53 protein-coding genes (2 of these 53 cut by a window edge) are annotated in these 56,297 nt (G+C 69.6%); 31 read left to right on the top strand and 22 right to left on the bottom strand.

Features of this window, described 5'->3' with window-relative positions; translation table 11 throughout:
* From tesB to ACLJPX_RS24810, 5 genes are all read left to right on the top strand, one after another.
* On the top strand, positions 1-589 hold the 3' portion of the coding sequence (gene tesB / locus ACLJPX_RS24830; RefSeq protein ID WP_410602183.1) for an acyl-CoA thioesterase II. 311 nt of this gene lie to the left of the window's left edge; the window shows 589 of its 900 coding nt (coding positions 312-900); the start codon falls outside the window, past its left edge; its stop codon occupies positions 587-589.
* Positions 590-1,048: 459 nt separating this feature from the next.
* Positions 1,049-1,930, top strand: coding sequence for a helix-turn-helix domain-containing protein (locus tag ACLJPX_RS24825; protein ID WP_410602182.1), 882 nt, complete (start codon positions 1,049-1,051; stop codon positions 1,928-1,930).
* Positions 1,931-1,945: 15 nt separating this feature from the next.
* Positions 1,946-2,155, top strand: a complete 210-nt coding sequence (locus ACLJPX_RS24820; RefSeq protein ID WP_101606475.1) for a DUF397 domain-containing protein — start codon at positions 1,946-1,948, stop codon at positions 2,153-2,155.
* Between the two features lie 163 nt (positions 2,156-2,318).
* The gene (locus ACLJPX_RS24815) at positions 2,319-2,531 is read left to right on the top strand and encodes a hypothetical protein (protein WP_410602181.1); all 213 of its coding nucleotides are present in this window, start codon (positions 2,319-2,321) and stop codon (positions 2,529-2,531) included.
* A 63-nt stretch (positions 2,532-2,594) separates the two neighbouring features.
* Positions 2,595-5,621 carry a helix-turn-helix transcriptional regulator gene (locus ACLJPX_RS24810; RefSeq protein ID WP_410602180.1) on the top strand — a complete coding sequence of 1,009 codons (3,027 nt, stop codon included), beginning with the start codon at positions 2,595-2,597 and terminating at the stop codon, positions 5,619-5,621.
* Between the two features lie 72 nt (positions 5,622-5,693).
* Here the strand turns inward: ACLJPX_RS24810 and ACLJPX_RS24805 are convergent, their stop codons facing one another.
* The 4 genes from ACLJPX_RS24805 to ACLJPX_RS24790 all read right to left on the bottom strand — a co-directional run bounded on the left by ACLJPX_RS24805 (position 5,694) and on the right by ACLJPX_RS24790 (position 9,902).
* A complete protein-coding gene (locus tag ACLJPX_RS24805; RefSeq protein ID WP_410602179.1) occupies positions 5,694-7,307 on the bottom strand; it encodes a succinic semialdehyde dehydrogenase in 1,614 nt (537 codons plus the stop codon).
* Positions 7,308-7,420: 113 nt separating this feature from the next.
* Entirely contained in the window at positions 7,421-8,248 is an 828-nt protein-coding gene (locus ACLJPX_RS24800; protein WP_410602178.1) for a hypothetical protein, read from the bottom strand.
* Between the two features lie 103 nt (positions 8,249-8,351).
* A complete protein-coding gene (locus tag ACLJPX_RS24795) occupies positions 8,352-9,278 on the bottom strand; it encodes a hypothetical protein (protein ID WP_410602177.1) in 927 nt (308 codons plus the stop codon).
* Positions 9,279-9,287: 9 nt separating this feature from the next.
* Entirely contained in the window at positions 9,288-9,902 is a 615-nt protein-coding gene (locus ACLJPX_RS24790; RefSeq protein WP_410602176.1) for a TetR/AcrR family transcriptional regulator, read from the bottom strand.
* Between the two features lie 106 nt (positions 9,903-10,008).
* Between ACLJPX_RS24790 and ACLJPX_RS24785 the strand changes: the two genes are divergently transcribed.
* On the top strand, positions 10,009-11,160 hold the full coding sequence (locus ACLJPX_RS24785) for an acyl-CoA dehydrogenase family protein (RefSeq protein ID WP_101606482.1): 1,152 nt from the start codon (positions 10,009-10,011) through the stop codon (positions 11,158-11,160).
* Positions 11,161-11,191: 31 nt separating this feature from the next.
* Positions 11,192-12,334, top strand: a complete 1,143-nt coding sequence (locus ACLJPX_RS24780) for a CaiB/BaiF CoA transferase family protein (protein WP_410602581.1) — start codon at positions 11,192-11,194, stop codon at positions 12,332-12,334.
* Here the strand turns inward: ACLJPX_RS24780 and ACLJPX_RS24775 are convergent.
* A complete protein-coding gene (locus ACLJPX_RS24775) occupies positions 12,331-12,867 on the bottom strand; it encodes a GNAT family N-acetyltransferase (protein ID WP_410602175.1) in 537 nt (178 codons plus the stop codon). The genes ACLJPX_RS24780 and ACLJPX_RS24775 overlap by 4 nt on opposite strands.
* A gap of 20 nt (positions 12,868-12,887) precedes the next feature.
* Positions 12,888-13,673: a crotonase/enoyl-CoA hydratase family protein gene (locus ACLJPX_RS24770; RefSeq protein ID WP_410602174.1), complete on the bottom strand. Its 786-nt coding sequence runs from the start codon at positions 13,671-13,673 to the stop codon at positions 12,888-12,890.
* A gap of 132 nt (positions 13,674-13,805) precedes the next feature.
* On the opposite strand from ACLJPX_RS24770, the gene ACLJPX_RS24765 reads away from it, so the two are divergent.
* The 5 genes from ACLJPX_RS24765 (at position 13,806) to ACLJPX_RS24745 (ending at position 16,727) form a co-directional block, all read left to right on the top strand.
* The gene (locus tag ACLJPX_RS24765; RefSeq protein WP_162182762.1) at positions 13,806-13,961 is read left to right on the top strand and encodes a hypothetical protein; all 156 of its coding nucleotides are present in this window, start codon (positions 13,806-13,808) and stop codon (positions 13,959-13,961) included.
* Positions 13,962-14,311: 350 nt separating this feature from the next.
* Positions 14,312-14,794, top strand: a complete 483-nt coding sequence (locus tag ACLJPX_RS24760) for a transcriptional regulator (RefSeq protein ID WP_101606484.1) — start codon at positions 14,312-14,314, stop codon at positions 14,792-14,794.
* A gap of 131 nt (positions 14,795-14,925) precedes the next feature.
* The gene (locus tag ACLJPX_RS24755; protein ID WP_101606485.1) at positions 14,926-15,810 is read left to right on the top strand and encodes a lytic transglycosylase domain-containing protein; all 885 of its coding nucleotides are present in this window, start codon (positions 14,926-14,928) and stop codon (positions 15,808-15,810) included.
* Positions 15,811-15,981: 171 nt separating this feature from the next.
* Entirely contained in the window at positions 15,982-16,350 is a 369-nt protein-coding gene (locus tag ACLJPX_RS24750; RefSeq protein WP_410602173.1) for a hypothetical protein, read from the top strand.
* 23 nt (positions 16,351-16,373) lie between these two features.
* Positions 16,374-16,727, top strand: coding sequence for a DUF3817 domain-containing protein (locus ACLJPX_RS24745; RefSeq protein WP_410602172.1), 354 nt, complete (start codon positions 16,374-16,376; stop codon positions 16,725-16,727).
* On the opposite strand, the gene ACLJPX_RS24740 is transcribed toward ACLJPX_RS24745, so the two are convergent.
* Both ACLJPX_RS24740 and ACLJPX_RS24735 read right to left on the bottom strand, forming a co-directional pair.
* Positions 16,724-17,092: a hypothetical protein gene (locus ACLJPX_RS24740; protein ID WP_410602171.1), complete on the bottom strand. Its 369-nt coding sequence runs from the start codon at positions 17,090-17,092 to the stop codon at positions 16,724-16,726. The two genes, ACLJPX_RS24745 and ACLJPX_RS24740, sit on opposite strands and share 4 nt — an antisense overlap.
* A gap of 14 nt (positions 17,093-17,106) precedes the next feature.
* Positions 17,107-18,144 carry an MFS transporter gene (locus ACLJPX_RS24735; protein WP_410602170.1) on the bottom strand — a complete coding sequence of 346 codons (1,038 nt, stop codon included), beginning with the start codon at positions 18,142-18,144 and terminating at the stop codon, positions 17,107-17,109.
* 137 nt (positions 18,145-18,281) lie between these two features.
* Between ACLJPX_RS24735 and ACLJPX_RS24730 the strand changes: the two genes are divergently transcribed.
* A complete protein-coding gene (locus ACLJPX_RS24730) occupies positions 18,282-18,863 on the top strand; it encodes a TetR/AcrR family transcriptional regulator (RefSeq protein ID WP_101613048.1) in 582 nt (193 codons plus the stop codon).
* A gap of 64 nt (positions 18,864-18,927) precedes the next feature.
* Here ACLJPX_RS24730 and ACLJPX_RS24725 read toward each other — a convergent pair whose 3' ends face one another.
* Positions 18,928-20,502, bottom strand: a complete 1,575-nt coding sequence (locus tag ACLJPX_RS24725) for a cation acetate symporter (protein WP_410602169.1) — start codon at positions 20,500-20,502, stop codon at positions 18,928-18,930.
* Positions 20,499-20,924 carry a DUF485 domain-containing protein gene (locus tag ACLJPX_RS24720; RefSeq protein WP_410602168.1) on the bottom strand — a complete coding sequence of 142 codons (426 nt, stop codon included), beginning with the start codon at positions 20,922-20,924 and terminating at the stop codon, positions 20,499-20,501. The genes ACLJPX_RS24725 and ACLJPX_RS24720 overlap by 4 nt, the downstream gene beginning before the upstream one ends.
* A 972-nt stretch (positions 20,925-21,896) precedes the next feature.
* Here ACLJPX_RS24720 and ACLJPX_RS24715 point away from each other — a divergent pair.
* The 4 genes from ACLJPX_RS24715 to ACLJPX_RS24700 are packed head-to-tail and all read left to right on the top strand — an operon-like array spanning position 21,897 to position 27,123.
* Positions 21,897-25,319, top strand: coding sequence for a nitrate- and nitrite sensing domain-containing protein (locus ACLJPX_RS24715; protein ID WP_410602167.1), 3,423 nt, complete (start codon positions 21,897-21,899; stop codon positions 25,317-25,319).
* Positions 25,316-25,768: a roadblock/LC7 domain-containing protein gene (locus tag ACLJPX_RS24710; RefSeq protein ID WP_005166055.1), complete on the top strand. Its 453-nt coding sequence runs from the start codon at positions 25,316-25,318 to the stop codon at positions 25,766-25,768. The genes ACLJPX_RS24715 and ACLJPX_RS24710 overlap by 4 nt, the downstream gene beginning before the upstream one ends.
* Positions 25,769-25,775: 7 nt before the next feature.
* Complete coding sequence (locus ACLJPX_RS24705; protein WP_410602166.1) at positions 25,776-26,531, top strand: DUF742 domain-containing protein; 756 nt, start codon at positions 25,776-25,778, stop codon at positions 26,529-26,531.
* 28 nt (positions 26,532-26,559) lie between these two features.
* On the top strand, positions 26,560-27,123 hold the full coding sequence (locus ACLJPX_RS24700) for a GTP-binding protein (protein WP_101606490.1): 564 nt from the start codon (positions 26,560-26,562) through the stop codon (positions 27,121-27,123).
* Positions 27,124-27,160: 37 nt separating this feature from the next.
* Here the strand turns inward: ACLJPX_RS24700 and ACLJPX_RS24695 are convergent, their stop codons facing one another.
* The 3 genes from ACLJPX_RS24695 to ACLJPX_RS24685 all read right to left on the bottom strand — a co-directional run bounded on the left by ACLJPX_RS24695 (position 27,161) and on the right by ACLJPX_RS24685 (position 28,809).
* Positions 27,161-27,718: a dihydrofolate reductase family protein gene (locus tag ACLJPX_RS24695; protein WP_101606491.1), complete on the bottom strand. Its 558-nt coding sequence runs from the start codon at positions 27,716-27,718 to the stop codon at positions 27,161-27,163.
* A 100-nt stretch (positions 27,719-27,818) separates the two neighbouring features.
* Entirely contained in the window at positions 27,819-28,478 is a 660-nt protein-coding gene (locus ACLJPX_RS24690) for a DUF899 domain-containing protein (protein WP_410602163.1), read from the bottom strand.
* Positions 28,471-28,809: an ArsR/SmtB family transcription factor gene (locus tag ACLJPX_RS24685; RefSeq protein WP_410602161.1), complete on the bottom strand. Its 339-nt coding sequence runs from the start codon at positions 28,807-28,809 to the stop codon at positions 28,471-28,473. Before ACLJPX_RS24685 ends, ACLJPX_RS24690 begins: the two co-directional genes overlap by 8 nt.
* 135 nt (positions 28,810-28,944) lie before the next feature.
* On the opposite strand from ACLJPX_RS24685, the gene icmF reads away from it, so the two are divergent.
* The 3 genes from icmF to ACLJPX_RS24670 are packed head-to-tail and all read left to right on the top strand — an operon-like array spanning position 28,945 to position 34,056.
* Positions 28,945-32,181, top strand: a complete 3,237-nt coding sequence (icmF, locus tag ACLJPX_RS24680) for a fused isobutyryl-CoA mutase/GTPase IcmF (protein ID WP_410602160.1) — start codon at positions 28,945-28,947, stop codon at positions 32,179-32,181.
* A gap of 43 nt (positions 32,182-32,224) precedes the next feature.
* Entirely contained in the window at positions 32,225-33,070 is an 846-nt protein-coding gene (locus ACLJPX_RS24675) for an LLM class F420-dependent oxidoreductase (protein WP_410602158.1), read from the top strand.
* Positions 33,067-34,056 carry a TIGR03557 family F420-dependent LLM class oxidoreductase gene (locus ACLJPX_RS24670; protein WP_410602157.1) on the top strand — a complete coding sequence of 330 codons (990 nt, stop codon included), beginning with the start codon at positions 33,067-33,069 and terminating at the stop codon, positions 34,054-34,056. The genes ACLJPX_RS24675 and ACLJPX_RS24670 overlap by 4 nt, the downstream gene beginning before the upstream one ends.
* A gap of 81 nt (positions 34,057-34,137) precedes the next feature.
* Here the strand turns inward: ACLJPX_RS24670 and kstR are convergent, their stop codons facing one another.
* Positions 34,138-34,785, bottom strand: coding sequence for a cholesterol catabolism transcriptional regulator KstR (gene kstR, locus ACLJPX_RS24665; RefSeq protein WP_101613050.1), 648 nt, complete (start codon positions 34,783-34,785; stop codon positions 34,138-34,140).
* Between the two features lie 157 nt (positions 34,786-34,942).
* Between kstR and ACLJPX_RS24660 the strand changes: the two genes are divergently transcribed.
* The 3 genes from ACLJPX_RS24660 (at position 34,943) to ACLJPX_RS24650 (ending at position 41,092) form a co-directional block, all read left to right on the top strand.
* The gene (locus ACLJPX_RS24660; protein ID WP_410602156.1) at positions 34,943-37,018 is read left to right on the top strand and encodes an acyl-CoA dehydrogenase family protein; all 2,076 of its coding nucleotides are present in this window, start codon (positions 34,943-34,945) and stop codon (positions 37,016-37,018) included.
* 115 nt (positions 37,019-37,133) lie between these two features.
* The gene (locus ACLJPX_RS24655; RefSeq protein WP_410602155.1) at positions 37,134-39,908 is read left to right on the top strand and encodes a DEAD/DEAH box helicase; all 2,775 of its coding nucleotides are present in this window, start codon (positions 37,134-37,136) and stop codon (positions 39,906-39,908) included.
* Positions 39,908-41,092 (top strand): SWIM zinc finger family protein, encoded by a 1,185-nt coding sequence (locus ACLJPX_RS24650; RefSeq protein ID WP_410602154.1) that lies wholly within the window; start codon positions 39,908-39,910, stop codon positions 41,090-41,092. Before ACLJPX_RS24655 ends, ACLJPX_RS24650 begins: the two co-directional genes overlap by 1 nt.
* Here ACLJPX_RS24650 and ACLJPX_RS24645 read toward each other — a convergent pair.
* A complete protein-coding gene (locus tag ACLJPX_RS24645) occupies positions 41,080-42,327 on the bottom strand; it encodes an alpha/beta hydrolase fold domain-containing protein (RefSeq protein WP_410602153.1) in 1,248 nt (415 codons plus the stop codon). The genes ACLJPX_RS24650 and ACLJPX_RS24645 overlap by 13 nt on opposite strands.
* A gap of 66 nt (positions 42,328-42,393) precedes the next feature.
* On the opposite strand from ACLJPX_RS24645, the gene ACLJPX_RS24640 reads away from it, so the two are divergent.
* The 7 genes from ACLJPX_RS24640 (at position 42,394) to ACLJPX_RS24610 (ending at position 49,226) form a co-directional block, all read left to right on the top strand.
* On the top strand, positions 42,394-43,785 hold the full coding sequence (locus ACLJPX_RS24640; RefSeq protein ID WP_410602152.1) for a WS/DGAT/MGAT family O-acyltransferase: 1,392 nt from the start codon (positions 42,394-42,396) through the stop codon (positions 43,783-43,785).
* 84 nt (positions 43,786-43,869) lie between these two features.
* Positions 43,870-44,934: an acyl-CoA dehydrogenase family protein gene (locus ACLJPX_RS24635; RefSeq protein WP_410602151.1), complete on the top strand. Its 1,065-nt coding sequence runs from the start codon at positions 43,870-43,872 to the stop codon at positions 44,932-44,934.
* 4 nt (positions 44,935-44,938) lie between these two features.
* On the top strand, positions 44,939-46,111 hold the full coding sequence (locus tag ACLJPX_RS24630; protein ID WP_410602150.1) for an acyl-CoA dehydrogenase family protein: 1,173 nt from the start codon (positions 44,939-44,941) through the stop codon (positions 46,109-46,111).
* On the top strand, positions 46,108-47,022 hold the full coding sequence (locus ACLJPX_RS24625; protein WP_410602149.1) for a bifunctional MaoC family dehydratase N-terminal/OB-fold nucleic acid binding domain-containing protein: 915 nt from the start codon (positions 46,108-46,110) through the stop codon (positions 47,020-47,022). Before ACLJPX_RS24630 ends, ACLJPX_RS24625 begins: the two co-directional genes overlap by 4 nt.
* Positions 47,019-47,414 carry a MaoC family dehydratase gene (locus ACLJPX_RS24620; RefSeq protein ID WP_410602148.1) on the top strand — a complete coding sequence of 132 codons (396 nt, stop codon included), beginning with the start codon at positions 47,019-47,021 and terminating at the stop codon, positions 47,412-47,414. The genes ACLJPX_RS24625 and ACLJPX_RS24620 overlap by 4 nt, the downstream gene beginning before the upstream one ends.
* Entirely contained in the window at positions 47,414-48,583 is a 1,170-nt protein-coding gene (locus ACLJPX_RS24615) for a lipid-transfer protein (RefSeq protein ID WP_101606505.1), read from the top strand. Before ACLJPX_RS24620 ends, ACLJPX_RS24615 begins: the two co-directional genes overlap by 1 nt.
* Positions 48,584-48,656: 73 nt before the next feature.
* Positions 48,657-49,226, top strand: coding sequence for a DUF5134 domain-containing protein (locus ACLJPX_RS24610; RefSeq protein WP_410602147.1), 570 nt, complete (start codon positions 48,657-48,659; stop codon positions 49,224-49,226).
* A gap of 2 nt (positions 49,227-49,228) precedes the next feature.
* On the opposite strand, the gene ACLJPX_RS24605 is transcribed toward ACLJPX_RS24610, so the two are convergent.
* From ACLJPX_RS24605 to kstD, 7 genes are all read right to left on the bottom strand, one after another.
* Complete coding sequence (locus tag ACLJPX_RS24605) at positions 49,229-49,687, bottom strand: riboflavin kinase (RefSeq protein WP_410602146.1); 459 nt, start codon at positions 49,685-49,687, stop codon at positions 49,229-49,231.
* Between the two features lie 99 nt (positions 49,688-49,786).
* On the bottom strand, positions 49,787-50,536 hold the full coding sequence (locus ACLJPX_RS24600) for a class I SAM-dependent methyltransferase (protein WP_410602578.1): 750 nt from the start codon (positions 50,534-50,536) through the stop codon (positions 49,787-49,789).
* 52 nt (positions 50,537-50,588) lie between these two features.
* Positions 50,589-51,452: a MaoC/PaaZ C-terminal domain-containing protein gene (locus tag ACLJPX_RS24595; protein ID WP_410602145.1), complete on the bottom strand. Its 864-nt coding sequence runs from the start codon at positions 51,450-51,452 to the stop codon at positions 50,589-50,591.
* 9 nt (positions 51,453-51,461) lie between these two features.
* A complete protein-coding gene (locus ACLJPX_RS24590; RefSeq protein WP_410602144.1) occupies positions 51,462-52,487 on the bottom strand; it encodes a 2Fe-2S iron-sulfur cluster-binding protein in 1,026 nt (341 codons plus the stop codon).
* Positions 52,484-52,744, bottom strand: a complete 261-nt coding sequence (locus ACLJPX_RS24585) for a hypothetical protein (protein WP_101606511.1) — start codon at positions 52,742-52,744, stop codon at positions 52,484-52,486. The genes ACLJPX_RS24590 and ACLJPX_RS24585 overlap by 4 nt, the downstream gene beginning before the upstream one ends.
* Positions 52,741-53,880 carry a Rieske 2Fe-2S domain-containing protein gene (locus tag ACLJPX_RS24580; RefSeq protein ID WP_101606512.1) on the bottom strand — a complete coding sequence of 380 codons (1,140 nt, stop codon included), beginning with the start codon at positions 53,878-53,880 and terminating at the stop codon, positions 52,741-52,743. Before ACLJPX_RS24580 ends, ACLJPX_RS24585 begins: the two co-directional genes overlap by 4 nt.
* The gene (gene kstD, locus ACLJPX_RS24575; RefSeq protein ID WP_410602143.1) at positions 53,877-55,547 is read right to left on the bottom strand and encodes a 3-oxosteroid 1-dehydrogenase; all 1,671 of its coding nucleotides are present in this window, start codon (positions 55,545-55,547) and stop codon (positions 53,877-53,879) included. The genes ACLJPX_RS24580 and kstD overlap by 4 nt, the downstream gene beginning before the upstream one ends.
* A gap of 99 nt (positions 55,548-55,646) precedes the next feature.
* On the opposite strand from kstD, the gene ACLJPX_RS24570 reads away from it, so the two are divergent.
* A protein-coding gene (locus tag ACLJPX_RS24570; RefSeq protein ID WP_410602142.1) for an FAD-binding protein crosses the window boundary here: on the top strand, positions 55,647-56,297 show its start. Its footprint extends 948 nt past the window's final position; the window shows 651 of its 1,599 coding nt (coding positions 1-651); its start codon is at positions 55,647-55,649; the stop codon falls past the right edge of the window.

The following is a 56,297-nucleotide window of genomic DNA, read 5'->3' as shown; positions in this document are numbered from 1 at the left end:
CTCGTTCACCACCCGCCGCGTCGTCGGCATCCAGCACGGCAAGGCGATCTTCTCCCTGTCCGCTTCGTTCCAGAAGGACGAGGGCGGCATCGAGCACTCCGAGGGCATGCCGGACGTCCCGGACCCCGAGTCGCTGCCGACGCTGCAGGAGCGGGCCGAGGGCTACTTCGACGGCTTCCGCGACCGGCCGCGCCCGATCGACCTGCGGTACGTCAACGATCCGCCGTGGGTGACCCGCAAGTCGGGGGAGCGCCCCGCCAGGAACCAGGTCTGGATGCGGGCCGACGGCAAGCTCCCGGACCAGCAGTTGCTGCACGTCTGCGTCCTCACCTACGCCTCCGACATGACGCTCCTGGACTCGGTCCTCGCGCGCCACGGCGTCTACTGGGACCTCGACAAGGTGATCGGCGCGAGCCTCGACCACGCGCTCTGGTTCCACCGCCCGTTCCGGGCCGACGAGTGGTTCCTCTACGACAGCGCGTCCCCGACCGCGTCGGGTGCCCGCGGTCTGGCCACGGGACGGTTCTTCGCCGCGGACGGAACGCACATCGCCACCGTTGTGCAGGAAGGCCTTCTCCGGGTGGTGTGAACGGTGACGTTCCGCATCGAAGAGGTGCCTTGTCCACCCTTTAGAGGGAATGGCGAAATGCCTTAACATCTGGAGCCAGAGCATTACCTAATGGCTGCGGGCATAAAGGGAGGGCCGGAACCGATCGGGGGACGGCTCCGGCCCTGCACCGGGGGTGAATCCGGCTTCGACGGGTATCCTTCCGGAAACCCATCGGTGCAGCTCGCGGCCCCGCGCCCGTGCCGCGAGCGGATCCGCCGTCACCGATGAAGGTGGGCGTACCGCGTTGCACAACGCACAACCTACAACGGCAATCTGCAAATTGCAGGATGAAAATCCGGACGTGTCGGAAAATGGTCGTGTGACCATCTCACCGAATGTGTCTCGGGCTGGTTAGATGTGCTTCGAGCGAGGTTACTGAACACTGTTCTCCTCGCGCGTCGTGATCGGTGTTGCTCGGACTCTTGTGGAGGTGCCGTGATGACGAGGGGTCAGGGACCCACCGTGCGCCGCCGGAGACTGGCGAGCGAACTGAGGCGGTTGCGCGAGGCGGCCGACCTCACCATCGACGAAGTGAGCGAGAAGCTCGAATGCTCGGCGTCGAAGGTCAGCCGGATCGAGACGGGCCACGTCGGCGTCACCCCGCGCGACGCGCGCGACATGCTCGAGCTCTACGGCATCGCCGGCGACGAGCAGGAAGCGCTCGTCCAGCTGGCCAGGGAAGCCCGCAAACGCGGCTGGTGGCACGCGTATAACGAGGTGTTCACCGGCACCTTCGTCGGCCTGGAGGCGGACGCGAGTTCGCTGCGGGCGTTCCAAGCGCTGCTGGTGCCGGGCCTCCTGCAGACGGAGCGGTACGCCAGGGCCGTGATCAGGGCGATGCGGCCCGACGCAGAGGAAGCCGAGATCAGGCGCAGGGTGGCCGCGAGGATGGCGCGCCAAGAGCTGCTGACCGATCCCTCACCCCCGGAGTACTGGGCCGTGATGGACGAGGCGGTCCTGCATCGCACGGTCGACGGGCCCGAGGTGATGGCGGAACAGCTGTACCGGATGGTCACGATGGCCGCGAGGGCGAACGTGACCGTCCAGATCGTGCCGTTCGGCGCGGGTGCCCACCCCGGGATGGAGGGTCCGTTCCTCGTCATGGGCTTCCCCGAACTGGCCGACACCGACGTGGTCTACGTCGACAGCACCTCCACGGGCCTCTACCTGGAGGAACCACCGGACGTCCGGCGATACGCGTTGATGTTCGACCATCTGCGTGCCGCCGCGTTGAAGCCGGACGACTCGGTCGAGGTGATCGCCGAGGCCGCCGGAAGGTTCGCCGAACAGGCGGCCCTGCCGGAGAAAACCGGAAACTAGTAAGGAGTGGGGAGCATGACGCCCAACGATGATCTTTCCCAGGCCCAGTGGCGCAAGAGCAGCCACAGCGGGGGCGGCAACGACTGCGTCGAGGTCGCCTTCACCGGTTCCGGTGCCGCGCTGAGGGACTCCAAGGACCCCGAGGGAGGTGCCTTCCGCCTCTCGCCGCACGCTTGGCGGGGGCTGCTCGGCGCCGTGCGCCCGAGTGGCCCGGCACACGACTAGAGACCGGAAATTCGACCCCTTACGCCTCCCGAGCAGGGGATGGGCAGGAGTAAGGGGTCGAATCACGTCCGGGTGTAGGCGATCACCCGATGCCGCGAGGTACCCCTCAGGACGAATCTCATCACTACCGAACAAGTGGATGAGTTCCTAAGGGGAAACAGTGATGAACACGAACGACGCCCTGCTCACCGGAGTACTGGCCGAGGTCGAGTACCGCAGGGAAGAGCTGCAGCGGGCAGGCCGCAGCGTCTGGGTCGACAAGGCCCGCCGGGCGGGCAGGAGGATCCGCGCGCACCGCGCCGAGGTCCGGGTGCCCGCCCAGCAGCGCCGCGAGACCGGGCAGGTGCCCGCTCGCAGCGGTGAGATCACCCGGTAGAGGTCGAGTGCGATGAAGCTCTCGACCGAAACCCAGGCGAAGTTGTCGGCCCGGTAGGCAAGAATGCACCTCGTGCCCCGTCTTGGCTCCGGAATCCCGATCGTCGCCCGCACTCAGGAGATGCGGCAGCTCCGCGCCGCCTTCGCCCGTGCAGAACGGGCAGAGGCGGGCGCGGTGCTGCTCTCCGGAGACGCCGGCGTCGGCAAAACCCGTCTCCTGACCGCGCTCGGCGAGTACGCCGCCGGCGCGGGCGCTCTGGTGCTCACCGGGCGCTGTATCGACGTCCATGAGGGCGGTCTTCCTTATCTTCCGTTCGCCGAGGCCCTGGCGCCGCTGGCGACGACGTCCGACCCCGCGGTCACCGCCGCGGTCCGTGCCCGGCCGGCGCTGGGCAGGCTGCTCCCGCAGATGCAGCAGGCGGAGGACTTCCCCGCCATCGAAGACGGTCAGCTCACCGCGAGCGAACGGGTGTCGACGCAACGGCTCCGGCCCGAACAGGACCTCGGCCAGCTCCAGCTGTTCGACGCGGTACTGGGGGTGCTGACCGTCATCGCGCAGCGCCGGCCGGTGGTGATCCTGCTGGAGGACCTGCACTGGGCCGACGGCTCCACCCGGAACCTGCTGTCCTTCCTGATGACGAGGCTGCGCACCCAGCGGTTGCTGGTGGTGGCGAGCTATCGCGAGGAGGACGTCCACCGGCGGCATCCGCTGCGGGGGCTGCTGTCCGAGGTGGTGCGGCTGGGCGCGGTCGAGCGCGTCGAGGTCAAGCCGTTCGGCGCCGAGGACGCGCGCGCGTTCGTCGAGGCACTGGCCGACGAGCCGATCGGCCAGGACATGATCGCCGACATCGTCTCCCGGTCCGAGGGCAATCCGTTCTTCGTCGAAGAACTGCTCGCCTCCGCGAAGGACTGCCGTGACCTCCCCGCCGGGCTGGCCGAAGTGCTCCTCGCCCGGGTGGAACAGCTTTCCCAGATCACCCGCCGGGTGCTGCGCGTGGTCTCGGTCGCCAAGGACTCCGTGGCGCACGCCGCGCTCGCCGAGATCTCCGGGCTGGACGAGCTCGAACTCGACGAGGCACTGCGCGAGGCGGTGCAGCATCACGTACTCGTGATCGAGAACGGCTTCTACACCTTCCGCCACGCGTTGCTGCAGGAAGCGGTGTACGGCGACCTCCTGCCGGGGGAGCGGGTGCGCATGCACGCGGCCTACGCGTCGCGGATCCGCACCAGGACGCAGGGCCGGGGCCAGGACGCGCGGCTCGCGCACCACAGCCTGGAGAGCAAGGACTTCGTCGGCGCGCTGGCCGCGTTGCTGCGCGCGATAGTCGAGGCCGAGAAGCTGGGCGCACCCGGTTCCGCGCTCCGTCACGTCGAGCAGGCACTCTCCATCTGGGACGCCGTCCCGGAGCAGGACCGCCCGGCGGACATCGACGAGCTCAACCTGCTCCACGAGGCCTCGTACTTCGCGAGCACGTCCGGTGAACCGGAACGCGCCGTCGCGTATTCGCGCTCCGCGACAGAGGCGCTTACGCCGGAGACGGATCCCGAGCGGTCCGCCAAGGTCTGGCGGCGGCACGCGGAGGCGCTGCTTTCGGTCGACGGCACGCTCGACGAGGTCGTCGCGGCGATCGACAAGGCCTGGAGCCTGGTCGAACACACCGATGCCAGCGCCGCGCGGGCCTGGGTGCTCGCCACCAGGGCGGGGATCCTGCGGCTGATGGACAGGTTCGACGAGGCGCTGCAGTGCGCGCTGGCCGCGGTCGCCGACGCCAGGGCCATCGGTGCCGGCGGGGCGGAAGCGGCCGCGCTGGTCTCGCTCGGCACGCTGGCCGATTCGGCGGGAGACGTCGAGGAGGCGCGAGAGCGGCTGCGCCAGGCCGAGCGGAAGGCGAGGGATTCCGGCGCGCTCAACGGCGAACTGCGGGCGCTGCACTTCCTCGGGCTGAGCTACGACGACAGGGCGGAGATCCCCTCCGCGCTGAAGTACTACGCCAAGGGCATTCAGCGGGCCAAGGAAACCGGGCTGACCTGGAGTTCGTTCGGGATCGAGCTGCGGACCAAGCACCTCACGCTGCGCTATATCAGCGGGGACTGGCCGGAAGACGACGACGCCGGCCGCGCGGGCCGCGGCGTTTCGAGCGTCGTCGCCGGACGGTTCCTGGGGATCTGGGCGCAGTTCGTCGTCGGCCGCGGCCGGTTCGAGGACGCGGACAAGATCCTGCCCGGTCTGCACCGGCACTGGAGCGCGGACTACTCGATAGCGCTCGCGTCGGCGGACGCCGCCATCCAGCTCGCGACCTGGCGTGGGGACAACGCGGGTGCGGTGCGGCAGGCGCACGAGCTGATCGACTGGCTCGAAGAGGTCGAACCCGCGGTGCTCGGCGGGATCCGGATCGCCGTGCTCGGCCTCGCGGCCGCCGTCGCGCAGGCCGCCGAAGCCCGGGTCCGCGGGGATCAGGCGACCGTGGACACCGCGGTGGAGTCGGGCGAGAAGATGCTCGCCCACGGACGCCGGTGCGCCGAACACGGCATCCCGCGTTCGGTGTCGCTCGGCCCGGAGGCGCTGGCATGGCTCGCCCGGCTCGAGGCGCTGGGCAGTTGTCTGCGCGGCGCGGGAGACCCGGCGTTGTGGGCGAAGGCGGTCGAGGCGTTCGGCTACGGCGCGGTGTACGAGCAGGCCATGTGCCGTCTGCAGCACGCGAAGTCCCTGCTGGCGTCCGACGGTGACACCGCGCTCGCCGCGTCGGAGCTGCTGGCCGCGCACGCGGTGGCCGACAAGCTGGGCGCCTGCCCGCTGCGCGAAGCCGTCCAGGACCTGAGTCACCGGGCGCGCGTCGAGCTTCCCGGGGCGCCCGCGGCCCCGCGCCGTGACGTCGTCGATCCCCTTACCGACCGGGAGCGGGACGTACTGGAGCGGGTCGCGCTCGGCCGGACCAACCGCCAGGTCGGCGAGGAGCTGTACATCAGCGAGAAGACGGTGAGCGTCCACCTCTCGCGCGTGATGGCGAAACTCGGCGCGAGCCGCCGGGCCGAGGCCGTCGCGATCGCCTACGACCGGGGCCTGCTGGCCGCCCCGACGACGTCCTCCTGACCCGCGTTTCGTCCTCTAGTTGCGGTCCTTGCGCGTGCAAGTACCGCAACCAGAGGACGAATTGCGTAGGGATCAGCGGCGCGGGAGGCGGCGAAGCGCCTTGAGGCTCGTGCTCAGGACCCGCGCCCACAGCTTCGGCGGGATTCCGCGACCGGGGCGCAGCGGCATCCCGCGCTGCACCGCGATCGCCTGGGCCTCGGTGTACTTGAGCAGGCCTTCGGCGCCGTTGCGCCGTCCGACGCCGGACTCCTTCATCCCGCCCATCGGCAGTCCCACGGTCCCGAAGGTCGCCGCGAAGCCTTCGTTGACGTTGACGGTCCCGGCCTTCAGCCGCGCCGCGACCTCCCAGCCCGCCCGGCCGTTGCGCGACCACACGCTCGCGTTCAGCCCGAACCGCGTGTCGTTGGCGCGCTCGATCGCCTCGGTGACGTCGGTGTAGCCGTAGATCGACACGACCGGCCCGAAGGTCTCTTCGGCGAACAGCTTGACGTCCTCGGTGACGTCGGTCAGGACGGTCGGCTCGTAGAACAGCGGGCCGAGGTCCGGCCGGGCCTTGCCGCCGGTGAGCACCGTCGCGCCCTTGGAGCGGGCGTCCTCGACGTGCGCCGACACCGTCGCCAGCTGGTCTTCCGAGGTCAGCGACCCCATCTGCGCCTGGTAGTCGAGCGCGCCACCGAGCCGCACCGCGGCGGTCTTCGCGACGAAGGCCCGCGTGAACTCCTCGCGGATGGACTCGTGGACGTAGATCCGCTCGACCGAAACGCACAGCTGGCCCGCGGAGGAGAAGCACGCGGTCACCGCGCCCGTGGCGGTCTTGGCGATGTCCGCGTCGGGCAGCACGATCATCGGGTTCTTGCCGCCGAGCTCCAGCGAATAGCTCGTCAGCCGTTCCGCCACCTTCGCGGCGAGGCCCTTGCCCGTCGGCGTGGAGCCGGTGAAGCACAGGTAGTCCGACTCTTCGACCAGCGCGTCGCCGATCCGCGAGCCGCGGCCGAGCACGATCTGCCAGACGCCGGCGGGCAGCCCGGCCTCCTCGGCGATTTCCTGCAGCCACAGCGCCGAGAGCGCGGTCTGGTTGTCCGGCTTCTGCACGACGGCGTTGCCGGCCGCGAGCGCGGGCAGGACGTCCATCGCGGTGAGGGCGAGGGGGTAGTTCCACGGCGAGATGATCCCGACGACGCCCTTGGGGTGCCGGATCTCGCCGACCTTCGTCAACACCGGGATCAGCCCGGCGGCGCGGCGCGGCGAAAGGAACTTCGCGCTGTGCTTGCCGTAGTAGGCGGCCACGAGCGCGGTGGCGCTGACCTCGTCGAAGGCGTCCATCCTGGCCTTGCCCGCCTCGATCTGCACGAGGTCGAGCGCCTCTTCCTGGCGCTTCAGGACCAGGTCGTGCAGGCGGATCAGGATGCGCTGGCGGTCTTCGACCGGCCGCTCGGCCCACGAGCGCTGCGCTTCCCGCGCCTGGTCGAACACGGCGCGGACGTCGGCGTCGGTGGCCTGGGGGAGGGTCGCGATCGGCTGCCCGGTGAACGGGGCGCGCATCTGGACCGGTGCGGAGTCCTTACCGCCCACGACCCGCTGCACGAGCCGTTCCGCCCTGGCCGCGGCCGGGGCCCCGGAAACGCCGCCGATGGTGGCCGGACCTTCGGTGTGGTGGCCCGCGCTCGCCGGTGTCGTGCTCGTCATGCCGTCTCCGTTCCATGCCGCGTGGAGCCGGGAGCGCCACGCAGAGCCCAGGTGTTACCGACGAGTACAGCATACTGCCGGTATGGAGACTGTCCAGCTGACGTGAATAAGTTTCACATATTGCCGGGCTGGGGCGGGTTGTCGGGAGACGGGCGCAGGATGTCCTGCTGCTGCAACGCGGAGCCCGAAGGCGGTGTCGGGGGCGACGGAGGCTCGTAAGCCTGCTGCGGCGGCGGTTGCTGCGGATACTGCTGCGGCGGGACTCCGGGCGCGTAAGGCGCGTAGCCGACCGGATAAGGGGATTGACGGGGTGACGCGGGTTCACGGCGGTTGGCCACGACCGCCAGCCCGATGGTGAGCAACGCCACGAGCCCGCCCGCGAGCAGGATCCAGAATCCGCTCCCGGTGCCATAGCGCGAGACGAAGCGGCCGGTGTCCTGCCCGAAACTCAAGCTCGCCGAGATGTCCATGCCGAACATCCAGACGCCGATCGCGGTCCCGGCCCCGCCGGCGATCAGCAGTGTTCTCGCCGTCGTCGCGCCGGGCGAACCCGAATTCCGGCGGTACGACGCGAAGCCCACCGCGGCCCCGGCGAACAGCGTCAGCGCGGCGGCCGACAGCGGGATGCCGTACCGGGCGACATGGGTCTTGTCGTAGAACTCCTTCTCCTCGGCCGACGGCTCGATGTCGAAGGTCCGCGTCCAGCCGGTCTCGGCGAATTTCGACACCGTCTTGCCGTCGGAGAGCTGTTCGTACGTCGACTGCGGCAGAAAGGTCCCGATCAGCACCAGAAGACCGGCGAAAACCCCCATCATCGCGGCGAACAACCGGGGGAGCCGCACGTCGGACGGTGGTCGTGGCGCGGCGGCGGGAGCTTGGACGGGCTGCGTTGCGCTGAACGGGCCAGTCGGTTGGTACGGCTGCTGCTGCGGCGCGCTCATGGTCGGCTCCTCCGCCGGTTCTGTTGTCCAGCAAGGAATTCCACCACGGATCGGGCTGCGAGATAAGTGTCACCTGTGCTCTGGTCAAGCCTGTTCGCGCGTGCTACGCGGGAAGCTTGGACCAGGCGACGTTCGCCATTTCCCTGGCGATGTCGCACGCTTTTGGCGCCTGTACGGCGAGAAGAGCGTGCTCGACCTGGTTCCGGTTCGCGTCCGGGCCGCCGATGTGGCCGGTCAGCACCGTGCAGCCGCCACTGACCTCCTGGACGAAGGAGCGGTGCCCGCCCAGCGTCTCCTCGGGAGCGCTCGCCGTGGCCTTCGGACTCGGGCCGAGGCCGAATTCCAGCCGGGCGAACCGTTCCGCGTTCTGTTCGCCCCAAAGACACTGGTGCCGTGACAGATCGCCCTTCCCGGAGACCGCGCCGCCCAGTCGCGCGGAGACCTCGCTGTCGGACAACAAGGCGGAGCAGGCGTCCAGCCGGGCCAGCGACCGGGCCCGGTAGTCGAGATGTGCCGGCTGCTTGCCCGCCGCGAGCGATCGGGCGACGCTTTCCTCGATTTTCGTCACCAGGGTGAGCAAGTCCGGCCCGGCGGCCGCTTCGAAGAACGTGCCGATACGCAGGGACGAATCGTCGGCGAAGATCAGATGGAGCAGAGGCTGGCCCTGGAGGTCCGAGCGGACCATCCGCAGTCCGCGGGGGAGTGACGGTTCGCCGACCGGGGTGGCGCCGGAGAGGCGCTCCCGAGCCCGGTCGTTCGGGAACCCGAAGCTGATCAGGGCGGCTGACCCGGCGATCTCGGTCCGGAACGAGCACGTGCCCATGCTGAGCGTCGGTTCGGCGAGCAGCGGAGACGTCTTCTCGATCTCGGGGAAGTCGAGGATGTCGCAGAAGTTCACGGTCGTGGGGTCGCCGAGTGCTTCGAGCAGCGTCAAAGGCCCCGCGGGCGGAGCGGGTGGTGGCTCGGCCGCGCACCCGGCGAGTACGAGCGCCGCGGCGGCCAGCGCCGCCATCGTTTTGAGAGCCCCCATGGCCGGAGCCTACTGGGCCGCGTCCTCGTACAACATCACCGCGACGCGCTTCCATTCGTCGAGCAGTTGCCGCCGTCGCTTCGGATCGCCACCGAGTTCGGCGTCCAGCGCCAGGCCGCGGGTGAGGTTCACGGTCAGCCAGAACAGGATCTCCGCGCGTTCCTTCGGCAGGTCCCCGGCGACCGCGGTGATGTGCTCCAGCGTCGAGCGGCCCAAGGCCCGGTCGACCGGGCGGATCGCCTCGCGGAGTTCGGGATCGGTCCGCGCCGCGACCCACAGTTCCGTGGCGGCCGTGGACAGCGTGCCCGAATAGCCCTCCCACAGCAGGTCGATCGCCGCCGCGACGCCCGAGGCGCCACCGGGGAGCGTCGAGAGCGACGCCGCTAGCCGTCCGCGCAGCTTCTCCGTCAGATGCTCGACGGCGGCCGCCATCAGCTCGGCCTTCGCGGAGAAGTGGTGCTGCACGGCGCCCTTCGAGACCCCGGCGCGGGCGCAGATCTCCTGGACCGAGGTGCGCGCGTACCCGAGGTCGACCAGGCAGTCGATGGTCGCGTCGAGCAGGGCGGTGCGGGTCTGCTCCCGCCGTTCGGCCTGCGTCCGGTGGGTCCTGCCCAGTGCGGTCATCGAACCGGTACCCCCTTTACGTGCAGCTCGGTACGGATGTACATTCCGCTTGGAACTTACATCCTAAGCGTCATGTTTTCCAGGTCCTGATCAGGAGGCGTTGGCCGTGCCCTTGCAGATCCAGAAGAGTTCGTGGAGCACGACGGAGCTCGAAGACCTCCGGGACCTCGCCCGGACGTTCTGCCAGAAGGAACTCGTGCCGAACCAGGAACGCTGGGCGGCCGAGAAGAAGGTCGACCGCGAGCTGTGGACGAAGGCGGGCGAGGTCGGCCTGCTGGCACTGTCCATCCCGGAGGAGTACGGCGGTGGCGGCGGTACGTTCGCCCACGAGGCCGTGCTCTACGAAGAGCAGGCCCGGTCCGGCGACAGCGCCTGGGGCGTCACCGTCCACAATGGAATCGTCGCGCACTACATCCTCGAGTACGCGGGCGAAGAGCAGAAGAAGGCGTGGCTGCCGAAGTTCGCCTCCGGCGAGATGGTCGGCGCGGTCGCGATGACCGAACCCGGCACGGGTTCGGATCTGCAGAGCATCAAGACCCGCGCGGTGCGCGACGGCGACCACTACGTGATCAACGGCGCGAAGACCTTCATCACCAACGGTTTCCACGCCGACCTCGTGGTCGTCGCGGTGAAGACCGACCCGGACGCGGGCGCGCAGGGTGTCTCGCTGATCGCCGTCGAGACCGACACGCCGGGCTTCAGCCGCGGCCGCGTCCTCGACAAGATCGGGCTCAAGGGGCAGGACACCGCGGAACTGTCCTTCGACGACGTCCGGGTGCCCGCCGCCAACCTCCTCGGTGGACAGGAAGGCCTCGGCTTCATCCAGCTGATGCAGCAGCTTCCGCAGGAACGGCTGATCATCGCCGTCACCGCGGTGGCCGGGATGGAGGCCGCGATCGACCAGACCATCGCCTACACCAAGGACCGCCAGGCGTTCGGCCGCCCGATCTACAACTTCCAGAACACGAAGTTCAAGCTCGCCGAGGCCGCCACCGAGGCCGCCGTGTCCCGCGCGTACCTCGACCAGTGCATCGAGCGGCACCTGCGCAAGGAACTCGACGTGCAGGGCGCGGCGATGGCGAAACTGTGGACCACCGAACGGGTCAACAAGGTCGTCGACGACTGCCTGCAGCTCTTCGGCGGCTACGGCTACATGTCCGAGTACCCGATCGCGCGCGCGTGGGCCGACATCCGGATCTCCCGGATCTTCGGTGGCACCAGCGAGATCATGAAGGAAATCATCTCCCGTACTCTCTGAAAACGTTGCCGTACAAGGAAAGGACGTGGCGATGAAGGCTGGGCCGCTGAGCGGGCTCAAGGTCGTCGAACTGGCCGGGCTCGCCCCGGCGCCGTTCGCCTGCACCATCCTCGCCGATCTCGGCGCGGAGGTGGTCCGGATCGACCGGGCGACCCCGGGCAACGACGTCATCGGCTTCCCGAACGATCCGCTCGCCCGGGGCAGGCGGTCGATCGGGATCAACACCAAGACCCCCGAGGGGGTCGAGCTGGTGCTGAAACTCGCCGACGACGCCGACGTGCTCATCGAGGGTTTCCGTCCCGGTGTCGCCGAGCGGATGGGCATCGGGCCGGAGCAGGTCCACGCCCGCAACCCGCGGCTGGTCTACGGCCGGATGACCGGCTACGGCCAGGACGGCCCGCTGGCGACCGTCGCCGGGCACGACATCAACTACATCGGCATCTCCGGCGCGCTCGAACCGATCGGGCACGCCGGGCAGCGGCCGGTGGTGCCGCTCAACCTCGTCGGTGACTTCGGCGGCGGTGGGCTCCTGCTCGCGATGGGCGTGCTGGCGGCGTTGTTCGAACGCCAGACCTCCGGCAAGGGCCAGGTGGTCGACGCGTCCATGGTGGACGGCGCCGCGTTGCTGACGACCAGCCTGCACGGGCTGCTGGACTCCGGGCTCTGGCCCGGCGGGCGCGGCGAGAACATGCTCGACGGCGGCGCGCCGTTCTACGACACCTACGAGACCGCCGACGGCAAGTACGTCGCCATCGGCGCGATCGAGATGCGGTTCTGGGGCGACCTGGTGAAGGTGCTCGGCCTCGATCCCGAGGAGACGCCGGTCCACGTCGACAAGAACGAGTGGCCCAAGCTGCGCAAGATCGTCGCCGAGGCGGTCGCGAAGCACACTCGCGACGAACTGGTCGCGAAAGCCGAAGGCACCGACGCGTGCTTGACGGCGGTGCTTTCGCCCCGTGAAGCACCGTCGCATCCGCACAACGTCGCCCGCGGGACGTTCGTCGACGTCGGCGGCATGATGCAGCCCGCGCCCGCGCCGAGGTTCGACCGCACGCCGTCCGCGACGCCGGAACCGCCGCGGCCCAAGGGCGGCGACACCGCCGACGTCCTCGCGGAACTCGGTGTGGACGCCGACGGGATCGAGCGGCTCAAGGCCGCGGGCACGATCGTCTAGCCGCGTTCCGGGTCGGGGCCCAGGTCCGATCGCACCATCGAATAGAGGATGTGGTCGCGCCAGGCCCCGTCCCGGAACCCGTAGCCGCGCAGCACGCCTTCCTTGGTGAAGCCCGCCTTCGTCAGGGAACGCTGCTCCGCGACGTTACCCGCCTCCGTCGACGCCTCGACGCGGTTCATCTGCGTGTGCGCGAAGAGGTAGCGGACCAGCAACCGCTGGGCCTCGGTCCCGTGCCCGTGGCCGCGCGCCTCGGGGATGAGCACCAGCCCGGCGTTCCAGCAGAACGACGTCGACCCGCTCCTGGTCTTGTGCCAGGAGACGAAGCCGAGCCGCTGCCCGGCGAGCTCGATCATCAGCATCCCGTTGTCCGCCGCGAGCATGCCGGTCTCGGTCCAGCGGCGGCGCAGGAAGTGCGGGTCGTGCCAGCCATGCCATTCGAACGAGCCCGCGGCCTGGGGATCGTTCGTCAGGCTCTCGAGCATCGGCAGGTCGGCTTCGGATACCGGTCTGAGTGCGACTCCGGTTTCGGTCATCTGACAGAGACTAGGAGAGACTAGGACCGTGGGGTGCCGAAATCGCCGTGACGCCCCGCGCCGTCACTGAACCGGCTCGCGCCCTTCACCGCCTCTTCGGCGAGCCCGCCGCCGATCAGCGCGTTCGAGAACTCGGCGCGCATCGCCTCTTCTTCGGTGAGCCCGTACTGGCCGTACGCGGATTTGCGATCCGCGCGCAGACAGGCTTGCGGGAACGCGGCCAGCTCACGCGCGAGTGCTTGCGCGGCCGAAAGCGCCTCGCCGTCGGGGACGACCCGGTTCGCCAGCCCGATCGCGAGCGCCTCGTCCGCCTCGACCGGGCGGCCGGTGAGGATCAGGTCCATCGCCCGCGAGTGCCCGATCAGCCGGGGGAGCCGCACCGTGCCCCCGTCGATCAGCGGAACACCCCAGCGGCGGCAGAAGACCCCGAAGACGGCCGTGCTGTCGGCGACCCTCAGATCGCACCACAGCGCCAGCTCCAGGCCACCCGCGACGGCGTGCCCGCGGACCGCGGCGATCACCGGCTTCGACAGCGTCATCCGCGACGGCCCCATCGGCCCGTCACCCACCGGGCCGAGCGAGTTGGTGCGATCGGTGCCGACGGCCTTCAGGTCGGCTCCGGCGCAGAACGCGTCACCCGAACCGGTGAGGACGGCGACCGCGGCCTCCTCGTCGGCGTCGAACGCCCGGAACGCTTCCGCCAGCGCGGCCGCGGTCGGCCCGTCCACCGCGTTGCGGGCCTCGGGCCGGTTCAGCGTGACCGTCGTCACCGGTCCTTCCCGGTGGACGAGAACGTTTTCGCTCATCATTCGCTCCTCGGGGGAAACCGGGTGGGCATCAAGGCCCGAATCTCCTTAAAGTGGTGACAAAGTCCGCAGTGCGCGCGGAGTCATCGTCTGGACACTACGGTGTGATGGGATGGAGCCATGTCGCCCGGCTTGAAGAAATTCGTTGTGATCGCCGTTGTCGCGCTCGTGCTCTTCTTTCTGATCAGCAGGCCGACCCAATCCGCCGACGCCGTCCACACCGCGCTCGGCTGGCTCCGGTCCGGTGCCGAAGCCATCGTGACGTTCGTCCGGAGCCTCTTCTCCTGACCCCGTCGTGACCTCACCGGTGTCCCTGGCGACGCCGGTGATCACCGTGCGCGTCCACCAGCCGTTATCACTCAGAGTCACCCGTCCCGCATTTCGGTCGGGCGACTCGACCATCCGGGTGGATTGCCCCCGAAAACCCGCTGGTCGACGAATTCGTGCCCCGGAAGCTCTGGCGGAAAAGACCTCCGCGCCCCTACGGTGCTCACATTGCGTGATCGGTTGGTCCTCCAGGCGCCGGAGCCGGCCTCCTGGGCGAAGGGTTTCCGCAGGTGCAAGCCCCAGGGCAGCGGAACTTTCAGCCGGGCAAGTAAGTCAGGACTTGTCAGTCGGGGAATCATGAGGAGGCAGGGATGACCGGAGATCCCGGAGTCGATGCGTTGATCCGGCAGTGGGCCGCCGAGCGTGAGCAGACCCCCGAGGAGCAGGAGACCGACCGGATCGCGTCCGCGTGGCTCGCCGACGCTCCCCGTCAAGCTCCCGGTATCCCCGGCCAGCGTCAGCAGTCCGGCCAGGCGCGCTGGGCGCCGGTCGAGGCCGCGGACCCCGGCTACGTCGACGCGATGCGCAGCCGTCTTCCCGAGGTCCCGAGGGACCTGCTCGTCGCGGCCGCCGGCTGGTGGCAGATGGTCGGCGGCGTCGCCGAGGCCGAAGCCTGGTGGGACGCCGGCATCAGCCCGCTCGACCAGCGTGCGCTGGACTACCGCGCGGCCGGGCTCGCCCCGTCCGACCTGAGCCGCCGTCTCGGCCCGATGACCGTCTTGCAGCACCTTCGCCGCGGCAGCGCCCCGGCCTGGTGCGTGGCACGGCTGGCGAGGCAGCAGAAGTCCGCCTGATGAGAACTTCTCGCACGCGCGGGTGAACCGGCGTGGCAGGGGCGATCTCGGCAACCGCGTAACGCTAACCTGCGCGGGCTCGTTGTTCGAGCATCGGTCGTGATCGCCGCCCACGCTGGAGGACTCGCTTCGTGCGCACCACCCCGGAAAACGACGAGCTCGTCGCCGACCCGGCCAAGCCCGCTCCGCCACGCCGCGGGGTGGGCGCCGCCGTCTTCGGCAGGCTGGTCATCGTGCTGGCCGTACTGGGTCTCGCCGGGGGTGGGATCTGGCTGGTGACCAAGGCGTCCGCCCCGGTCGCGAGCCCGACGACGATGGAGATCCCCGCCCTTCAGGTCAAGGCGGCGGACGTCAAACCGGGCACGGTCGTGCCGGTCAACGCCACCCCCGCCGGCGGCGCGGCCCAGCAGACCTCGCCGCAGCAGGTACAGCCGAAACCGGGCAAGGATCCCCTGGCGGCCTGGACCGAGCGGGCCGCGCAGGCCACCGGCATCCCGGCCAGGGCGCTGCTCGCCTACGGCAACGCCGAACTGGCGATGCGCCAGATGCAGCCGAACTGCAAGATCTCGTGGGCCACCCTCGCGGGCATCGGCCGGATCGAGTCGAACCACGGCCAGTACGGCGGCGCCGTCCTCGGCCAGGACGGACGGCCCTCGAAGCCGATCATCGGCGTCCCGCTCGACGGCTCGCCCGGCGTCAAGGCGATCGGCGACACCGACGGCGGCCAGTTCGACGGCGACGCGGCCGTCGACCGCGCGGTCGGCCCGATGCAGTTCATCCCCAGCACCTGGCGCCGGTACGCCGCCGACGGCAACCGCGACGGTGTCGGCGACCCGCAGCAGATCGACGACGCGACGCTGGCGGCGGCGCGCTACCTGTGCGTGAACAACCGGGACATGTCGGCCGCCTCGGGGTGGTGGCAGGGGATCCTGTCGTACAACAACTCGACCGAGTACGCGCAGAAGGTCTTCGGGCTGGCGGACGACTACGCGAAGGCCGTCCAGACCGCTAAGTGACGCTCGGCTGTTTCGCCCTCTCTCGTGCTATGAAAGGCCCGTTACTTGCAAAATTTGCAAGTAACGGGCCTTTCATAGCGTCGGCGGAGGGGGTCGTGGGTGACCGGGACCAAGGTCCCGACCGGCCCGGTCGCCGAACTTTCGCCGCGCGCCCAGTGCTAGCGTCGATGCGTGCCCGCCTCGTCCGTCGCCCTGCGCCGTCTCGGCATCGCCGGTGTCTGCCTGGTGAGCCTGGCGCTGTGCTGCGGGCTCGCCTGGTGGCAGTGGGAGCGGTTCTCCTCGGCCAGCGGGACGTTCCAGAACCTCGGCTACGTCCTGCAGTGGCCGCTGTTCGGGCTGTTCCCCGCGTTCATGTTCTGGCGGATCCGCAAACTCCGCCGCCAAGCCGCGGAGGCCGACACTCCGGAGCAGACGGCCGAGGCCGTCGTCCCCGAGGTGCCCGCGCCCCGGCGGAGGCCCGCCCCGGCGCCCGCTCCCGAAGACGACGAGCTCGCCGCGTACAACAAGTATTTGCGCGAACTCAACGCCCGCGACAAGTAGTTCCCAGAGAGGTTCGAGACGCTATGACCACCCGAACTGACGACGCCGCCCCGGCCCGCTCGGTCTCGCTGGGCGGGCCGCTGATCCGGTTCCGCTTCGCGGCGTACGCCACCGGTGTGGCCCTGCTCGGGCTGGTCGTCGAGATGCTGCTGCAGTACGTCTTCAGCGTGGAACTGCCCCAGTTCGTGAAGATGATCCCCATGGTCCACGGCGGGCTTTACCTGATCTACCTGCTGCTCGCGGTCGATCTCGCGATCAAGGCCCGCTGGTCGATGAAGGGCACTCTCCTCGTGCTGATCGCCGGCTGCATCCCGTTCTTCTCCTTCGTGATGGAACGCAAGGTCACGCACAAGGTCCAGGCAGGTGTGAAGCTCTAAGCCCGGCGCCGGAAGGTCAGCGCCACCACGAAGGACAAAGCCGTCACCACGGCGGCGGTGGCGAACGCCGCGGTCATTCCGTCGACCGTGGTTTCCGCCGGGCTCCCGGACGGGGTCCGCGTCACCGCGCCGAACACGGTGATCAGGATTGCGAGCCCCAAGGTCGCCCCGACCTGCTGCAACGTCTGCAGGACGCCGCCCGCCGCACCCGCGTCTTCGGTGGGCACGGTCGCCATGATGATCACGCTGAGCGGGGAGAACGCCAGCCCCGCGCCGACACCCATCAGCAGCATCGGGCCGAGCAGGTGGGAGAAGTACCCGCTGTCGGTGGTGAGGGTGGTCAGCCAGACGACGCCGCCGGTCATCAGCGCCGTCCCGGTCAGCGCCAGCGGTTTCGGCCGAACCGGGGGAGCAGCCTCGGGATCAGCCTGCTGAGCCCGAACATGCACACCGCCATCGGCAGGAAGGCGAAGCCGGTCTCCAGCGCGGCGAAACCCGCGACGTCCTGCAGGAACTGGGTCAGGAAGAAGAACATCGACATCATGGCCATCGGCCCGAGGAAGAAGTTGACGTAGGCCGCGGCCCGGTTGCGTTCCGCGAACAACCGCAGCGGGATGAGCGGCTGGCTCACCCTGGTTTCGATCGTGAGGAACGCGGCCAGCAGGGCCAGTCCGGCCGCGAGGCTGCCGAGGGTGACGGTGTCGCCCCAGCCGTCCGACGCGGCGTGGGTGAACGCGAACACGAGCGAGCCGACGCCGAACGTGCCGGTGAACGCGCCGGGAAGGTCCAGGCGTGCCCGTCGCCTAGGGGGATCGGCGACGTATCGCGAGGTCAGCAGGACGATCGCGAGCCCGAACGGGACGTTGATGTACAGCGCCGCCCGCCACGAGATCCATTCGGTCAGCAGCCCGCCGAGCAGCAGGCCGATCGCGAAACCGCCGCTGGACATCGCCGAGAACAGCGCCAGCGCGCGCACCCTGGCCTTGGCCTCGGTGAACGTGCTGGTGATCAGCGCCAAGGTGCTCGGCCCGGCCATCGCGGCGCCGACACCCTGGGCGATCCGGGCCGCGATCAGCATCTCCGCCGAGCCGGCGAGGCCGCCGAGCAGGGAGGCGGCGGTGAACACGGCCGCGCCGGCGACGAACATCCGGCGTCGGCCGAACAGGTCGCCCGCGCGCCCGCCGAGCAGCAGCAAGCCGCCGAAGACGAGGCTGTACGCCGTCATCACCCAGGACAGGCCGGTGTCGGTGAAACCGAGGTCGGTCTGGATCCGGGGGAGCGCGACGTTCATCACCGTCGCGTCGAGGATGAGCATGAGCTGGCAGGTCAGCACGATCGGCAGGACCAGCCGGTGTGGGGGCGGTGGGGCCCCGGCCGTCTCAGGCCTAGGCTCGATACGCAGGGTTCGCTCGGTCAAGGAATACTCCAAAGACGTAACGAGATGAAGCGGAGAGACTCTCCACTTGAGGTCGTGAGCGATGATATGGAGAGACTCTCCGCTTACGCAAGTGGATTCAGAGAATGTCTCCGTTTTCGTCGCCCGAGGAGGTGCAGATGGTCACGGCCGATCCGGACCGGCCCATGCGCGCGGACGCCCGGCGCAACTACGAGCGCATCGTGGCCGTGGCGAAGGAGGCGTTCACCGCCGACGGCGTGGACGTGCCCGCCGACGACATCGCCAAACGCGCCGGTGTCGGCGCGGGCACGTTGTACCGGCACTTCCCGACGCGCGACAAACTGGTCGAGGCCGTCTACCGCGACGAGATCGACGGGCTGGCGCAGCAGGCCTACGACCTGCTCGAAGAGCTGCCGCCGGGGAAGGCGCTCGAGACGTGGCTGGCCACGCACGTCGTCTACGTGGTCGAGAAGCACGGGCTGGCGATGACGTTGAAGGCGTCCGTCGACGCGGGCTCCGAGGTCTTCGCCTGGTGTCAGTCACGGCTGCGGGGGGCGTCCGACACGATCGTGAAGGCCGCTCAGGACGAGGGCGTGATCCGGCCCGACGTCCGAGGCGTCGACATCCTGCGGCTCGGCCACGGGGTCGGTTCGGCCGCGAGCAAGGCGTCACCGGAGGACACTCAGCGGTTGCTCGCGATCGTGCTGGACGGCCTGCGGACCTCTCCCGGCGTGCTATGAAAGGCCCGTTACTTGCAAAATTTGCAAGTAACGGGCCTTTCATAGCGTTGGTGAGGCAAGGAGATCAGGAGCCGATCCCGGTGAGGGACCGCACCTCCATCTCGGCGTGCTTGACCGGATCGGCCTTCGACCGGCCGACGAACGTGCCCACGATCCCGCACAGGAACGAGAACGGGATCGACACCAGACCCGGGTTCTTCAGCGGGAACCAGTGGAAGTCGACGCTCTTGATGATCGAGTCCGCCGCCCCGGACATCACCGGCGAGAAGAACACGAGCACCAGGCTCGCGATCAGCCCGCCGTAGATGCCCCACAGCGTTCCGGTGGTGTTGAACCGCTTCCAGAACAGCGAGAACAGCAGCGTCGAGAGGTTCGCCGACGCCGCGACCGCGAACGCCAGCGCCACCAGGAACGCGATGTTCTGCCCGTTCGCCAGGATGCCGCCCACGATCGCGAGCGCCCCGACGGCGACCGCGGTCAGCCGGGCGACCCGGACCTCCGCGGCCGGTTCCGCGTCGCCGCGTTTGAAGATGTTGGCGTAGACGTCGTGGGCGAAGGAGGCCGACGCGGTGATCGTCAGCCCGGCGACGACCGCGAGGATGGTCGCGAAGGCCACCGCCGAGACGATGCCGAGCAGGACGGTGCCGCCGATGTTCAGCGCGAGCAGCGGCGCCGCCGAGTTCTCCCCACCGGGCGCGTTCTTGATCGCCTCCGGGCCGACCAGCGCCGCGGCGCCGAAGCCGATGACCAGCGTGCAGAGGTAGAACACGGACATGCACGCGGTCGCCCACACCACCGAGCGCCGCGCCTCGCGCGAGTTCGGCACCGTGTAGAAGCGCATCAGCACGTGCGGGAGCGCGGCGGCGCCGAGGACCAGCGCGAGCGCCAGCGAGACGAAGTCGAGTTTCGTGACCTCGCTCTTGCCGTACGAGCCGCCCGGCTCCAGCAGTTCGTCGCCGAGCGGGCTCCGGTCGGCGGCGGCCGAGAGCAGGTTCGAGAAGCTGAAACCGAACTTGCCGAACAGGAACACGGTGATCAGCGCACCGGTCAGCAGCAGGATGGTCGCCTTGATGATCTGCACCCACGTGGTGCCCTTCATCCCGCCGACCAGCACGTACAGCACCATGACGACGCCGACGACGCCGATCACCAGTGCCTGGCCGATGCCGCCGTGGATGTCCAGCAGCAACGCCACCAGCCCGCCGGCGCCCGCCATCTGCGCGAGCATGTAGAAGAAGGAGATCACCAGCGTCGACGTCGCGGCCGCGGCGCGGACCGGGCGCTGCTTCATCCGGAAGCTCAGCACGTCGCCCATGGTGAAGCGGCCGGTGTTGCGCAGCAGTTCCGCGATCAGCAGCAGGTCGACCATCCAGGCGACGAGGAACCCGATCGAGTACAGGAAGCCGTCGTAGCCGTGGATCGCGATCGCCCCGGCGATACCCAGGAACGACGCCGCCGAGAGGAAGTCACCCGAAAGCGCGATGCCGTTCTGCCGCCCGGTGAAGGCGCTGCCCGCCGCGTAGTAGTCCGAAGTGGACGAGTTGCGCGTGCTGACGCGGTACACCACGTACAGGGTGATCGCGACGAACAGCGCGAACACCGCGATGTTCAGGACCGGGTCGTTGTCGGGGATGCTCATCGTTCCTCCGCCCCGACCGAGGCCCGCAGCTGTTCGACCTTGGGGTCGAGCCGCTTGTCGGCGAACTTCAGGTAGCCGATCGTGATCAGGATCGTGCTGGCGAACTGGCCGAGCCCGAGCAGCATGCCGACGTTGACCTCGCCCCACACCTTCCGGCTCATGAAGTCGTGCGCGTAGGCCGCCAGCAGCACGAACGTCATGTACCAGGTGAAGAACAGCAGGCTCATCGGGAACACGAACCGCCGGAAGGTCTTGCGGAGCGCGACGAACTCCTTGCCGTGCTGGATCCGGTCGAAGTCGGGGCCGGTGCTGCGCGGCGGCGGGGGAGCGGGCTGCTGGCGCTCGCGGACGAACAGCGCGGGCATCTGCCCGGTGTCCTCGAGGGCGTTGCTCGCCGCGAACGGGCGCGCGACGTCGGGCATGGGGTTCCTCCGGGGGCTTGCTGGCATCCGGGCGCGGTGCGGAGCGCACATACTAACTTCGGCTTCCGGCGCTCTGAATAGGCGACCCCGCTTCCGGATGCGTGCGCCCCGGTATTCGTTTTCCCCTCGGAATAGTTGTCCCGGGAATTCGTTTCGGCCGGAATGAACCGGCTTTATCACTCGTAATAGTGAGGCGGATTGTCACGCGCGGTCGTCGCCCGAACGGCCCACTGCGGCAAACGGGGAAGACGGCCACGCTGTGTCCCTCGTTTTGGTGACAGATCGTAGTTTCGCTTCCGGCGCGAAGCGGGCTTCGATACTGTGCCCGCCATCGCGGATCGGGGAAGATCCCCTGGTTCGACGATCATCCTGAAAGAAATCACCATGTCGGGCGACAAGGAATCGGCCGGATCGGCAAGGCCACAACATCGGGCAAACATTTGGGCTTGACCCACCCGATGGGGGCACGGAAAGTAGTTCGACCGGGCGACGTGGCTACCCAGCGTAGGCTGATCGGGTGACCCGGGCCCCTGATGCACCGGCGCAACCTGTAACCGGAATTCCCTCGTTTGTGACACGGAGACGGATTTCGGGCCTTGTACATCGTTCGAATACGCACTTTTCCCAGGTCAGCACCCGTGTGCTGAACAGAATTGACGGCACCCGGATTGGTGTACGATTCTTTGGCCCGGCTGACCCGCAGTGATCGATTGGCAAAGAAAAGTTGATCTCGACGACCGTGCACTTCGCAGGTTGCGACCTGCACGTGCAGGTGCAAGACCTCCCGAAGCGGACCGGTGTTCCTGGGGACACCCGGATCGCCGGACGGGGTCCCTCCTGTCGCGATCGATCACGTGGGCAGGCCGGGGCCGAGTTCTCCGCAGGCGGACACCTCGCGGGAACGGACGCCTCAGACCGTGCCAGGACGCCGGACAGGGAGTCACCTACGTGACCGTTGCAGGAGAAGGCCAAGTGCCTGTCGGGGAGCTGCTGGGACGCACTCCCCGGCCATCGCGGTGGGCCACCGGCTGGCGCGCACTCGTGCGCTGGCGGGACTGGAGCCTGCCGGTGAAGCTGTCGGCCGTGACGCTGGTGCCGATCCTCATCGCGCTCGCGCTGGGCATCGCCACCATCGCGGGCCAGGTCGGCCGTTCCGACGGCTACCAGCGTCTCGACCGTCTCGTCGCGTTGAGCGGGCAGATCCGCGCCCTCACCGACGGACTTGGCCGCGAGCGCACCCAGTCCGCCGCGGGGCTGACCGCGGGCACCGTCGGCGGGACCCTCGAGCTCGGCTCCGCCCGAGCCGACGTCGACACCGCCATTCCTCTTTACGTGGCCGCCGCGTCCAGGGCCGTCGAGAACGAGCCGTCCCTCCGCCAGGCGCGGGACGCCGCCGCGGCCCAGCTGGAGAGGCTGGCCGACATCCGTCAGCGGGCCTCCGCCGGACAGCTCGACCCCGTGCAGGCCATCGGCGAGTACACCGACGTCACCACCGCGCTGCTCGCCCTCGACACCGCGTTGACCGCGGGCGCCAGCGAAGACGTCCTCGGCGGCACCCCCGCCGCGGTGCACGACCTCGCCGTGATGAAGGAACAGCTGTCGCTGAGCCAAGCGCTGGTCTCCTTCGGCATCGCCCGGTCGGGTCTCGCGCCGAGCGAACTCGACCAGCTGCGCACCGCCGAACTACGGCTCGCCGACCGCTTCACCGACTTCCGCGCCGCCGCTTCGGAACAGCAGCGCCAGGAGTTCGGCGCCGCCGTCACCGACGACGCGATGGAGACCCGCGACAGGCTCGCGAAGACCGCCCTCGGCGACCAGGGCGCCCCCACCTCCCAGGCCTTCCGCACGCTGTCCGCACAGGGCTGGAACGACGCTTCGAACGCGGTGATCACCAAGACCGGTGAGGTCGCGAACAAGTTCGGCGCCGAGGCGAGTGCGGTGTCGGCCGAACTGGTCGACGACGCCAGCAGCGGCGCGGGCCTGCTCGCCGTCCTGTTGTTCGGCGCGATGGTGCTCGCCGTCGCCGTCGTCTTCCTCATCACCCGTCAGCTGTTGCGCTCGCTGAAGATGCTGCGCGCCAGCGCCCTCGACGTGGCCGAGAAACAGCTGCCCGACGCGGTCCGCAACATCCAGGAAGGCCGCTCGCAGGGCACCGACGTGCAGCCGGTGCCGGTCGGCGGCGACGACGAGATCGGCGAGGTCGCCAGGGCCTTCGACAAGGTGCACCACCAGGCGTTGCGCCTGGCCACCGAGCAGGCCTCGATGCGCACCGGGTACAGCAACGTGTTCGTCAACCTCTCCCGCCGCAGCCAGAGCCTCGTGCAGCGGCAGCTGCAGCTGATCGAGCGGCTGGAGCGCGACGAAGAGGACGCGGACCAGCTGGCCACGCTGTTCCAGCTGGACCACCTCGCCACCCGCATGCGCCGCAACAACGAGAACCTGATGGTGCTCTCCGGCGCCGAGCCGGGCAGGCGGTCCGGTCAGCCGGTCTCCGCCACCGACGTGGTGCGCGCGGCGGTCTCCGAGATCGAGCAGTACCAGCGGGTCACCGTGCAGAACCCGCCGCCGGTCCGGCTGGTCGGGTACGCGGCCAACGACCTGATGCGCCTGATCGCCGAACTGCTGGACAACGCCACCGCGTTCTCCGCGCCGGAAACCCAGGTGACCATCGCGACCAGGCTCGTCGAAGACGGCTCGTTCGGCATCGACATCCTCGACAAGGGCATCGGGATGAACGAGGCCGAGGTCGCCGAGGCCAACGCCCGGCTCACCGAGGCCCCCAACGTCGACCTCGCCACCTCGCGCCGGATGGGCCTGTTCGTGGTCGGACGGCTGGCCAGCAGGCACCGCATCGCCGTCTCGCTCCACGGCGGCAAGGACATCGTGGGCGTGCGCGCCACCGTGTCGGTCCCGGCGGATCTCGTGATGGTGCCGTCCGGCGACCCCGGTCCCGCGACCGGCCCGATCACCCAGCGCCTCGCGCCAGTGCCGCCGCAGCAGCCGGGCGGCCTGCCCCGCCGCCAGCGTCCCGCGAACGGGTCACGGCCGGGAATGCCGAGCGTGCCCTCGCAGGGCGGCGAGCGGTGGCCGTCCGCGAACGATCTGGCCGGTCACACCAAGTCCGGGGTGAACGGGCACACCCACACCCAGGACCCGCGGCCGCCGTCGGATCTCGAGATCTCGGGAACGGCGCTGTTCAGCCCGATCCCCAGGGACGAGACGACGACCCCGCCCGCGCCGCGGCCCCGCGCGCCGGAACCGGAGCCCGCCCCCGAGCCCGAGCCGGTCGCGAAGGAGACAGAGGAGCCCGCCGAACCCGCCGAACCGACATCGGTGTCGCTCGAAGGCGAACTGCCCAGCGGCAAGGAACTGTTCGAGGCCAAGAACAGCACCACGCTGAGCGAGTGGTGGAACCAGGCGGCCACGCCGCCCCCGGCCGTCGCCACGCCGCCCACCGCGTCGGAGACGACGCCGATCTTCGACGAGATGCTCTCGGCGTGGTTCCGTTCGCCCGCCCCCGCTCCGGAAAAGCCCGCGGCCGAACCCGCGGCCAAGAAGGAGAAGCCGGGGAAGAAGGAGCCCGAAGAGCAGAAGACGGCCGAGCCCGCCGCCGAAGCCGGTCCGACCGCCGAGCAGGAGGCCCGCAACTGGGACTTCGCCAGCGACAAGGCTTTCCGCACGGTCCAGGAGGTCTCGCAGACCGCGCCGTCGACGTTCACCCAGGCCGGGCTGCCGCGCCGCCGCAAGGGCGAGCAGCTCCTTCCGGGCAGCGCGACGTCGTCGGTCCCGCCCGCCGAGCCCGCCACCGGTGTGGAGCTGCCGGTCCGCGATCCGGTGAACGTGCGCGGCAGGCTCAGCAGCTTCCAGCAGGGCGTCAAACGAGGTCGCAAGGAGGCGGCGGACAAGGCCGCTCCCGCCACCACGCAGCTCCCCGCCACCCAGCCGGAAGTGACGCCGGAGCCGCCGGCGGCACCCGAGCCCGCGAAGGCGGCGCCGGAGACGGCCGCGCGCCCGGCGACCTCGCCCGCCGCGCTCCCGAGCCGGAAGCCCGAGAAGAAACCGCAGGCAGCACCGCCGGAACCGGAACCGGTCAGCGCCGTCGAGAAGACCGACGCGTGGAACTTCGGCTCCGACGAGGGCTGGAAAGCGGCCCAAGCGGTGTCCCAGTCCGTGCCTTCGAAGATGACTTCGGCAGGATTACCCCGGCGTCGTCGCGGGGAGCAACTGCTTCCGGGCAGCGCGGGACCGCCCGCCGGGGCGGTCACCCCCCGACCACAGCGAGACGCGCACGACGTGCGCGGTCGCCTGAGCAGTTTCCAGCAGGGCATCCAGCGCGGACGGCACCACACAGCCCAGGCGACCGAAGCCAACCACGAAACCCTGGAGGGTGAATGACCTCGCCGAACCCGGCCCAGCCCCAGCAGAACCAGTTCGGGTGGCTGGTGAACGATTTCGCCGAGCGGGTACCCGGAGTGGCGCACGCCGTGGTCGTGTCGGCGGACGGCCTCCTGCTCACCGCGTCGAGCCGTCTCCCGCTGGACCGGGCCGACCAGCTGGCCGCTGTCGCGTCCGGCCTGGTGAGCCTGACCCAGGGTGCCGCGAGGTGCTTCGAGGCGGGCGCGGTCAACGAGACCGTCGTCGAGATGGAGCTCGGCATCATGGTGCTGATGTCCATCAGCGACGGTTCCTGCCTGGCCATCCTCGCCGCCCCGAACTGCGACATCGGGCAGGTCGCCTACGAGATGACGATGCTCGTCGACCGCGTCGGCCAGATCCTCACGCCGGAACTTCGCGCACAATTGCAGGGCGCCGGTGGGTCGCTGATCGGCGAACCGGTGGGATGATGTCTCGATGAGCACCGGGTCCGGATCCTTCGGCGAACCGCCGGGGACGGGTGAACACCAGCCACCGCGCGCGGGGGCTGCCAATGCTGCCGGTTCAAGGGACGACGGTACCTTCGCCGATGTCCTGAACGGCTTCACCCTGGATTCGGGCCGTGGTCGTCGGAAGCGCAAGAAGAGCAAGCAGTCCGAAGACGCCTCTGTTTCCCGGGTGGGCGGAGCACACGCCGCCGGGGAATCGGCAGTCCCGCAGCCGACCGATCAAGGAGACCGCGTGACCTCACTTGCTTCTCCACCCAACAGCGGCGCTGACGCCGTTGGGCCGAGACCAGGTGGTCTGTTCGACCCGGGCCCGCCGAGCGGCGAGTTCATCATGCCCGCCGTGTTCGAGCAGGCGCACTCACCGTTCGAGGAGACGGCGATCGTCCGTCCCTATGCCCTCACCGGCGGCCGGACCAAGGCGAACTACGCTCTCGAGCTGGAGACCCTCATCTCCACCAAGGACCACGTCGCCGCGGGTAGCCTCCCCTCGGTGGTCGCGGAGCAGATCGAGTGCATTTCGATCATCGAGGAGTGCCGGACCCCGCGTTCGGTCGCCGAGATCGCGGCGACCCTGCGAGTACCGCTGGGTGTGGCACGCGTGCTGATCAGTGACGCGGCGGACGCGGGACTGGTCAGCGTGCACAAGACGATTTCGGGCAATGACGGCGCCGAGGCACATCTGGTGTTGATGGAAAGGGTTTTGAGTGGACTCCGTCGGCTTTAAGGCACCGCGGGAAACCGCGCCCCCGACCATGACATCCGCGAAGATCGTCGTGGCGGGTGGCTTCGGTGCGGGCAAGACGACCTTCGTCGGTTCGGTGTCGGAGATCGTCCCGCTCACCACCGAGGCGATGATGACCGACGCCAGTCGGGGGATCGACAACCTCGACCAGACGCCCAACAAGTCGACCACCACGGTCGCGATGGACTTCGGCCGGGTCTCCCTCGACGCGGACCTGATCCTCTACCTGTTCGGCACGCCCGGGCAGCAGCGGTTCTGGTTCATGTGGGACGACCTCGTGCGCGGCGCGATCGGCGCCGTGGTGCTGGCCGACACGCGACGGCTGGCCGATTCGTTCGCGCCGATCGACTTCTTCGAGGACCGGGGCCTGCCCTACATCGTCGGGGTCAACACCTTCGACGGCGTCCTCGAGCACGACATCAACGACGTGCGTGAAGCGCTGTCGATCGACCCCAACATCCCGATCGTCCGGTGTGACGCGCGGGAGCGGGAGTCGACGAAGCAGACGCTGATCACGCTGGTCGAGTACGCGATGCGGCAGTGGATCGCGTTGCGCGCGAGCAACTCGAGGTGATCCTGACGGCGGCAGCGTAGGGGCTGCCGCCCCGGTTTCACTTCACCCGGTAGGTCAGCAGTACCGCACGTCCGTCGAACGTGCGCGTGCCGGTCAGCCGCAGATCCGTCCGGACGCCGCCCGGGAACAGCTGCTTGCCGCCGCCCAGCACCACGGGGTGCACGACGACGTGGATCTCGTCGACCAGGCCTCGGTCGGCGAACGCGGTGGCCAGTTCGGTCCCGCCCGTGAGCAGCAGGTCCTTGCCGGGCCTGCTCTTGAGCTCGGCCACGCGTTCGGTGAGGTCGCCACCGAGGACTTCGGTGTTCCAGTCCGCTTTCTCCAGCGTCCGCGAGAAGACGATCTTCGGCGTCTTCCGCCAGATCGGGGCGAAGCGAAGGTCGTGCGGGTGGTCCGAGATCGCCTCGGCCCGCGGCCAGTACGACGACATCATGTCCCAGACCCGGCGCCCGTAGACGAAGGTGTCGGCCCGGTCGACCAGTTCCTGGGAGTGCTCGGACAGTTCAGGGCCCATCGAAGGCCAGTCGAACTCGCCGTCCGGGCCCTCGATGTGGCCGTCGAGCGAGGTGTGGACGAAGTAGACGAGCTCGCGCATGGCGTTTCCCTCCGGTGTGGCGCCCGCCTTCCGGGCGCCGGTCACCAAGGGGTCGGAGCGGTCGCGGGGTTCTCGACATGCCCGGCCCGCGTCCAGAGGACTAAACGCGGTATTCGTCGTGCCGCTTCCACCAGTGCCCCGGCCCGTCCGTCCCGCGGCCGGACTCCTCCCAGGCTTCCTGCCGCCCGAACGGCGTCAGATCCAGGTACCGCAGCGTCCCCACCAGCTGGTCGCCGCCGCGATCGGTGGTGAAGTAGGTCCGGAACACCTCGTCGCCGTCGCGCAGGAAGACGCTGATCCCGAACTCGGTGTCGATGCCGCAGGCCGTGTTGAAGTCGCGGCCGGTCGAGACCCACGGGACGGTCCAGCCCATCCGCTCCTTGTACCGCTCGATCTCGGGCAGTGTCGCGGGCGCGACCACGGTCAGCGTCGTGTCGCGGGCGTGCAGGTGGGCGAGGTGACCGATGTTGTCCACGATCATCGAGCAGCCGGGGCAGCCCGCCTTCTGCCCGGGAGCGAGCATGAAGTGGTAGACGATCAGCTGACGTCGTCCCTCGAACAGGTCCAGCAGCGTCACCCGGCCCTGCGGTCCTTCGAACTCGTAGCCGCCGTCGAAGCGGACCATCGGCAGCCGACGGCGTTCGGCGGCGACCGCGTCCGCGGCGCGGGTGAGCGCCTTTTCCTTGGCCAGCAACGCTTCTCGCGCGCTCTGCCATTCGTCCTGCGAGACGATTTCCGGCAGTACCGTGGTCTCAGTCATCGCGATCGCCCTTCTGTAGTTCGGCCAGATGACTTTCCAGCCTGTCGAAGCCGCCGTCCCAGAACCGCCGGTACCGCTCGACCCAGTCGGCGATCTCGCCGAGAGGGCCGGCCTCCAGCCGGCAGGGCCGCCATTGCGCCGTCCGGCTCCGACTGATCAAGCCCGCGCGCTCGAGGACCTTCAGGTGCTTGGAGACGGCCTGGAGGCTGACCGGAAAGGGCTCGGCGAGCTCGTTGACGCTGGCCTCGCCGGTGGAGAGCCGGGCGAGGATCGCCCGGCGGGTGGGGTCCGCCAGAGCGGCGAACGTGGCGCTGAGCTGATCAGTGGTCATCTCTGCTCAATCAATCGGTTGTTTAACCTTTCGGTTGAATATACTGGTACGAGTTGATCTGTCAAGGACGAGTGAGAGCGCCGTCACGCGAGTGGATGGGTTTAAAATAGTCGGAAGTCCAAGTATTTTGGAGAGATGAGCAGCGACCTGCACCGGCCCGTGAACCCCGTTCGCTTCGTGACGGCGTCGAGCCTCTTCGACGGGCACGACGCGTCCATCAACATCATGCGGCGCATCCTGCAGTCGCAAGGTGCGGAGGTCGTGCACCTCGGGCACAACCGGTCGGTCGACGAGGTCGCCACCGCGGCCATCGCCGAGGACGTCCAGGGTGTGGCCATCAGCGCCTACCAGGGCGGGCACGTCGAGTACTTCAGCTACCTGGTCGAGCTGCTGAACGAACGCGGCGCCGGGCACATCAAGGTGTTCGGCGGCGGGGGCGGTGTCATCGTCCGCGAGGAGATCGACCTGCTGCACTCGCGGGGCGTCGCCCGGATCTTCTCGCCCGAGGACGGCTACGAGATGGGCCTCCCGGGCATGATCAACCTGATGATCAAGGCCTGCGACACCGATCTGTCCGCGGAGTCGCCCGGTTCGCTGGACAAACTGCTTTCGGGTGACATCCCGGCGCTGTCCCGCGTCATCACCCAGCTCCAGCGTGAAACCCTGCCGCGGGAGTGGCTCGACAAGATCGCCGAGTCCGCCAAGGCGCGGACGACGCCGGTGCTGGGCATCACCGGTACGGGTGGTTCCGGCAAGTCGTCGCTCACCGACGAGCTGATCCGGCGGTTCCGGCTCGACCAGGAGGACAAGCTCCGCATCGCCGTGCTCGCCGTCGACCCGTCGCGCCGCAAGGGCGGGGGAGCCCTGCTCGGCGACCGGATCCGGATGAACTGTCTCGACGGCAGCCCCGTCTACTTCCGCTCGCTGGCCACGCGGACCACCAGCGGCGAGATCCCCACCGGGCTTTCGGAGTCGATCCTCGCCTGCAAGGCCGCGGGCTTCGACCTCGTGATCGTCGAGACCCCGGGTATCGGCCAGGGTGACGCCGGCATCGTCGACTACGTGGACCAGTCGCTGTACGTCATGACGCCGGAGTTCGGCGCGGCGTCGCAGCTGGAGAAGATCGACATGCTCGACTTCGCCGACGCGGTGGCGATCAACAAGTTCGAGCGCCGCGGCGCCGAGGACGCCCGCCGCGACGTCGCGCGCCAGCTCGTCCGCAACCGTGAGGCGTTCAGCTCCTCGCCCGAGGACATGCCGGTCTACGGCACCAGCGCCGCCAAGTTCAACGACGACGGCGTCACCGCGCTCTACCAGCACTTGCGCGACACGCTCGCCGAGCGCGGCCTGACCGTCTCGCCCGGTGTGCTCCCGAAGGTGGCGGGCAAGGTGTCCACCGACGCCAGCACGATCATCCCGGCCAACCGGACGCGCTACCTCGCGGAAATCTCCGACACCGTCCGCGGCTATCACACCAAGACCGAGCAGCAGGTCGCCGCGCTCCGCAAACGCGAGCACCTCGCCGTCGCCAAAGAGGCGCTGGCCGAGGTCGACGCGAGCACCGACGCGCTCGACGGGCTGCTCGCCGCCGCCGAGTCCGATGTGGACGGTGAGTCGACGAATCTGCTGGCGCGCTTCGGCGAGCTCGCCGAGTCCTACCGCGCCGACGAACTGGTCGTGAAGATCCGCGACAAGGAACTGCACACCCAGCTCTGGCGCGAGACGCTGTCCGGCAACCGGATCCCGCGCGTGGCGCTGCCGCGCTACACCGAGTCCGGCGAGCTGCTGTCGTTCCTGCGCCGCGAGCACCTGCCTGGATACTTCCCCTACACCGCGGGCGTTTTCCCGTTCAAGCGCGAGGGCGAGGACCCGGCGCGGATGTTCGCCGGCGAAGGCGACCCCTTCCGCACCAACAAGCGGTTCAAGCTGCTCTCGGCCGACTCCGACGCGAAGCGCCTTTCGACCGCGTTCGACTCCGTCACGCTCTACGGGCACGACCCGCACACCCGCCCCGACATCTACGGCAAGGTCGGCACGTCCGGCGTCTCCATCGCGACGCTCGAGGACATGGAGGTGCTCTACGACGGCTTCGACCTGACGTCGCCGAGCACGTCGGTGTCGATGACGATCAACGGCCCGGCGCCGACGATCCTCGCGTTCTTCCTCAACACCGCGATCGACCAGCGGGTCGAGGCGTTCAAGGCCGAGCACGGCCGCGAGCCGTCCGAAACCGAGGCCGCCGAACTGCGCGAATGGGCGCTGCGCAACGTCCGCGGCACCGTGCAGGCGGACATCCTCAAGGAGGACCAGGGGCAGAACACCTGCATCTTCTCCACCGAGTTCAGCCTGCGGATGATGGCCGACATCCAGGAATGGTTCATCGACCACGGCGTCCGGAACTTCTACTCGGTGTCGATCTCCGGCTATCACATCGCCGAAGCCGGGGCGAACCCGATCTCGCAGCTGGCGTTCACCCTGTCGAACGGTTTCACCTACGTCGAGAGCTACCTCGCGCGCGGGATGAACATCGACGACTTCGCGCCGAACCTGTCGTTCTTCTTCTCCAACGGCATGGACGCCGAGTACTCGGTGCTGGGCCGGGTCGCCCGCCGGATCTGGGCGGTCGCGATGCGGGAGCGCTACGGCGCCAACGAGCGCTCGCAGAAGCTCAAGTACCACGTGCAGACCTCCGGCCGGTCGCTGCACGCGCAGGAGATGAGCTTCAACGACATCCGGACCACGCTGCAGGCGCTGTGCGCGCTGTACGACAACGCGAACTCCTTGCACACCAACGCTTTCGACGAGGCGATCACGACGCCGTCGGAGAGCTCGGTGCGGCGCGCGATGGCCATCCAGATGATCATCAACAAGGAATGGGGCCTGTCGAAGAACGAGAACCCGCTGCAGGGCTCGTTCATCATCGACGAGCTGACCGAGCTGGTCGAAGAGGCCGTCCTGCTGGAGTTCGACCGGATCTCCGAACGCGGCGGCGTGCTGGGCGCGATGGAGACCGGCTACCAGCGCGGCAAGATCCAGGACGAGTCGATCCTCTACGAACGCCAGAAGCACGACGGCACGCTGCCGATCATCGGCGTCAACACCTTCCGCAACCCGCACGGCGGCGAGAACGACGTCGAGGTCGAGCTGGCGCGGGCGACCGAGGACGAAAAGGTGTCGCAGCTGCACCGGCTGGAGGACTTCCAGCACCGGCACCACGCCGAGGCGCAGGTCGCGCTCAAGACGCTGCGCGAGGCGGCGACCCGCGGCGGCAACCTGTTCGGTGTGCTGATGGACGCGGCCCGGGTGTGCTCGCTCGGCCAAATCACCGAGGCGTTCTTCGAGGTCGGGGGGCAGTACCGCCGCAACGTCTAGGGCCGCGGGAATATAGCGGGGCGTGTTCGGGTAGTTGCAGAACATGGAGATCGGAATCGCCACCTTCATCACCGATGAAGGCATCAGGCCGGACGTCCTCGCAGCCGCCGCGGAAGAGCGCGGGTTCAGCTCGCTGCACATCGCGGAGCATTCGCACATCCCGGTCAGCCGGGAAACGCCGTACCCGGGCGGTGGCGACCTGCCGCGCGTGTACTACCGGACCTTGGACCCGTTCGTCGCGCTGACCGCGGCGGCCGGTGCCACCTCGACGCTCAAACTGGGCACGGGTGTCGCGCTGCTGCAGCAGCGCGACGTCATCCACACGGCGAAGGAGGTCGCTTCGCTGGACCTGGTTTCGCGAGGCCGGTTCCTCTTCGGTGTCGGCGTCGGGTGGAACAGGGAGGAAATGCGCAATCACGGCACGGATCCGCGGACGCGGGGCGTGCTCGTCGACGAGCAGCTCGCCGCCTTGAAGGAGATCTGGACCAAGGACGAGGCCGAGTTCCACGGCAAGCACATCGACTTCGACCCGATCTTCGCGTGGCCCAAGCCGGTGCAGAAGCCGCATCCGCCGATCTACATCGGCGGCGCGGGGGAGAAGGCGATGGAGCGGATCGCCAAGTACGGCGACGGCTGGCTGCCCCACGCCCACACCCCGCCGGAGGAACTCCGCCGGGCGCGTCAGTGGCTGGCCGACCAGGGCCGGAGCGACATCAAGTTCTCGGCCTTCGGCGCCACCCCGGAGGAGGACGCGCTGGGCAAGCTGGCCGAAGGCGGCGTCGACGAGGCCACGCTCTTCCTGCCGACCGAGCCCGAAGCGGCGACACTGGAGCGACTCGACCAGTACGCGAAGGTCGCCGAAAGCTTTCGAAAGGGGCAGCAGGCGTGACTGAGGTTCAAATCGGCTTGGCCGCGGCACTCGAGCAGTTCTCGCCGCGCGAGTCGATCCGGCTGGCCGCGCTCGGCGAACAGCACGGATTCTCCGGCCAGATGGCCGCCGACCACTTCCAGCCGTGGGTCCCTCAACAGGGTGAAGCTTCCTTTGTGTGGAGCGTGCTCGCGTCGCTGGCCGAGAACACCACCGGGGATCTCGGGCCGGGCGTGACCTGCCCGTCGTTCCGGCTGCACCCGTCGATGGTCGCGCAGGCCGCGGCGACGCTGGAAGCGACCTATCCCGGCCGGACCTGGCTCGGCATCGGCTCCGGCGAGGCGCTCAACGAGCACATCATCGGCGGCTACTGGCCCGAAGCGCCCGAGCGGGTGCGGCGGATGTTCGAGGCGCTCGAGGTCATCCGGAAGCTGTTCACCGGCAAGGACGTCAAGCACAGCGGCGAGTTCTTCAAGCTGCACACCACCCGGCTGTGGACGCTGCCGGACGAGCCGCCGCCGATCTACATCGCTTCGGCGGGCCCGTACACCTCGCGCAAGACCGGCGAGCTCGCGGACGGGCTGATCACGCCCGGCGCGTCGATCGAGAAGCTGGCGGGGATCCTCGACAACTTCGGGACCGGCGCGCGCAAGGCGGGCAAGGACCCGGACTCGATGCCGAAGCTGCTGCAGGTGCACCTGTCGTGGGCCGAGGACGACGAGACGGCGTGGGCCAACGCGATGGACCAGTGGCCCAACGGCGGCATGAAGTTCCCGAAGGCCGACATCCGCTCGCCGTTCGACTTCGCGCAGATGGCGAAACTGGTGCGGCGCGAGGACTTCGAGGGCCGCATGGTCGTCTCGTCCGACCCGGACGTGCACCGTGCGGCGCTGCAGAAGTACGTCGATGCCGGCTTCAACCGGATTTACGTGCACAACGTGGGGCGGAACCAGGACGCGTTCATCGAGACCTTCGGGCGGGACGTGCTGCCGAAGCTCACCGCCTGACCCCTCCAGCGCGCTATGAAAGGCCCGTTACTTGCAAATTTTGCAAGTAACGGGCCTTTCATAGCACGACGGGAGGGCGGATCAGCCGTTTTTGTCCAGCAGCAGGTGGACCGAGAGTTCCAGCCGGTTCGCCACGTCGGCGGCCGAAGCGCGGCGGGTCACCCAGGCGACCAGGTTCGCCATCCAGACGTCGGCGATGACGTGGAAGATGTCGCGGTCGGCCTCGGTCGGGTCCTCGATGCCCATGGCCTTGGCGAACATGTTCTCCATCAGCCGCCCGACCTGCTCGACCTCGGCGGCCGCGGTGGTGTCGGCGAACATGAACGCGCGGACCATGGCCTCGGTCAGGTGCGGGTCCCGCTGCATCAGCCGGGTGTTGCGGCCGAGGACGACCATGAGCCGCTCGCTCGGAGTGTCGCCGGGGATGGCCGCGCGCTCGAGTTTCTCCTGCGCGCGTTCGAATTCCCTGGCCAGCCCGGAGACGAGCAGGTGGATTTTCGAGGGGAAGTAGCGGTACAGCGTGCCGAGGGCGACGTCCGCCTTCTCGGCGACCGCCCGCATCTGGACCGCGTCGTACCCGCCCTTGGCGGCGAGGGTCAGGGTCGCGTCGATGATGCGGCGCCGCCGGTCGCGTTGTGCCGCGGAGCCGAGTTCTTCGCCGCCCAGGGCGGAGAGACCGTTGCCGCTTCGCGCCTTCGCGCTCGTGGGTGCCTTGGCCTTCCCTGGCATCGCCACGTCCCCCTTCATCGAACCGATCTTCGGAACTTGTTCCACTTTCCCCGCGTAGCGTACCTAAGCGGACGAACTGTTCAAGACGTGACCCACTGGGCAAGAAACTGTAACACGTTCTACACTCGCGGGTAGGTCCGGCGAGGAGGTCTCACCCGTGTCGATCGCGCTCACCGAGGAACAGGCGGCGCTGGCCGCGTCGATCCGGGCGTGGGCGGCTGCCGCCCGCCCCGTCGACGCCGTCCGAAGTGGCCGGATCGCCGAGTCGCCGCCAGGGCTGGCGGAACTCGGCTTGTTCGGCGTCGCCATCCCCGAAGACGTCGGCGGCGCCGGTGGCACGCTCGCCGATCTGGCCGCCGGGCTCGCCGAAGCCGCCGAGGCACTCGTACCCGGCCCTGTCCTCGGGACCGCGCTGGGCGGCGCGCTGCTCGCGACGGATCCCGTGGCCGCCAAGGAAATCCTGCCCGGTCTCGCGGACGGGACCGAACGGCTGGCGGTGGTGCTCGGCCCGGGTTTCCGTATCGCGGACTCGGTCGTCGACGGTGAGTCGGGACCGGCTCTCGACGTTCACCCGTCCGCATGGTTGCTGGTCTCCGACGGCGACGTCAGCGCGCTCATTCCACCCGGGACGTCCGGAGTGGACATCGAGCGGTGTGACCCCTTCGACGTGTCCCGCCCGGTCGGCCGCGTCCGCTGCACGGGCGTGCGGGCCGAAGCGGTCTTCGAGTCGCTTCCCGTGGACGCCTACGCCGCCACGCTCGGCGCCGCGGAAGCCGCGGGGATCGCACGATGGTGTCTCCGGACCGCCGTCGAGTACGCGAAAGTGCGAGAGCAGTTCGGCCGTCCCATCGGCTCGTTCCAGGCGATCAAACACCTTTGCGCGGAAATGCTCTGCCGGGCCGAAGCCACCGACGCTCTCGCGTGGGACGCGGCGAGGGCGGCTGACGACCCGGCGCAGCATCCCCTCGCGGCCGCGACGGCGGCGGCCTACGCCCTCGACGCGGCCGTCGCCAACGCGAAGGACTGCATCCAGATCCTCGGCGGCATCGGATTCACCTGGGAGCATGACGCGCACTTCTATCTGCGCCGTGCCGTGGCCCTGCGGCAGTGGCTCGGCCGTTCCGCCCGGTGGCGTCGTCGCGCCGCCGAACTCGCGCTGCGCGGCGACCGCCGGACGTTGCGCGTCGAGGTCGGCGAGGACGCCGAACTCCGTGCCCTGGTCGGCGAAATCGCCGCTCTGCCCGAGCCGGCACGACGTGTCGCGCTGGCCGATTCGGGGCTGCTGGCCCCGCACTGGCCCGCGCCCTACGGCCGGGGCGCGGCCGCCGCCGAGCAACTGCGGATCGACGCCGCGCTCGCCGACGGCGACGTCCGCCGTCCCGACCTGGTCATCGGCTCCTGGGCGATCCCGACGCTGCTGGAGCACGGTTCTCCCGAACAGCGGGACCGGTTCGCCGCGCCCACGTTGCGCGGCGAGATCATTTGGTGCCAGCTGTTCAGCGAGCCCGAAGCCGGCTCCGATCTCGCGTCGCTGCGCACGACGGCCCGGCGCGTCGACGGCGGGTGGCTGCTCAACGGCCAGAAGGTGTGGACGTCGCTGGCCCGCGAAGCCGATTGGGCGATCTGCCTGGCGCGCACCGATCCGGCCGCGCCGAAACACAAGGGCATCACGTACTTCCTCGTCGACATGAGCGCCGGCGGGATCAGCACCCGTCCGCTGCGCGAGATCACCGGCGACGCCGTCTTCAACGAAGTGTTCCTCGACGACGTCTTCGTCCCGGACGACATGGTCGTCGGCGAGGTCGACGGCGGCTGGCGGCTCGCGCGGACGACACTGGCGAACGAACGCGTCGCCCTCGGGAGCGGTTCCGCGGTCGGAGAAGGCGTCGAGAACCTGCTCGCCACGCTCGGGGACGACGCCGATCCGGAGAAACTCGGCGCGCTGATCGCCGACGGCAGCGCGTGTTCGGTGCTGGACCTGCGGGCGACGCTGCGGCGGCTCGACGGCCAGGACCCGGGAGCCGAGTCGAGCGTGCGCAAACTGCTGGGCGTCCGGCACCGGCAGGCGGTGGCGGAATTCGCGCTGGAGGCGCTCGGCGAGGACGCCCTCGTCGCCGGTGACCCCGCGCAGCACGAGTTCCTGCTGACCCGCTGCCTCAGCATCGCGGGCGGCACCACACAGGTGCTGCTGTCGTTGACGGCCGAGCGGCTGCTGGGACTCCCACGGTCCTGAAAGTCCCGGTCACGGCTCCGTGAAGTGCTATGAAAGGCCCGTTACTTGCAAAATTTGCAAGTAACGGGCCTTTCATAGCACCGCCGCCGGCCGGTTGTCGGTCCCGTGCTCTAGCGTGCGGGTCGTGGAGTTCGGCACAGGAACCCAAGCCATCTTCGTCCCCTCGGATCCCCCGCGGGACGGCGTGCTGGCGCTCTGGGGAGACGGCGTAGCGGGTGACACCGCGATCGAACTCGTGCTTCCGGCGGGCAAGGAGAACAAGGTCTTCCGGCGCACGAAGGTCGACGCGGCGCTCGTCCCGTTGTCACGCGCGATTCCGCGGCTGCTGACCGCCGAGGGCGAGCTGAGCCCGGCCATCGCCGCGTGGTCGGCCGCCGCCGAGGCCGGGGTGAACCTCATCGCCCGTGGCAGGTTGCTGCCCGCGGCCTCACCCGGTGGGGTGGATTCGTGGCGGGTCGGCCCGCTCGACGTCGCCGACGAGGAACTGCTGCGCGGGCTCGCCGCCGCGCTGCCACCCGAGGCGCACGCGCTGCCGTTGTCCGGGCTGAAACGGATCCGGCTGCATTCGCCGGAGTCGCTGATCCGCGCGCTCTGGGACGCGACGGCGGACGTGCTGGTGCGCACGCCCGCCGCGAGTGTCGCCGCCGGTGGTCCGGCGTTCGCCTCGGCCGAGCCGACGCTGGTCGGGCCGGACGGTGCCGCGTGGCTGGCGGAACTGAACGCCCGTCAGGCCCAGGGCGCGCGTCTCATCCTGCGCATGGAGGTGCACGAGCCCGAGGACCCTGAGGAAGAGCCCACTTTCGCCGCGGTCCTCGCCGTGCGGAGCACCGCCGACCCGAGCCTGATCGTCGAGGCGGCGACGCTGTGGGACGCGCCCGAAGCCGTGCTGGAGCGGATGGGCGAACAGGTCGAGACGCAGTTGCTGCTCGGGCTGCGGCGAGGCGCCAGGGCGTGGTCGCCGCTCGGCCGCATGCTGCGGTCGGCCGCGCCGACCGAACTGGCGCTGGAGTACGACGAGGTCGTCGACCTGCTGACCCACGGCGACGCGGCGCTCGGCGGCGCCGGCATCGAGGTGCAGTGGCCGAAGGACCTGTTCTCGGGCGAACTCAAGGCCAAGGCGAGCGCGACGCAGGCACCGGGCAGTGTCACCGGCCCCGAGTTCACGCTCAAGAGCCTCTTGCAGTTCCGCTGGCGGCTGAGCCTCGGGGACGAGGAACTCACCGACGACGAGGTCACCGCGCTCGCGGAGGCGAAACGGCCGCTGGTGCGGCTGAGGGGCAAATGGATCAAGGTCGACGCACGCTTGATCGCGAAGGTGCGTGCTCACCGGGCGAAGAAGCTGTCCGGGGCCGAGGCGCTGGCCGCGGCGCTCACCGGTGAACTGGAACTGGACGGCGAAAAGGTCGAGTTCACCGTCCCGTCCGCGCTGGCGGGGCTGCTGCAGCGGATCCGTGACAGCGCCGCGGAACCGATCGAGCAGCCCGCCGAACTGCAGGCCACCCTGAGGCCGTACCAGAAGGCGGGCCTCGCCTGGCTGGCGACGATGACCGGGCTGGGTCTGGGCGCCTGTCTCGCCGACGACATGGGGCTGGGCAAGACGATCCAGCTCATCTCCCTGCATCTGCACCGCCGCCCGCGCGAGGAAGGTCCCACGCTCGTCCTGTGCCCGACCTCGTTGCTGGGCAACTGGGAACGCGAGTTCGCCCGGTTCGCGCCGGACATCCCGGTGCGCCGGTTCCACGGCGGCGGGCGCCATCTCGACGAGGTCGCGTCCGACGAGGTCGTGCTCGCCACGTACGGCGTCCTCCGCCGGGATCGCGAAACACTGTCCGAAGTGGACTGGGGGATGATCGCCGCCGACGAGGCGCAGCACGTCAAGAACCCGCTTTCGGTCACCGCCAAGGAACTGCGGAAGATCCCGGCCGCCGCGAAGGTCGCGCTGACCGGGACGCCGATGGAAAACCGCCTCACCGAACTGTGGTCCATCATCGACTGGACGACGCCGGGACTGCTCGGCTCGCTCGACGGGTTCCGCCGCAAGGTCGCGCGCCCGATCGAACGCGACCGGGACACCGCCGTCACCGAGCGGCTCGCCGCGACCGTGCGCCCGTTCCTGTTGCGCCGCAAGAAGACCGATCCGGACATCGCCCCGGAACTGCCGCGCAAGACCGAGACCGACCGGTTCGTCCCGCTCACCGCCGAGCAGACGACGCTGTACGAGGCCGTCGTCCGGGAGAACCTCGCGATGATCCGCGAACTGGACGGAGTGGCCCGGCGCGGGCAGGTGCTCAAACTGCTCACCGAACTCAAGCAGATCTGCAACCATCCCGCGCAGTACCTCAAGGAACCCGGCGTGCTGCACGGCCGCTCCGGCAAGCTCGCAGCCTTCGAGGAACTGCTCGACGTCATCCTCGACGAGGGCGACAGCGTGCTCGTGTTCAGCCAGTACGTCCAGCTCTGCCGCCTGCTGGAGAAACGCCTGGCCGAACGCGGGCTGCCGACGATGCTGCTGTCCGGGTCGAGCACGCCGGCGGCCCGCGAGGAGATGGTCTCCCGGTTCCAGGCGGGCGAGGTGCCGGTGTTCCTGTTGTCCCTCAAGGCGGGCGGTGTCGGGCTCAACCTGACCAAGGCCACCCACGTGATCCACTACGACCGCTGGTGGAACCCGGCTGTGGAGGACCAGGCGACCGACCGCGCGTACCGGATCGGGCAGGACAGGCCGGTCCAGGTGCACCGGCTGATCGCCGAAGGCACGCTGGAAGAGCGCATCGCCACGATGCTGGAGACCAAACGCGGACTGGCCGACTCGGTCATCGGCGCGGGCGAGAACTGGATCACCGAACTGTCCGACGACGAACTCACCGACCTCGTCCGGCTCGGGGAGACCTGATGCCGAGCGCGACCGGGCGGAAACGGCGCACCTTCGGCAACACGTGGTGGGGCCAGGCGTGGGTCGAAGCACTGGAGGACCGCGCCAAACTCGACCCGAACCGGTTGCCGCGCGGGCGTACGTACGCGCGCAAGGGGACGGTCAGCAAGCTGATGGTCGGCACGGGCGAGGTGACGGCCTGGGTGCAGGGCAGCCGCGCCGTGCCGTACCGGGTGACCATCCACATGCTGGCGTTCACCGAGGCGCAGTGGGAGAGCCTGCTCGGCATGGTCGGCTCACGGCTGGGGCACGTCGCCGCTCTCCTCGACGGCGAATTGCCCGGTGAGCTCGCCGAGGACGCCCGGGCCGCCGGCGCGGATCTGCTGCTGGGCCCCGGCGACCTGCGCCCGAAGTGTTCCTGTCCCGACAGCGCGAACCCGTGCAAACACGTCGCCGCGGTCTACTACCTGGTCGCGGACGAGGTCGACGCCGATCCGTTCGTGCTGTTCCTGCTGCGCGGCAGGCCGAGGGAGGCCGTGCTCGCGGAACTGCGGTCCCGCCGGGCTCCCGCGAGAGAGCAGGGCAAGCGGGTGCGTGCCCCCGCCGCGCCCGGGGTCGACCCGAAACGCGCCTACACCCGGAGGATCGCCGCGTTGCCCCCGCGGCTGGCCGTCCCCGGCACGGTCGGGCCGCCCGCGGTCCTCGACGTCGATCCGCCGCACCGCACGGGCTGGAGCAGCGACACGTTCGCGGAACTGGCGGCCGACGCCGCCGCGAGGGCCTGGGAGCTGCTGGTCATGGGGCCCGAGCGCGAAGTGGAGCTGACGTTCGAGGAAGACCTCGCGCGCCGGGCGGCGGCGAGCGATCCCGGCGTCGTCGCCGAGCTCGCCGAGGCCGCGGGGGTTCCGGTCCGGGACCTCGCCGTCTGGGCTCAGGCCTGGCGCGAGGCGGGCCGGGGCGGGATGGCGGTGATCCGGGAGGTCTGGCGGCCGGGGCAGGCGCCGCTCGCGCAGGCCAAGGCGGACTTCGCCGAATCGGGACTGCCGGGGGAGCCGAAGGTCTGGCGGAACCGGATCACCCAGGGCGACCTGCAACTGCGCTACGGCCGTGACGAGCGCTGGTACCGCTTCGTGCGCGACGGCGAGGGCTGGCGGGTCGACGGCCCGCCGTCCACGCGGCCGACGGACGTGATCTACCCGCCCTGACCTCGACGGAGGGAGCTGCGATAGCTCCATTCCAGGAACCGCTCCACCCCGCGGACCACATGGGCGCTGCGGATCGAGGGGAAGACGTCGAAAGCGTGCTGCGCGCCGGAGATCTCGGCGTACGCGACCTCACGCTGGGACTTCTCCCGCAGGCGGCGCACGAACTCGCGGGCCTCGCCCACCGGCACCAGCGAGTCGTGGACGCCGTGGATGACGAAGAACGGCGGCGCGTCCTCGGTGATCCGGTCCAGCGGTGACGCCGCGATGTAGTCGTCGAGGAAGTTCACCGGGTCCTTGTCCGCCTCGAAGACGTGCCGGGCGATCAGCGTCTTCAACCGCGTCTGGCTGGAGCGCCGCCCGCTGGTCGCGGCGAAGTCGTACACGCCGTAGTGCGGCGCGCACGCCTGGATGCTCGTGTCTGCCTCGGTGAAGCCGGGCTGCAGCGCCGGGTCGTTCGCGGTCAGCGCCAGCAGCGCCGCGAGATGCCCGCCCGCCGAACCTCCGGTGACGGCGACGAAGGACGGGTCGCCGCCGTAGGACTCGGCGTTGTCCCGGATCCAGGCCAGCGCGCGTTTCGCCGCGATGATGTGCGCGGGCCACCGGGCGGCGGGGGAGAGCGGATAGTTGATCGCGATGCAGAGCCAGCCGCGTTTGGCCATGTGCAGCATCAGCGGCAGGCCCTGCTGGTCCTTGTTGCCGATCACCCACGCGCCGCCGTGCACCTGCAGCAGGATCGGCGCGCCGGCGACCTTCTTCCGCGGGGCGTAGATGTCGAGCAGGAACCGCTTCCCGCCGGGCGCGTAGGCGATGTTGCGTTCGCGGCGCACCTCCGGGTCGCGCATGCGGAACGGCATGGCCAGCTGGCCCCACGGCGTCGCGAGGTCGGTCGGGCTCGGCGGATGCTCCAGTTCCTCGGTGTAGGCCGTGCCGATGCCTTCGGTCAGCGCCGTCTCGATCTCGCCGCGGGCCCGCTGGGACTGCGCGATCAGCGCGCCGAGACCGGCCGCCGACGCGGCCGCCAGCGCGAGACCGGCCTTGCTCGATCCGCCCCGGTGACGCGCGACGTGCGCGGCCGCGTCGGCCGCGGTGACCGCGAGCAGATGCGGGGCGAGCTCCCCGGTGAGCCAGCCCGCGAAGAACGCCGGAACCGCCGTCCTGGCGCCTCTCGGCGGCTTCAACGCGTTCGCGGCGAGCGCGAGCTGGAGTGCCTGTCGGACGACGAAACTCGGCTGCATGGACACCGATCCTACCGCCGGGTGACCGCCTAGAACCCGTTGCAAAGTTCACTTAAGGTGATTCTTATGCGGAGATTGAGTGGTCTGGACGCGAGTTTTCTTTACCTGGAGACGCAGGCCCAGGTCCTGCACGTGTGCGGACTGCTCATCCTCGACCGTTCGACCATGCCCGGTGGCTACGATTTCGAGCGCTTCAAGGAGAAACTGGCCGAACGGGTCGGGCTGATCCCGGCATTCAGGCGCAAGCTGCACAATCCACTCTGGAATCCGACCCACCCCGTCTGGGTCGAGGACGAGGATTTCGACCTCGAGGCCCACGTTCACCGGATCGGCGTACCGGCGCCCGGTGACCGGCGCGAACTGGCCGAACTGTGCGCCCACATCGCGGGACAACGGCTGGACCGCGCGCAGCCGCTCTGGCAGTTGCACGTCATCGAAGGCCTGGCCGGCGGCGAGATCGCGGTCCTGCTGAAGATGCACCACGCCAGCGTCGACGGGGTCAGCGGCGCCAGCCTGATCACCTATCTCGCCGGGCTCGAACCGGACGCCCCGCCGCCGGAGATCGCGCGGGACGAACGCCACAACGGGGGCGTTCCCGGCAGGCGCGCGTTGCTCGGCGCGGGGCTGACGTCGTTCGTGAAACGCCCGGCCGAGGTGGTGAAACTGCTGCCCGACCTGCTCGGACTCGTCCCGAAATGGCTCGGTAAAGCGTTGCAGGGCAAGGGAATGCCGGTCCCGTTCACCGCTCCGCGCACGTCGTTCAACGGGACGATCACCGCGCACCGCAGTGTCGCCTACGCCTCCCTCGACCTCGACGAGGTCAAACGGATCAAGAACGCCTTCGGGGTGACCGTCAACGACGTCGTCCTCGCCGTCGTTTCCGGTGCCCTGCGGCGGTTCCTGCGGGACCGGGGCGAGCTGCCGGAAGACCCGCTGGTGGCGACCGTGCCGGTGTCGGTGCACGAACGCACCGAGCGTGAGCACGGCAGCAACAAGGTCTCGGCCTTCTTCGCGTCGCTGCCCACCCATCTGGAGGATCCCGCCGCGCGCGTGTTCATGCTCGCGGAGTCGAACCGGCTGTCCAAGGACCACCACCACGACATCGACGCCGACATGCTCCAGGACTGGGCACAGTTCTCGGCGGCGACCATGTTCGGTCTCGCGGTCCGCGCGTATTCCGCGCTGCGCCTGGCCGAACGGCATCCGGTGGTGCACAACCTGGTGGTGTCCAATGTGCCCGGTCCGCCGATGCCCCTGTACCTGCTGGGCTGCCGGATCACCGGGCTCTACCCGCTCGGGCCGGTGTTCCACGGCGCCGGGCTGAACGTCACCGTGCTGTCCAACGCGGGCCGGGTGGACGTCGGCCTGCTCGGCGCCCGCGAACTCACCGGCGACCTGTGGCCGCTCGCCGACCACTTCCCCGATGCTCTCCAGGAACTCCTCAAGGCCGCTCCTTAGCGAGGGGTTGCCGTTCGGCCGCCTTCCGGATAAGACTAGAACAGGTTTCAGTATTGTGCCCGTTCGCCCCGGTGAGGAGCCAGTGTGGACTTCCAGTTCGACGAGACGCAGACCGAGGTCACCGCGCTGACCGCGCGCGTGCTCGGCAAGGAGCGCGAACCCGCCGAGACGTGGCGCACGCTCGCCGGCTCCGGTCTGCTCGCGCTGGCGCTGCCCGCCGAACTCGGCGGTGACGGCCTCGGCGTGGCCGAGGTCGCCTTGGTGCTGACCGAGCTCGGTCGCGTCGCCTCACCGACGCCCGCGCTGGCGTCGCTGGCCTTCGGGGTCCTGCCGGTCGCGGCGCTCGGCGGCCCGGACCAGCGTGCGGCCCTGCTCCCGCCGGTCGCCGCGGGCGAATCCGTGCTCACCGCGGCGCTCCACGAACCTTCCACGCCGTTCGCCACCCGGCCCGCGAGCGTGGCCGAGCCGGCGGGGGACTGGCGGCTGAGCGGGGTCAAGGTCGGCGTCCCGTTCGCGGCGGAGGCGACCCGGATCCTGACGCCGGTCTCGATGCCCGGCGGTACCGGGGTCTTCCTGGTCGATCCCCGGGCGGACGGCGTGACGCTGACGCCGACGAGAACCTCTTCCGGCACCCCGGACTACACGATGACGCTCGATTCCTTGACCGTCACCGACGCCGACCTCCTGAACGGCCCCGGCCCCGGCGAAGCGATCGCGGCCCTGCACCGGTTCGCGCTCGCGGGCATCGTGGCGTTCGGCGACGGCCTGCTCGCCGGCGCGCTCGCGCTGACCACCAAGCACGTCGGCGAACGCGAGCAGTTCGGGCGCCCGCTGGCGGCGTTCCAGGCGGTGGCGCAGCAGATCGCGGACGTCTACGTCGCTTCGAGAACCGTCCAGCTGGCCGCGCGGTCGGCGGTCTGGCGGCTCGCGGCGGGGCTCGACGCCGAGGCGGATCTCGACGTCGCGGCGTACTGGCTGGCGGAGGAGGCGCCCGGGGCGCTGGCCGTCTGCCATCACCTGCACGGCGGGATCGGCGTGGACGAAACGTATCCGCTGCACCGGTTCTCGTCGGCGGTCAAGGATCTGGGACGGACGCTCGGCGGCGCCTCGCATCGGCTGGCCGCCTTGGGCGAACTGGTGGCGGGGTGAACCGATGCTGATCGAACTGACCGCGGCGCAACAGCAGTTGCGCTCCGAACTGCGCAAGTACTTCGCCGGGCTGGTGAGCGCCGACGAGCGGCGCGCGATGCTGCGCGAGCGGCACGGACCGGTGTACCGCGAGATCGTCCGGCGGATGGGCCGGGACGGCTGGCTCGGCGTCGGCTGGCCGGAACAGTACGGCGGCCGGGGTTTCGGCGAGATCGAGCAGCACCTCTTCGTCGACGAGGCCGCCCGTGCCGACGTCCAGTTGCCGTCGGTGACCTTGCAGACCGTCGGGCCCACGTTGCAGGCGTTCGGCACCGAAGAACAGAAGTCCTTCTTCCTGCCCAAGATCCTGGCCGGTGAGATCCATTTCGCCATCGGCTACACCGAACCCGACGCGGGCACCGACCTCGCGTCGCTGCGGACCACCGCCGTGCGCGAGGGCGACGAGTACGTCGTCAACGGCCAGAAGACCTTCACCACCGGCGGGCACGACGCCGACTACCTCTGGCTCGCCGTGCGGACCGCGCCGGACGCGCCGAAGCACAAGGGCATCTCGATCCTCATCATGGAGACCCGTGATCCCGGCTACTCGTGGACGCCGATCATCACCTGCGACGGCGCGCACCACGTGAACGCCACGTACTACTCGGATGTCCGGGTCCCCGCGAACATGCTGGTGGGCAAGGAGAACGAGGGCTGGCGGCTGATCACCACCCAGCTGAACCACGAACGCGTCATGCTCGGCCCGGCCGGTCGCATCGGCGGGCTCCACGATCGCGTCCGCGACTGGGCGGCGTCGAGGAAGACGCCGGACGGCACGCCGTTGACGCAGCTGCCGGACGTCCGCGGCGTCCTCGCGGAAACCTGGGCGACGGCCAGGGTCAACGAACTGCTGAACTGGCAGGTCGCGGCGTCTTCGGCGACCGGGCCGGTGGCGGTGGCCGACGCCTCGGCCACCAAGATCGTCGGTTCCGAACGCATCCAGCGCCTGGCGAGGAGGCTGGAGGAGATCGTGGCACGGCACGGCGATCAGGCCGACACCGAGACGGCGGAACTGGCGCTGTGGCTGGACGTGGTGGCCAAACGCAATCTGGTGCTGACCTTCGGCGGCGGCGTCAACGAGATCCAGCGCGAGCTGATCGCCACCGCCGGGCTCGGCTTGCCGAGGGTGCCGCGATGAGCATCCAGGAAGCGGCCGAACGCATCGCCGCACAAGGGGAATCCGCGCCGAGGGCGGCCCGTGACGCGGTCAACCAGGCGATGGTGAACAACTGGGTCGAAGCCATCGGCGACCGCAATCCCGTCTATGTCGACGAAGAGTTCGCCGCGAAGAGTGTCCACAAGGGACTTGTCGCACCGCCCGCGATGGCGCAGGTGTGGACGATGGGCGGGCTGCACTGGACGAGGGCGTCGGACGATCCGCTCGGCGCGATGATGGAGGTGCTCGACGAAGCCGGGTTCACCTCGGTCGTCGCGACCAACTCCGAGCAGAACTACCACCGCTACCTGCGGCACGGCGAGCGGGTCGAGGCGACCGCGAAACTCGAGAGCGTCGTCGGGCCGAAACGCACCGCGCTGGGCGAAGGCTGGTTCGTGACGACGAAGACCACTTGGTACGTCGGCGAAGAAGCCGTCGCGGACATGGTGTTCCGGGTACTCAAGTTCCGCCCGCCGGATGCGGAGCCCGCCAAGGCGGCGGCACCCGTACTGCGGCCGGTGATCAGCAAGGACACCGAGTTCTTCTGGGCCGGACTGCGCGAGGGCGAACTGCGGATCCAGCGGTGGGGCGAGACGCTGCGGCATCCGCCCGGCCCGATGCCGCCGGACGGCGACCTCGGCGCGAAGCCGGATCACGTCGTGGCGTGCGGGCGGGGAACGGTCTACAGCTACGTGGTGCACCACCACCCGAAGGTCCCCGGCAAGGACCTGCCGTTCGTGGTCGCGCTCGTCGAGCTGGAAGAGGGTGTCCGGGTGATGGGCGAGCTGCTCGACGCCGACCCCGAAGCCGTCCACATCGGACTTCCGGTGGAAGCCGCCTTCGTGAAGGTCGACGAGGAACTGACCTTGCCCGCTTGGAGGGTCGCGCGATGAAGGACTGTGCCGTCGGCACCGAGTTGCCGCCGCTGACGATCGAGGCCACCCCGACCTTCGTGGTGAGCACCGCGCTGGCGACCCGGGACTTCCAGGACGTCCACCACGACCGGGACGCCGCCGTGCGACGGGGATCGAAGGACATCTTCCTCAACATCCTCACCGACACCGGTCTGGTGCAACGGTTCGTCACCGACTGGGCGGGGCCGGAGGCGTTCGTGCGGTCGATCAAGATCCGGCTCGGCGTGCCCTGCTACGCCTACGACACCTTGACCTTCACCGGGCGGGTCACCGAACGCGACGGCGACGACGTGGTGATCTCCGTGTCCGGTGTGGACAGTCTCGGCGAACACGTGGTGGGCACCGTCGCGATCACCCTGGGAGGCGAGTGATGACCCTGTCCGGGAAGGCGGCGATCGCCGGTATCGGCGCGACGGAGTTCTCCAAGGATTCCGGGCGCAGCGAGCTGCGATTGGCGGCGGAGGCGGTTTCGGCGGCGCTGGCCGACGCGGGGCTCAAGCCGTCCGATGTGGACGGTCTGGTCTCGTTCACCATGGACGGCAACAGTGAGATCTCGGTGGCCCGCGAACTCGGCATCCCCGAACTCAAGTTCTTCAGCCGGATCCACTACGGCGGCGGGGCGGCGGCCGCGACCGTGCAGCAGGCCGCGATGGCCGTCGCGACCGGTGTCGCGGACGTCGTCGTCGCGTACCGGGCCTTCAACGAACGGTCCGGGATGCGGTTCGGCCAGGTCTCCTCGGCCGCGGCGGGGCAGGTGAACTCCTCCGGCGTTGACAACGCGTTCCACTACCCGATGGGAATCGCGACGCCCGCCGCGACCGTCGCCATGCTCGCCCGGCGCTACATGCACGAGTACGGCGCGACCAGCGAGGACTTCGGCCGGATCGCCGTCATCGACCGCGCCCGCGCCGCGACCAACCCGAAGGCGTGGTTCCACGGCAAGCCGATCACGCTCGAAGACCATCAGGCGTCGCGCTGGGTCGCCGAACCGTTGCACCTGCTCGACTGCTGCCAGGAGAGCGACGGCGGGGTCGCGCTCGTGGTCACCAGCGCCGAACGCGCGCGCGACCTGCCGCACCGGCCCGCCGTGATCGCGGCGGCCGCGCAGGGGAGCGGCCCGGACCAGTACGTGATGACCAGCTACTACCGCGACGACCTGCCCGCGCTGCCCGAGATGGGGGTCGTGGGACGGCAACTGTGGGCGCAGTCCGGGCTCGGACCGGGCGACATGGACCTCGCCGTGCTGTACGACCACTTCACCCCGTATGTCCTGATGCAGCTGGAAGAACTCGGCTTCTGCGGGAAGGGCGAGGCCAAGGACTTCATCGGCGGGGGCACCCTGGAACTCGACGGGAAACTGCCGCTCAACCCGCACGGCGGGCAGCTGGGGGAGGCCTACATCCACGGGATGAACGGGATCGCCGAAGGGGTCCGGCAGGTGCGGGGAGACGCCGTCAACCAGGTCGACGGGGCCGCACGGGTGCTCGTGACCGCCGGAACGGGCGTACCTACGAGCGGACTGGTCTTGACCGCTGGGTGAGATCACCTCAATGCCCGCTGGTGTACTAGAGCGGTACCTGCCACGGTGAGGGGGAGACCGGCTGGGAGGCACCATGTCTGGACCAATCGTCGTCGCGTGGACGCTGACCGCGGCGTTCGCGGCCTTGGTCCTGCCGTGCGTGCTGAGACTCGTCCGATTGGACTACGGACGCCACGGCGCGTCGGTCCGCAACGGTGATCTGGCCGAGCTGCTGCTCGTCGTCGCCATGGTCGCGATGCTGTCCCCGGTCGGCGGCCCCATTCCCGCCGCCGGCTGGCAGGCGGTACTCGCGCTGACGGCGGGCTGGTTCGCCGTCTCGTGGTGGAAGGGGCGGCGGTCCGGGCACGCGGCGTGCGGGCACCACGCCGTCTCCGCCGCGGCGATGCTGTTCATGGTGACGTTCATGCCGCACAGCGAGGTCTCGCACGGACCGTGGCTGGTGATGTCCGGCCCCGGCACCACCTCGGCGCTGTGGCTTTCCCTCATTTTCGGCGCCGTGGCCGCGTATTTCGCGGTGGACGCCATCCGCGCGGGTGTCTCGGCCGCGCGGGGCGACACGGGCGCGGGCCAGGTCTCACGCCGGGTGTGCCGGGTCGTGATGGGGCTGGGGATGGGCTACATGCTGCTGGGAGCGGCCGTCTGACGTCACGAGGCCGGTACGCGCCGGACCACACCCTCTTCGGCCGCCTCGGCGGTGGGAAGGCCCTCGGCCGGGTTGTCCGCGGCCCACTTGCCCGCGTCGGCGATGTCCTTGTTCAGCGCGACGATCAGCGCCTCCGACGACGGGTACGCCTGCTGCTCCCGCAGGTGGTGCCCCAGCCAGACGGTCAGCACCTCGCCGTAGAGGTTCCCGCCGAAGTCCAGCAGGTGCGCCTCGACGAGCCGGTAGCCGTCCGCGCCGTAGTACGTCGGCCGCCTGCCGACCGAGACCGCCGCCGCGATCCGGGTGCCGTCCGCGCGTTCGGCCCAGCCCGCCCACACTCCGTCGCCGACCTGGCCGTCCTGGTCGCGCAGCGCGATGTTGGCGGTCGGGAAGCCCAGTTCCCGCCCCCGCTGATCGCCCTTCTCCACCTGGCCACGGACCACGAAGTACTCCGCCGTCATGCCGCCCCCGTCCCTGCCGTCACGAAAGCCATGAATACCACGACCCGGAGCCGGGGTCGACAGCCGTCCACGCGGCGAGAGTGTCCACTGTGTACTCGGTCACGTCGTGACGAGCCGGTATCCCAGGTCCAGCTCGGTCCGGCCGAGCAGGCCGACGTGGTGCCGGTGCCAGTGCCCGTCGGCGAGGTCGGCGCGCAACCGGCCGACGGCCGCCGCGACGACGTTCTGGTCCAGCAGCGCCACCCCGGACATCCCCGCGCGCACGCGTTCGGACAGGTAGGCCTCCGGCCTGCGCCAATACGCGCCGAGGAATCCGTCGACGCAGTCCGACGGCACCGGCAGCGGAGCGGCGGACGGGGTCCCGCCCGCCGCGCTCAGCTCCTCGACGATCCTGTCGAGGCAGGCCAGCCGGCTCTCGTGCTCGGCGATCTCCGGCAGGTAGTCCCGCACCAGCCAGAACCGCGCGAACACCGCCTGGTCCCAGGTCACGATCACCTGGCGACGGGACACCCGCCGCAGTTCGGCCAGCCCGGCGGTCACGTCCGTCCAGTGGTGCACGGTGAGCACCGCCAGCGCGACGTCGAAGGCTCCGTCGCGGAAAGGGAGCCCTTCCGCACAAGCCTGGACGGCGGGGGCCGCGGTGACCGGACGCTGCCCGATCATCCGCGACGACGGTTCGACGGCGATCACGCCGCGGTCTTCCGGCTCGTAGGAACCGGCTCCCGCGCCGACGTTGACCACCGACCGCGCGTCGCCGAGCGCGGCGGTCACGGCGGCCGCGATCCGGGGGTCCGGACGTCTCGATCGCGCGTAATCCCGGCCGAGTTCGGCATACGGGTCCGAGATCAAGGGGCGCACCCGGCCGAGTCTAGCCAGAGCCGCTACCTGCGGGAACGAGGATTCAGTCTGTAGTGGTCAATAAAGTGTCAGAAAGAACGGGAGCCTCGTCCCGGTCCGGCGCGGTGGTCGTGATCAGCAGCCCGGCGGGCTCCCGCCAGACGCGGGTCCGCAGCGGTTCGCCGGGGAAGACGACGCCGGCGAACTTGGCCGCGAACGAGGCGACGCGCGAGGTGTCTCCGTCGAGGAACTCGTCGGTGACGGCCTTCGCGATGACGCCGTAGGTGCACAGGCCGTGCAGGATCGGCTTGCCGAACCCGGCCGCCGCGGCGAACGCGGGATCCGCGTGCAGCGGGTTGCGGTCCCCGCAAAGCCGGTAGAGGAGGGCCTGCTGCGGCAACGTCGGCGTGTCGATGACCGCGTCCGGTTCCCGTGACGGGAGTTCGACGCGATCGGACGGCCCGCGTTCGCCGCCGAAACCCCCTTCGCCACGGGCGAAGATGCTCGATCGCAGCGTCCACAGTGGAGTTCCGTCCGCGTCGGTGGCGACCGTCTCGTTCACGATCACCGCCGCCTTCCCCTTGTCGAAGACGTCGACGATCCGCGTCCTGGCCACGGCCTTGCCCGACGCCGGGATCGGCCGGTGCGCGATCACTTCCTGTTTGCCGTGCAGCACCTTCCCGAGGTCGACCTCGACGCCGGGGAACGAGACGGCGGGCGGCTCGAACACGCGCAGGTTCGCGGCCACGGTCGCGAACGTCGGCAGCACCCGGAGGCCGTCCTCGTAGGTGTAGCGCAGCTCCCGCGGGCTCGTCGGATCCGAGCCCGCGCCCAGCGCCAGGTGGTAGAGCTGCACGTCGGACGCGGTCCAGGCGAAACTCACCTCGCCGAGGTCGGCGCCGATCGCGACCGAAGGATCGATGGGCACGAAGAACTCCTACTCGTAGGTGACGGTGACCTCGTCGGTCAGCGGCAAGGACTGACAGGCCAGCACGATGCCTTCGGCGATGTCGTCGCCGTCGAGGACCTCGTTGTGCAGCATCTTCACCTCACCGGAGGTGACCCGGCAGGCGCACGCGCTGCACTGTCCCTCACGGCAGGAATACGGCGCGTCGAAACCCTTTTCCAGCAACAGGTCCAGCAGTTTCGTCCGGCGGGGCCACGCGAGCTTCCTGGTCTCGCCGTCGAGGGTGACCTCGACTCCCGCCGGGGTCTCGGCCTCTTCGACGACGACCGGTTCGGCCACCTCGAACGGGTTCCCGCCGAGGGACAGGAACCGCTCCAGATGGATCCGTTTGCGCGGCAGTCCGAGGTCCTTGAGCACCGCGCGCGCGGCGTCCATGAACGGACCCGGTCCGCAGATGAACGCCTCGTGCGCGGTGTACGGCGCGACCAGGGCGCGCAGGTGCGCCTCGGCCGGCAGACCTTGCAGGCTCTCCAGCCAGTGCATCACGACCAGCCGGTCCGCGTACCTCGCGGCGAGATCCGCCAGTTCCCGCGCGAAGATCACCGATCCTTCGTCGCGATTGGCGTAGAGCAGGACCACCTTGCCGGTTCCGTGTTCCAGCGCGGACTTCAGGATCGACATCACCGGCGTGATCCCGCTTCCGCCCGCGAGCAGCAGGAAGTCCTCGTCGAGCGACGCGGGGCTGAACACCCCGGCGGGCGGCAGGACCTGGACCTCTTGCCCGGCCCGGAGGTTGTCGCAGAGCCAGTTCGATCCGTAGCCGTCGGAGGTGCGCTTGACGGTGACCTGGACCCGGTTCTCGTGCGGCGCGCTGGAGAGCGAATAGCAGCGGGCCACCGACCCGGTCCGCTCGCTCGGCACGCGGACGGTGAGGAACTGCCCTGGGGTGTAAGCGAAAACGGAGGCGTGCTCGGCCGGGATCTCGAACACGATCGACGACGCGTCGGCCGTCTCGGCGATCACCTCGGCCACGGTCACGGTGACGGGGCCGCTCATTCGGGCACCTCCAGCAGGCCGTCCTTCAGCGCGGCGTCGATGCTGTCGCTGAGATTGCCGCAGGTGTCGAGCAACGCCGTCTGCGCGCCGGACGCCTTCTGCGCCGCGAACACCGGGCAGCTCCGTGACGCGTCGGTCGTCCACTGGATGCTGGTGTGCTGCATGCTGTTCTTCTTGACCAGCACACAGGTCCCGCACGAGCGGCAGTTCAGCGGCCGCAGCCCGGCGGTGAGGAACTCGACGGTCTCGGGCTTCACACCCCGGCCTCTTCCGCCTGCTGCCGCGCCAGGTTGTCGGCCACCTCCGCCGCCCAGACCTCGTTGGCGCGGCTGGTGTCCACTTCGAACTCGAACCGCCGGGTCATGTCCTCGGTGACGTCGGCCGCGTCCACATAGAACTGGTCGTACCAGCGGCGCAGCTGGTAGACCGGCCCGTCCTCCTCGCACAGCAACGGGTTGTCGATCCGCGTCTTGTTGCGCCAGATCTCCACGTCCTGCAGGAAACCGACGCCGATGCCCTTGGCGAACTTCCCGGCGATCTTGTCCGCGTGCTCGTCCGAGACGCCCTCGAACTTCTTCACGCTCACGCCCCACTGCAGCACGAACGAGTTCTCGGTGACCGGGTAGTGGCAGTTGATCAGCACGTTCTCGATCTCGAAACCCTGGTACGTGTTGAGCAGCGTGTTGATCATGTAGGACGGCCCGAAATACGACGCCTCGGACCGCAGCAGGTTCTCCTCGCCGCCGTAGTTGGACGCCATTCCCTTGTCCGGACGGCCTTTCGTGTTCAGGTACTGCGTGGCGACATGTCCCTCGAACACGTTCTTGAAGTAGGTCGGAAAGGCGTAGTGGATGTAGAAGAAGTGCGCCATGTCGACCATGTTGTCGATGATTTCGCGGCAGTTGGAGCCCTCGATCAGCACCGAATCCCAGGTCCAGTTGCTCCACTCGCCGTTGAACACGCCCTCGATGCGCGGGATGACGACGTCCTCGGGCGGCGGGTTGCCTTCCGGGTCGTGCCAGACGAACAGCTGCTTGTTCTCCTCCAGCACTTGCCACGTCTTCGTCCGCGCCCGCAGCGGAACCCGCTTGGCGTAGGGGATCGAGACGCATTTGCCGTTGCCGTTCCAGCGCCAGTCGTGGAACGGGCAGGCGATCTCGTCGCCCTTGACCTCGCCCTGGGTGAGGTCGCCGCCCATGTGGCGGCAGTACCCGTCGAGCACGTTCAGCTTGCCGGACGAGTCGGCGAAGACCACCAGTTTCGTCCCGAACGCCGTGATGGCGTGCGGCTTCCCGTCCCGGAACGGCTCGGCGAGGCCGAGACAGTGCCAGCCGCGCGCGAACCGCGAAGGGGGCGCGCCCGCGTCGATCTGCCGTACGGATTCCGTCGTCATCGGCTGCCTCCCGCTTTGGTGTGATCTTGCTGCGCGAGATGCTCGGCCGCAAGGTAGCCGAACACCATCGCCGGGCCGATCGTCGCGCCGGGGCCCGCGTAGGTGCGGCCCATCACCGCCGCGCTCGTGTTGCCGGCCGCGTAGAGCCCGTCGATCACCGACCCGTCCTCGCGCAGGACACGCGCGTGCGGGTCGGTCCTCAAACCGCCCTTGGTGCCCAGGTCGCCGGGCACGATCTTCACCGCGTAGTACGGCGCGACGTCCAGCGGGCCCAGGCTCGGATTGGGTTTGTTCCGCGGATCGCCGTAGTAGTGGTCGTACGCGCTGCGCCCGCGGTGGAAGTCCTCGTCCACGCCGCTTTTCGCGAAGCCGTTGAAGCGCCGCACGGTGGACTCCAGCGCGTCGGCCGGGACCTCGATCCGCTCGGCGAGTTTCGCGATCGTGCTCGCCTTGACCGCGATGCCCGCTTTGAACCAGCGGCCGGGGAGCGGCTGACGCGGGCCGAGGCCGGTGAACATGTACCGGTTGCGGTTGCGCTGGTCGAACACCAGCCAGGTCGGGAAGTTCCGGCCGGGCCCGTCGCCGTCGCCGTACATCGCGTGCACGGCCTCGACGTAGGGCGCCGACTCGTTGACGAAGCGCTCACCCCGCGCGTTGACCATCAGGCAGCCCGGCCGCGACCGCTCGGCGAGCGCGAACCATGGGCCGCCGGTCAGCGGGATGGACGGGCCCCACCAGGCGTCGTCCATCAGAGCGGTGGCCGCGCCGAGTTTGAGCCCGGCGCCGATGGCGTCGCCGGTGTTGGCTTCGGCGCCGACGGTCCAGTCCGTGCCGATGGGCGCCCGCTGGTACTTGGCCCGCATCTCCTCGTTGCGCTCGAACCCTCCGGCGCCGAGCACGACGCCGAGCCGGGCACGGATCAGTTTTTCCTCGCCTTCGTGGCGGACCACGACGCCGATCACGCGATCGCCTTCGACCTCGAGGTCCACCAGCGGCGTGTTCAGCCAGACCGGGACATCGGCCCGCCGCAGGCCCTCCCGCAAACCGGCCGCAAGCGCTTGCCCCATGGAGAGAAGCCGTTGACGGCGGATCCGGCCCAGCAGCCAGCGGCCACCGAGACCGAGGACGCGGAGGATCCCGCGCGGATGCCGGGCGAGCAGGCTCAGCCACCGGTAGTCCGCCTGGGTGATCGGGGCGCCCAGCGGGGGAGCGCTGTAGGGCGGCTCCAGATTCGCCAGCTCCGGACCGAGCAGGTTGCCGTCGAGCGCGGCCGGTTCGACCGACCGTCCGCCGGCGCGCCCGCCGGGGGCCTCCGGGTGGTAGTCCGAGTAACCGCGGACCCACCGGAAGCGCAGCGGCGTTTTGTCGCAGACGAAGGACAAGACCTCGGGGCCGCGGTCGAGAAAGGCCGACCGGAGTTCCGCCGGGACGACGTCGCCGACGATCGACTCGAGGTACTCGTGCGCCCGCTCCGGGGGTTCTTCGATCCCGGCCGCCCGCAGGGCGTGGTTGCCGGGGATCCAGACGCCGCCGCCGGACCGCGCGGTGGAGCCGCCGAAGTGGGCGGCCTTCTCCACGACCAGGACCTCGAGTCCCCGGTGGGCTGCGGACAGTGCGGCGGTCATCCCGGCGGCCCCACTGCCCGCCACGATCACGTCGTAGTCCATACGCCCCTCACCTGGAACACGTTGTAGGAAGCATGTAGCAGCATCCGCGCTGCTCCAGTCACCATAGACGAGAACGTGTTCTAGTTCTAGGGTGGGGTGATGGACTCCCTCATCGCGGATGTGGTGATCGTGGGCTTCGGGGCGGCGGGCGCCTGCGCGGCGATCGAAGCCGCCGACGCGGGCGCCCGGGTGCTCGTCGTGGAGCGGTTCTCCGGCGGTGGCGCGAGCGCCGTCAGCGGAGGTGTCGTCTACGCCGGTGGCGGGACGGCGCAACAGCGGGACGCGGGTGTCGACGACAGCGTCGACGCGATGTACGACTACCTGCGGCTCGAGGTCGGCGACGTCGTCTCCGAAGAGACCCTGCGGCGGTTCTGCGCGGGCAGTACGGAGATGGTGACCTGGCTGGAGGGCAACGGTGTCCCGTTCGAGGGGAGCCTGTGCCCGTACAAGACGTCCTACCCGAGCGACGCGCATTATCTGTACTACTCGGGCAGCGAGGCGGCGGGCGGCTTCCGTGACGCGGCGAAGCCGGCGCCGCGCGGGCATCGCGTCAAAGGTCCGGGGACCTCGGGGAAGCTGCTGATGAAACGCCTGGCCGAGGCCGTCCGGCGCCGCGGGATCCAGGTGCTGCCGCAGACCGCGGCGCGGAATCTGATCGTGGACGAGAACGGGACCGTGACCGGGGTCGTCGTGTCCACCCTGCGGGACGCGCCCGCGCGGGTCCGGGCGGCCCATCGGAAGCTGGCCGCG

The organism is Amycolatopsis sp. lyj-90 (assembly GCF_046549035.1).
Lineage (GTDB): Bacteria > Actinomycetota > Actinomycetes > Mycobacteriales > Pseudonocardiaceae > Amycolatopsis.
The sequence above is the reverse complement of the archived record's forward strand: the minus strand, read 5'-3'. Positions and strand labels throughout refer to the sequence as shown.

Coding starts and splice junctions, on each gene's coding strand:
- ACLJPX_RS24825 (WP_410602182.1), top strand. CDS start 1,049: ATGACGAGGGGTCAGGGACCCACCGTGCGCCGCCGGAGACTGGCGAGC.
- ACLJPX_RS24820 (WP_101606475.1), top strand. CDS start 1,946: ATGACGCCCAACGATGATCTTTCCCAGGCCCAGTGGCGCAAGAGCAGC.
- ACLJPX_RS24815 (WP_410602181.1), top strand. CDS start 2,319: ATGAACACGAACGACGCCCTGCTCACCGGAGTACTGGCCGAGGTCGAG.
- ACLJPX_RS24810 (WP_410602180.1), top strand. CDS start 2,595: ATGCACCTCGTGCCCCGTCTTGGCTCCGGAATCCCGATCGTCGCCCGC.
- ACLJPX_RS24805 (WP_410602179.1), bottom strand. CDS start 7,307: ATGACGAGCACGACACCGGCGAGCGCGGGCCACCACACCGAAGGTCCG.
- ACLJPX_RS24800 (WP_410602178.1), bottom strand. CDS start 8,248: ATGAGCGCGCCGCAGCAGCAGCCGTACCAACCGACTGGCCCGTTCAGC.
- ACLJPX_RS24795 (WP_410602177.1), bottom strand. CDS start 9,278: ATGGGGGCTCTCAAAACGATGGCGGCGCTGGCCGCCGCGGCGCTCGTA.
- ACLJPX_RS24790 (WP_410602176.1), bottom strand. CDS start 9,902: ATGACCGCACTGGGCAGGACCCACCGGACGCAGGCCGAACGGCGGGAG.
- ACLJPX_RS24780 (WP_410602581.1), top strand. CDS start 11,192: ATGAAGGCTGGGCCGCTGAGCGGGCTCAAGGTCGTCGAACTGGCCGGG.
- ACLJPX_RS24775 (WP_410602175.1), bottom strand. CDS start 12,867: ATGACCGAAACCGGAGTCGCACTCAGACCGGTATCCGAAGCCGACCTG.
- ACLJPX_RS24770 (WP_410602174.1), bottom strand. CDS start 13,673: ATGAGCGAAAACGTTCTCGTCCACCGGGAAGGACCGGTGACGACGGTC.
- ACLJPX_RS24760 (WP_101606484.1), top strand. CDS start 14,312: ATGACCGGAGATCCCGGAGTCGATGCGTTGATCCGGCAGTGGGCCGCC.
- ACLJPX_RS24745 (WP_410602172.1), top strand. CDS start 16,374: ATGACCACCCGAACTGACGACGCCGCCCCGGCCCGCTCGGTCTCGCTG.
- ACLJPX_RS24740 (WP_410602171.1), bottom strand. CDS start 17,092: ATGACCGGCGGCGTCGTCTGGCTGACCACCCTCACCACCGACAGCGGG.
- ACLJPX_RS24730 (WP_101613048.1), top strand. CDS start 18,282: ATGGTCACGGCCGATCCGGACCGGCCCATGCGCGCGGACGCCCGGCGC.
- ACLJPX_RS24725 (WP_410602169.1), bottom strand. CDS start 20,502: ATGAGCATCCCCGACAACGACCCGGTCCTGAACATCGCGGTGTTCGCG.
- ACLJPX_RS24720 (WP_410602168.1), bottom strand. CDS start 20,924: ATGCCCGACGTCGCGCGCCCGTTCGCGGCGAGCAACGCCCTCGAGGAC.
- ACLJPX_RS24710 (WP_005166055.1), top strand. CDS start 25,316: ATGACCTCGCCGAACCCGGCCCAGCCCCAGCAGAACCAGTTCGGGTGG.
- ACLJPX_RS24705 (WP_410602166.1), top strand. CDS start 25,776: ATGAGCACCGGGTCCGGATCCTTCGGCGAACCGCCGGGGACGGGTGAA.
- ACLJPX_RS24700 (WP_101606490.1), top strand. CDS start 26,560: ATGACATCCGCGAAGATCGTCGTGGCGGGTGGCTTCGGTGCGGGCAAG.
- ACLJPX_RS24695 (WP_101606491.1), bottom strand. CDS start 27,718: ATGCGCGAGCTCGTCTACTTCGTCCACACCTCGCTCGACGGCCACATC.
- ACLJPX_RS24690 (WP_410602163.1), bottom strand. CDS start 28,478: ATGACTGAGACCACGGTACTGCCGGAAATCGTCTCGCAGGACGAATGG.
- ACLJPX_RS24685 (WP_410602161.1), bottom strand. CDS start 28,809: ATGACCACTGATCAGCTCAGCGCCACGTTCGCCGCTCTGGCGGACCCC.
- icmF (WP_410602160.1), top strand. CDS start 28,945: ATGAGCAGCGACCTGCACCGGCCCGTGAACCCCGTTCGCTTCGTGACG.
- ACLJPX_RS24675 (WP_410602158.1), top strand. CDS start 32,225: ATGGAGATCGGAATCGCCACCTTCATCACCGATGAAGGCATCAGGCCG.
- kstR (WP_101613050.1), bottom strand. CDS start 34,785: ATGCCAGGGAAGGCCAAGGCACCCACGAGCGCGAAGGCGCGAAGCGGC.
- ACLJPX_RS24650 (WP_410602154.1), top strand. CDS start 39,908: ATGCCGAGCGCGACCGGGCGGAAACGGCGCACCTTCGGCAACACGTGG.
- ACLJPX_RS24645 (WP_410602153.1), bottom strand. CDS start 42,327: ATGCAGCCGAGTTTCGTCGTCCGACAGGCACTCCAGCTCGCGCTCGCC.
- ACLJPX_RS24640 (WP_410602152.1), top strand. CDS start 42,394: ATGCGGAGATTGAGTGGTCTGGACGCGAGTTTTCTTTACCTGGAGACG.
- ACLJPX_RS24630 (WP_410602150.1), top strand. CDS start 44,939: ATGCTGATCGAACTGACCGCGGCGCAACAGCAGTTGCGCTCCGAACTG.
- ACLJPX_RS24625 (WP_410602149.1), top strand. CDS start 46,108: ATGAGCATCCAGGAAGCGGCCGAACGCATCGCCGCACAAGGGGAATCC.
- ACLJPX_RS24620 (WP_410602148.1), top strand. CDS start 47,019: ATGAAGGACTGTGCCGTCGGCACCGAGTTGCCGCCGCTGACGATCGAG.
- ACLJPX_RS24615 (WP_101606505.1), top strand. CDS start 47,414: ATGACCCTGTCCGGGAAGGCGGCGATCGCCGGTATCGGCGCGACGGAG.
- ACLJPX_RS24610 (WP_410602147.1), top strand. CDS start 48,657: ATGTCTGGACCAATCGTCGTCGCGTGGACGCTGACCGCGGCGTTCGCG.
- ACLJPX_RS24605 (WP_410602146.1), bottom strand. CDS start 49,687: ATGACGGCGGAGTACTTCGTGGTCCGTGGCCAGGTGGAGAAGGGCGAT.
- ACLJPX_RS24590 (WP_410602144.1), bottom strand. CDS start 52,487: ATGAGCGGCCCCGTCACCGTGACCGTGGCCGAGGTGATCGCCGAGACG.
- ACLJPX_RS24580 (WP_101606512.1), bottom strand. CDS start 53,880: ATGACGACGGAATCCGTACGGCAGATCGACGCGGGCGCGCCCCCTTCG.
- kstD (WP_410602143.1), bottom strand. CDS start 55,547: ATGGACTACGACGTGATCGTGGCGGGCAGTGGGGCCGCCGGGATGACC.